The organism is Halopseudomonas sp. (genome assembly GCF_036961105.1).
Lineage (GTDB): Bacteria > Pseudomonadota > Gammaproteobacteria > Pseudomonadales > Pseudomonadaceae > Halopseudomonas.
Map to the genome: position 1 here is coordinate 54692 of NZ_JBALWW010000009.1, position 57671 is coordinate 112362.

Below are 57671 nucleotides of genomic sequence, written 5' to 3' on the forward strand. Positions count from 1 at the left end.
AAGCCCATGCTGCTGGGTGGCGTGTTCATGGCCACCGGCAACAGTTCTCCGGCGACAGTACCGGCCAAGGGCGCTCACAGCCGTATCGACATGCAGCGCTACGCCCAGCGCTACGGTGTCACTCTGAACCAGAATCCCTTCTTCCCGATCAACACCCTGCAGCTGATGCGCGGCGCGACGGCCTACCTGGGCACGGCGGATTTCGACCGTTACCTGAAAACCATCTTCACCGCCATGTGGATTGACGAACTGGATATGGGTCAGCCAGATGTGGTCGGCAAGGTGCTCGCCAAGGGCGGTTTTGATCCGGCCGAGGTGATGGCCAAGGTGAGTGATCCGGCGGTCAAGGAGAAGCTGAAAGCCATCACCGAAGAAGCAGTAAAGCGCGGCGTTTTTGGCGCCCCGACCTTCTTTGTCGGTGATGAGATGTTCTTCGGCCAGGATCGGCTGGAGTGGGTTGAAGCCGCCGCCAAGGCTTGATTCAGGTAGACCGGCGGCGCCGTTTGAGCGCCGTGGGTCAGCGGTGAACGCTTTGCTACAGTGCGGTAATTGACGGAATCACGCGCCGGGCTTAGCTTAGCCGTTCCCTCCCCTGCTCCCGGAAGAACCACCATGCTGTCCCTTGCGCTCAAATGTGTAATGGGTGCGCTCGCAGTGCTGCTGATTGCCCTGCTGGCGAAGTCGAAAAGCTTTTACATTGCCGGACTGGTACCGCTGTTTCCTACCTTTACCATCATTGCCCACTACATCATCGGCACGCAGCGGCTGTCGAGTGATCTGCGCAGCACCGCCATATTCGGGCTCTGGTCGTTGATTCCCTATGCGCTCTATCTGATCTCGATTGCCTGGTTCAGCCAGCGCTTCAGTTTGATCACCACCCTGGTGTTGGCGGTGGTGGCGTGGACGGTCGCGGCGGCGGTGTTGATTTATGTTTGGTCGCGGGTTTATTCGGTGGCGTGATTCTGCTCTGGATGGTTATCGCAGCCGTGCAGTGTTGAAACGTTTTTGGTTAGCTGATTTCCGCTTTCGCCTCTAGGCGAGCCAAGGGGGCATGCTTGCCCATGCCCCCTTAGCGATCCCCCAAGGCACCCAGCTGCGCGGCCCTTCGGGTTCGCTGCGTTGCTCAAGCTGCCGGGGATACTTGCAAACTCGCCGCTACGCACCTCAGACACCGCAAGCATCTTTTTCCCGCCAGCTCTGCGCTACTCGCCCGCTCAGATGGGACTAACCAGTCCGTGCATTAGCGGGTTTTGAAGTTCAATATTGGCCCAAACAACCAACTCGAAAACCACGCCAATCTCATGCCCTTGGCCCCCTTCCAAGCTGTCGAGTAACGCAGGATTTGAGCGAGAGAGCCGAGGACTGTCTGAGGAGCGCAGCGACGAGTTCCGCAGGCGCGCTCAAATCCGAGTAACGCAGAGAAGCCGAAGGCCAGCTTGGTGGGGTGGCCTTTCTTTTGGTTACTTTTCTTTGGCCATACAAAGAAAAGTGACTCGCCGGAAAAGGCGAAAAGCACGTGTGAGAAAAACCCAAATAATCAACCAGAACTCAGTGCAAAGGACGCCAAACCAAAACGGTAAACCCGTCAGGTCTCCAACATAATGGTCACCGGACCATCATTCACCAGATGCACCTGCATATCCGCCCCAAACCGTCCCGTTGCCACCGGCGCGTGCAACGCCTGCGCCTGGCTCACCAGATAATTGAACAGCAACTCCGCCTGCGCCGGTGGTGCGGCGGTGGAGAAACCGGGACGCAGGCCCTTGCGGGTATCTGCCGCCAGGGTGAACTGCGAGACCAGCAGCAGCCCGCCCTGCACCTGGCGCAACGAATCGTTCATGCGGCCGTCGGCGTCGGTAAACACGCGGTAATCCAGCAGCCGCTTGAGCAACTTGTCGGCACTGACCTCGGTGTCCTGCGGCTCAATGCCGACCAGTACCAGCAGGCCCTGGTCGATCGCGCCCACTACCTCGCCGGCAACTTCAACACGGGCCTGACGCACCCGCTGCAGCAAGCCCTTCATCTCATTCGGCCTGCGGCGCCAGGTCCAGCAGACGGCGCGCCATCTCGCCGGTGGCGCGCACCAGCGCATCGGCGATGCCCGGCTCGGAGGCGGCGTGACCCGCATCGCGAATGATGTTCAGCTCGCTGTTTGGCCAGGCCTGATGCAGCGCGTAGGCGTTGTCGAGCGGGCAGACCATATCGTAGCGCCCGTGCACGATAATGCCGGGGATGTGCTGAATGGACGCCATGTTGTTGAGCAGCTGATTCGGCTCAAGGAAGGTCTTGTTGGCGAAGTAATGGCACTCGATGCGGGCGATGGCATAGGCCCGGCGGGCATCGCTGAAGCGGCCGATCACCTGCGGGCTGGGGCGCAGAGTGGCGCAGCGGCCTTCCCACACGGACCAGGCCTTGGCCGCGTGCATACGACAGATTTCGTCGTCGCCGGTCAGGCGGCGGTAGTAGGCCGCGACCATGTCATGGCGCTCTTCCTCCGGAATCAGGCTGAGGTAGTCTTCCCAGAAGTCCGGGAATACATGACTGGCCCCTTCCTGGTAGAACCAGCGAATATCCTGATCGCGGCACAGGAAAATACCGCGCAGTACCATGCCGAGCACGCGGTCGGGGTGCGCCTGCGCGTAGGCCAGTGCCAGCGTCGAACCCCAGGAGCCACCGAACAGAACCCACTTGTCGATACCCAGGTGCTCGCGCAGCACCTCCATGTCGGCCACCAGGTCGGCGGTGGTGTTGTCCTGCAGGTTGGCGTGCGGGGTGGAGCGGCCGCAGCCGCGCTGATCGAAGGTGATGATGCGATAGATCGATGGATCGAAAAAACGCCGGCTCAGGGCATCACAACCGGCGCCCGGCCCGCCATGGATAAACACCACCGGCAAACCGTCTGCCTGGCCACTTTCATCAACGTAGAGAACATGCGGTGGCGCCACGGCCAGTTCATGGCGGGCGTAGGGTTTGATCTCCGGATACAACAGCTGCATGATGGGCTCCTGGCCTGTCCGCCGGCGCGAGGGCTGCCTGCCGTAGAGCAGTTTTGCCCAATCCTCCGCGCCAGCATCACTCTCTTGAGAAAGCATCACATTACTGACCTGCGAGGCTGCTGTCACCTGTGCGCACGCTACTTCTTCTGCTCGTTACCCTGACCCTTTGCGCCTGCGGCGCCTCCTCCCCTGATGAGCGCCTGAATCAGGCGATCGATCAATTGCAGGAGAGTATCGAATCGCGAGATCGCGAGCAGGTTACCGCCTTGCTGCATCCCGATTTCAGCGCCCAGGATCAGTTCGACAATGCCTGGGCCGAGCGCACCCTGCGCTTGATGTTCCTGCAGAACCAGCGCATCGGCGTGCTGGTCAGCAGCCAGGAAACGCAAATCGACCCAGGCTATCCCGAGCGCGCCGAGACCACGGCTCGGGTGACCCTCACCGGTGCCGAGCGCTTCCTGCCCAACAGTGCCGGCCAATATGACATTCGCCTGCTGTGGCTGGATGTAGACGGCCAGTGGTTGCTGCGCGATATTGACTGGCAACGGATTCGCTGAGCGTGCTCGAACCAACGCAACTGGCAGCCCTGGCGCGCGTGGCGCTGGGACACGTGCAGCGTGAGTATCCGCACATCGCCCCCATGCGTCTGGCCAGCGCAGCGGACCTGCAGCCACCGAGCCGGCTGCACCCGGTGTTCTACGGCAGCTATGACTGGCATTCGTGCGTACACAGCTACTGGCTGCTGGCGCGGATACGGCATCTGGCGCCCGCTCTGCCCGAAGCACAGGCCATCAATGACTTGTTCGATCAGCAATTGACCAGTGCCAAACTGGAACAGGAGCGCACCTTTTTCCTGCAGCCCGGCAAGCGCAATTTCGAGCGTCCGTACGGCTGGGCCTGGCTGCTCAAACTGCAGGCGGAGCTAGCCGGCGCCAATACGCGCTGGGCCGAAGCGCTACAGCCGTTGGCAACCGAACTTGCCCAGGGCATGACAGAATACCTGCCCCGCCTGAGCGCGCCCATTCGCAGCGGCGCGCATAACAACACAGCCTTTGCCCTGCTCCTGGCCATGGACTACGCCGAGGCCTGCGCCGACCACGCCCTGGCCGCGCAGATACACACCAGCGCGTGCGATTTCTATCTGCATGATCGGAGCTGTCAGGCCTGGGAGCCGGGCGGCGAGGATTTTCTCTCGCCAGCGCTGCAGGAGGCGGCCTTGATGCAGCGGCTGCTGTCTGTAAAAGAATTCGATAGCTGGTTTAGCGGCTTTTTACCCCGACTCGCGGAGGGCGAGCCCGCCACTCTGCTGACGCCAGCACACAGCCGCGACCGCAGCGACGGCAAGCTGGCGCATCTGGATGGCCTCAACCTAAGCCGCGCCTGGTGCCTGCGTGCCCTGGCCAAGGACCAGCCGCTGGCATTGCGCCAGCGCCTGCTGAGCGCAGCGCAGGCCCATCTGCAGGTGAGCCTGCCGCACATTCAGGGCGATTACATGGGCGAGCATTGGCTCGCCACCTTCGCCCTACTGGCTTTGCAGGAGCGCGCTTAACGCAACTTGGTTTCGCGCAATCGGATCATGAAGTCGGGCGCCGCAAAACTGTCGGCGCGGGCCTGCGCCCAGTATTTCTTGAAGATCGGCAACTCGGCGCGGCCATCGAGCAGCACCCCCGGCTCCAGAAACTCGAAGAGCTCGCTGTAGGGCTGCACTTCATATTTGCTCACACGGCGCATGATGTGCTCCGGCCCCAGCTCGCGCGGATGGCTCAACCCAGCGGCCTCCAGCAGATTCGACAATGCCAGCACCGTGTTGCGCTGGAAGTGGTAGACCCGCTCACTCTTGTCGGTTACATCCAGCTTGCCGCCACGGCCCTTGTCCTGCGTAGCCACGCCACTGGGGCATTTGTCGTTGTGGCAACTGAGACTCTGGATACAGCCCAGAGAAAACATGAAACCGCGCCCCGCATTGCACCAATCTGCCCCCAGCGCCAGCGTGCGCGCGATATTGAAGGCACTGGTGACCTTGCCGGCGGCGCCGAGTGCAATCTTCTCGCGCAGATTGGCGCCCACCAACGTGTTGTGCACCAGCAAGAGCGCATCGGTCATGGGCATGCCGAGACGATTGATGAACTCCAGTGGCGCGGCGCCGGTACCACCCTCGCCGCCATCGACGACGATGAAATCCGGATGCTCGCCGGTTTGCAGCATGGCCTTGGCAATCCCGAACCATTCCCAGGGGTGCCCTATCGCCAGCTTGAAGCCCACCGGCTTGCCGCCGGAGAGCTCGCGCAGCTGGGCGATAAACTCCATTAGCTCCAGGGGCGTGCGGAAAGCCGAGTGGGCCGCCGGTGAAATCACATCCTCGCCCGGGGTAACTCCGCGCGCCTCGGCAATTTCCTCGGTGACCTTGGCCGCCGGCAGTATGCCGCCGTGGCCCGGCTTGGCGCCCTGAGACAGCTTGATCTCGATCATCTTCACCTGATCAGGCTGAGCGTTGACGGCAAAGCGCTCTGGGTCGAAACTGCCATCGGGCTTGCGACAGCCAAAATAACCGGAGCCTATCTCCCACACCAGATCGCCGCCCGGCTCGCGGTGATAACGCGAAATCGAGCCCTCGCCGGTGTCGTGATAGAAGCCGCCCTTCTTCGCCCCTGCATTGAGCGCCAGGATGGCGTTGGCCGACAACGAGCCAAAACTCATCGCTGAAATATTGAACACACTGACATCGTAGGGCTTCAGCGTTGCGGGGTGGCTGCCGACCGTGGTGCGGAAGTTCTTGTCGAGGATTTCCACCGGCGCCAACGAATGGTTCATCCACTCATAGCCTTCGGCATTCATGGGTATCAGTGAGCCAAAGGGCTTTTTGTCGAGAATGTCCTTGGCGCGCTGATAGACGATGTTGCGTTGCTCACGCGAGAACGGCAGCTCATCGGTATCGGACTGAATGAAATACTGGCGCAACTCCGGCCCGATGGACTCAAGAAAATAACGGAAATGCGCCAGCACCGGGTAATTGCGGCTGATGGTATGCCGCCGCTGGCACACATCCCAGGTGCCCATCACCGCCAATGCGGCCAAGGGCACTGCGGCCAGCAACCAGAGCAGGGAGAACCAGGTAAGACCCAAAGTGACCAACGCCCCCACCAGGCAGAATAGATAGGGGAAATAACGCAGCTCTGAGGCGGGCAATTGCATAAGGCCTTCCTTTGTCGATACAGCGACGGAAAATCGAGTGATAACCCATCCGTCTTCCGGCTACCCAGCGGCTTGCCTGCACAGCATGTCGACCGGGGCCGAGGTTGTTTGTCGCGGCTCACATACAAGCAACCAGCGCGGCGGGTTGCTTGTTCATCGCTGCACCAGCGTTTACATGCCCAGCGGCTTAACGCCGATCAACACGCCGTGCAGATACAGGGCAAAGGCCGCCCAGCCGACAAGTCCTACCACCACAACCAGCGCATCCATCGCCGGTTTGCCCTTGCCGTAGCTGACACCTGCCAAACGGTCACGCTTGCGTGAGACCACAAAGAGCGCCGTCGCCCAGGCCAGAAAGCCACCAAACAGCAGCAGGTCAGCCAGGCTTCCGTTGGCGATCAAATGCGCCAACGCCCAGAACTTCACGCCCAGCAGCATCGGGTGGCCAACGCGCGCCTTGATGCAAGAACCGGGAATGTAGGTGGCCGCCAGCAGGATGAAGGCCGGCAGCGTCAACAGTGCTGCCAGATGGCGCGTCCAGACCGGCGAGCTCCACAGCCAGGTCGGGTCCATGCGCGCTTGCCCGTAACCATAAATGACCAATACCAGTCCGATAATGGCGGTCAGCGCGTAAAGCCCTTTCCAGGCCATCAGGCCTTTGCGGGCGATTGTCCGGGCGCGCCACTCAGGGGCAAACAGGCGCGTGGAATGCACGCCGAGAAATACAATTAGGCCGAGGATCAGCAACAGCATGCGAGCGTCCTTCTGCAAATGAAATCACGGAATGGCAGCGATATCTTTCGCTGTCCGGTACTTGCCGCGCTCAAACACGCGGCCAAGGGCGACAATGCACCAGCGCACCGCCACAGGCAACAGTGACGGCTCACTGCGCAGGCCTTTATTGCAGACGAGCGGTGAGCGAATCGCCGGAATCGGTCTTCAGCACCAAAGCGCCCTTGCTGTTGAGCTCAAACCGGCTGATATTTTCCAGCGTTTGCAGAAAACGGGTTTCCTGCTCGCCGAACCCGGGCTGGCAGGCCATACGGGTGGAAACCAGTTGGCTCACGGTCAGGCTACTACCGGCAACGTTATAAGCGCCGGCGTAGTTGTTGCAGGAAGCCATGCCCGAGACGCGGCCGTCGTTGCCAAAATTGAGGGTTGCCCGCGAGCCGTCAAGGATGTCGTTCTGATTGATGCTTTCGACTACCCATTCACCCGCCTGCAGCAGCAACGCGCCTGCCGGCTCGCATTCGGGATAGGGCTGCCCCTTGAGCACCAGCATGCCTTTGTCGCCCTTGAGCCAGTAACTGGTGGAGCTGTCGCCCGGCATTTCATACTTGGCGCCAGAGCCTGAGCGCACCCGCTCAAGCAGATATTTGGCACTACCGGCTTCCAGGGTCAACTGATCGGCATTGAAGGTGGTGCGCACCGGCAGGGAGCCACAGCGCAGAATGGCCACGCCACTGTCCGCTTCCAGTTGCGGCGGTGCTGGCGCATCTCCGGACGGGCGCTGCGAGCTGGCGCAGGCGCTCAGCAACAGCAGCGAACCGAGCATGGCGGCGTACAGGGGTTGGCGCACAATCATCTAAGATCTCCTTTGCGGGTATGGGCGATAGGCATCTAGCATAGCCTTTTCGCATCGCCGGTGTTGGTCATGCTGCGCAATTCAGGGCAGGTAGATCTGTCCTTCCAGGTAGAGCACTGCGCTGCCGCTGATCTGCACCTGCTGCTCAGTCACTACACAGTCAAGACGACCGCCGCGGCTGGAGGCTTGAAACGCCAACAGGTGCTGCCGGCCAAGACGGTCCGCCCAATAGGGTGCTAGCCCGGCGTGAATCGAACCGGTAACGCTGTCTTCCAGGCCGCCATTGGCGGGCCAGAAATAGCGCGAGACAAAATCTGACTTGATGCCCGGCGCCGTGACTACCACATCGCGCGGCGCCAGCAGTTTCAGCAACTCGGGTTGCTGCTGAACTTGCAGCACGCTTTGCTCGTCACTGTACACGGCGAACCAGGCCTGGCGGCTGACCAGCACCTGCTGCGGCATTACGGAGAGGCCGTCGAGCAGCGCCTCGGGTATATCCGCTGTAGCAACCGGCTCCGGGTCCAGCCGCGGAAAGCACATGCTGATGCGACCATCAGCCCCCCGCTCCACCTTGAGCTCGCCCACGGCCGCGGCGGTGAAACGGATACAGTTCAGCTCGGGATACAGTCGAAACAGCACAAAGGCGCTGGCCAGGGTGGCGTGACCACAGAAGTCGATTTCGCTCAACGGCGAGAACCAGCGAATGGCATAGCGCCCGTCGGATTCCAGCAGGATGAAGGCGGTCTCTGACAGATTATTTTCCGCCGCGACCGCCTGCATTACTTCCGGCGGTAACCATTGCTGTAGCGGCACTACCGCAGCGTAGTTGCCTTTGAACAGCGTATCGGTGAAGGCATCAACCTGGTAAATCGGCAGCTGCATGTAACTCTCCTCTGTATGCAGATAGGTTATGCAATAGCCTCCAGCCTAACGCGTCGGCAATACACTCTTGCAGTACAGCTCTTGCCTGCTTTGGCGCAACAGCCGAGCCTCAGAAACTCGACCCTTCAGTCTGCAGAAAAGCCGCTTCCTCTGCGGTAGTAGGTCGCAGCAAAATGGCATTGCGGTGGGGATAACGGCCAAAACGCTCGATGACGCGCTTGTGCTTGAGCTCTGAACGCAGGTTGTCTTCCATGCCCGGTGCGCTGAACAGCTTGACCGCCTGCTCATGGATTTTCAGCGACTCGCTGTGCATGAAGGGCATGTACATGAAGGCGCGCAGCTTGACCGGCAGTTGCTGGTCGATCCCTTCGGCTACCGCTTCCTGTGCCAGCACCAGCGCCATGCCGTCGCAGGCGAAAGCGCGCGGGGTGTCGCGCCAGATATTGCGCGAGAACTGATCCAGCACGATGATCTCAGCCAGCCGACCCAATGGAGCACTGCGCCAGTTGACCAGCTCAGCGCGTTCGGCGCGCTCATGCAAGGGTCCGAAGCGCTCTCTGATAAAGCGATCAAGCCCCGGGTCCTTGCGCCACCATTGCACCGGTTTGAGCTCGGTAAACCAGAATTCAAGCACCTCATCAACTGCCGCCACTCAAGGGTCCTCTTGCCATATTGGAGTTGCCGAAGCAACGCCCGGCATATGGATAAGATCGGTCAAACCGGGATCGGTTCCGCATTGTGACAACAGCGTGGTGATCTGCCCACGGTGATGTGTCTGATGGTTGAAGAAATGCGTCAGCACCAGCCACATCGGGTAGCGGCGCGGTTCGGGGTTGACCAGACTGGTGTAACTGAACTCGCCACCCAACCGCAGTGCATCGAGCGTCGCTACCCAGGCGACGATCTGCTGGTCCAACTGCTCACGTGCCTCACGCAATGGCACGAAGGCGGTGTACTGTTCGGCATCCAGACCGGTCACACTCACCGGGCAGCCGGTAAAACGGCCGAACCAGATTCGATCGGCCAGCAACAGATGATTGAGCGTGCCATGGATGGAGCGAAAGAATGCGCCTCGATCAGCCCGATAATCTTCCTCGGGCAACTGCGCACACAGGGCATAAAGCCGCTGGTTCATCCACTGGTTATAACGCGCCAGGGTCATAAACTGATCACGGTACATGACCGCCTCCTTGGCGAAACCCCAAAGCTTCCAATCAACCGCATAAGCGGCCAGAAGGAAAGGTACAGCTGCGCAGCCGTTTAACCCGGATCACGGGTAAAGCCGCGGCAAACCGCAGCCAGCTTGTTACCATCCGGGTCGCGCACATAGGCACTGTAAAAATCCGGATTGTACTGCGGGCGTAGCGCCGGCTCGCCCTCATCACTGCCGCCATGCGCCAGAGCCGCAGCATGAAAGGCTCTGACTTCGGCCCAGGTGCTTGCTTGCAAGGCCACCATGCTGCCGTTGCCGGCGCTGGGCGGCGCTCCATTAAAAGGTTCGCACAACCAGAGCGCCAGCTCCTGCTGGCCCTGGTTCTCATACCAGCCCCAGCCGGCCCAGCCTTGCCAGTCCTGCTCCTCTCCCGGCGTGGCGCAACGCCGAATGCCAAGCGCAGCCATCACCGGATCATAAAAGCGAATGCTGCGCTGCAGATCACTGGTGCCCAGCGTCATATAGGAAAACATGCCGTTGCTCCCGTATTGGCTCACAGCAGCCCAGCATAGCCCTGGCTGCAGAAGCGAGTCACTATTTAGACATCAATGCATTATTTCGCTATGATTGCGCGCTGCTGAGCCATCAGCCCATCACTATGCCCGATAGCTATTTTCCACAACTATCGGCGCTTTTAAGCATTAACCCCACAGGTTATGCACTGAATTGCGTTAACTCCATCTGCGCGCCAGAGTCGAAACTGGCGTGGCAAACTGTTTTTGATCTGAATAATACGTTGAATACAAACTATGCCAAACTCCAATATCCTGGCCATTGCCAGCCCGGAACTGCCCGCCTTTGATACCAACAGTTTCAGTCACCAACGCTTCAAGGTGTTCACCGCCAAGCAGTTGAACCAGATTCCTCAATTGCAGTCCCTGAGCCCTAGCCAGCGCTTCGAGATGCAGGTAGTAGCCAGCGTATTGCCCTTTCGCGTCAACCAGTATGTGATTGACGAGCTGATCAACTGGCAGAATGTGCCGGCCGACCCGATTTTTCAGCTTACCTTCCCGCAGCGCAGCATGCTCAAACCCGAGCACTACGATCGCGTTGCCGAAGCACTGAGCAGCGGCGCCGACCAGCCTGCATTGAAGAGCCTCATCAGCGAGGTGCGCGCCGAGCTGAATCCGCATCCGGCCGGCCAGTTGGAGCACAACATCCCCATGCTCGATGGCGAGGTGGTCGAGGGTCTGCAACACAAGTATCGCGAAACGGTCCTCTTCTTTCCCAGTTCCGGGCAGGTGTGTCACAGCTACTGCACCTTTTGTTTCCGCTGGGCTCAGTTTGTCGGCGACAAGGACTTGAAGATTGCCGCCCGCGAGTCGAACCAGTTACGGGACTATCTGCGCGCACATCCCGAGGTAACCGATGTGCTGGTGACCGGTGGCGATCCACTGGTAATGAAGACGCGCAACCTGCGCGCCTATCTGGAACCCTTGCTAGGCGCGGAGTTCGAGCACATACGTACCATCCGCATCGGCACCAAGGCGCTGACCTTCTGGCCGCAGCGCGTGGTCACCGATGATGACGCCGAAGACCTGCTGGCGCTGTTTCGCGAGATACAGGCCGCCGGCAAGCACCTGGCGCTGATGGCGCACTACAACCACTGGCAGGAGCTGGAGCCGGAGATTGCCCGCGAAGCCATTCGCCGCGTGCGTGAAACCGGCGCGCAGATTCGTGCGCAAGGGCCGCTGCTGGCGCACATCAACGATAGCGCTGAAGTCTGGGCTCGCCTGTGGCAGACCCAGGTCGAGCTGGGCATCATTCCCTATTACCTTTTTGTGGAGCGCGATACCGGCGCGCGCCACTATTTCGAGGTGCCGCTGGTCAAGGCCTGGCAGATATACCGCGACGCCATGCAAAGCGTCTCCGGCATCGCCCGTACCGCCCGCGGCCCCTCCATGAGCTCGCACCCGGGCAAGGTGGAAATTCAGGGCGTTACCGAAATTCATGGCGAGAAGGTCATAGCGCTGCGCATGATCCAGGGTCGCAACCCCGATTGGGTGCAGCGCCCCTTCTTCGCCAAATACAACGCGCAAGCCACCTGGCTCAACCATCTGGAGCCCGCCTTCGGCGAGGAGAAGTTCTTTTTCGACGACTGATCCGGATAGCGAGCCGACAGCATTATGCTGCCCACCCGGCGGGCTGAGCCTCAGCTGGGTGTCGGCAACTGCAGCCAGATCGAGAAGCAACCCAGAAAAAGCCACAGGCCAGAGAACAGAAAAGGCGTGCGCTTGGAAAAGCGCAAGGACTTGCGCAAGCCGCCGAAGTTTGACTCCCAGGATGAAAGCAATGGGGAGTCATCGTAGTGAGTGCCGAATACCGGCTCGGCGTCGAGCATATTTTTCTGTTTTGCATGCCAATGGTCGATGGTGTCGCAAGCCGCCTTTATGCCGGGCCAGGCATTGATGGAACAAAGCACTCCGAACAGGGCAAGCGTAGCGGGCACGACTAGCGTGAAAAGTTTCCCCCACTCGGGGTTAACGTTCGCCATACAGGAGCCGTAGGCAATCACCAGAAAGGACTGGGCAGTGAGGTAAGCGTTGGTGCGGTTGGCCAGGTTACTGGTTTCACTGGCTATCTCACGCCGGTAGAACTCCAGCCGCTCCCTGGGGGTGGTGAATATCTGTGAATTCGCCTCTACCTCGGACGGTTCGGGCTGATTTGGTTGAATAATCATGTTGCTGATCCGGACTGTTTTGCCTGGTTAATAGGCAAGGCTAGCCGGCATTAAGTTCCGGTCATGATAATCGGCGCGCGGTTAGCCAACGCACTGGATAGAAAAAAGCGCCGCCCCTGATGCGGGGCGGCGCTGGGGCGCAACAGGCGTAAGCCAACATACCCTGTTAGTAAGGGCAGTTACCCCGGTACTCGGAGATGCTGTAATCCGAAGTGTGGTTCGGGCCGCAGAGGAACTGCTTGTAACGGTCATCCTCATCCAGGTGCAACTTCATCCAGGACACACCGAAGCGGCCTAATACATCGTTGTTTGTACCGCCGCCGTTGGCGCAGTAGTGACTACCGTTGTTGATCTCGACAAAGGCTTTGTCGATGCCAGACGGCAACGCATTGTAGAACGGCGAAGCGTGCTGCCCGACCGGTGCGATGACGTCCGACTCGCAGGCAAAAATCAGCGTAGGCGCTTCTACGCGGCGCGCGTAATAGCTGGAGGTATCCCAAGGTGCCAGCGGAATCGCGGCTTTGATGCGGCCCTGACCGGCGACACGGATGGTGCCGCCACCGCCCATCGACCAGCCAATCACACCGAGGCGGTTGGTGTCGATCTTGCCGCGAACCGGGCTGCCGGTACGGGTGTTCTGGTCTACCAGATAGTCCAGCGCATTGTTGATCTGGGTAGCACGGCTGCCGGGCTGGTCAAAGCCGGAGTTGGTGTCGATGGTCATGACCACGAAACCGTAGGACGCCAGTTTCGGCCCCCACCAGTCGATCGACGATTCAGCTGAGACAAACCCAGGGATGACTACTACAGCGGCCATGGTGCCGGTGGTGCCAGTGGGGTAATGGATGGTACCGCCGCCAAAGCCGCTGACCAAGCTGGAAACCCGCTCGGTGGAGACGCTGTGCTGGCCGCGGCTGGCTTCAATGAAGCTTACGCTTGGGTCTGGACCGCGCTGATAGGCGGAGTTGCCATTACCTGGGTCGGTAGGTGGCGGGGTAGGATTGGTGGCAAAGGCGGGAACGGCGCACAGCAGCGCGGCGCTGGCCACGATGGCGCGAAATGCTTTCTTGGGCATCATAGTCATGTTGTCATTCCGGTTCAGGTTGATTGTTTTTATATTCACTGCCGCTCACCTATGTGGCATTAACGACAGCAACCGCCGGAAGATTAAACCGCAACAGGAAGTTAGACTGAATCACCCATTTATGCGAGGCGGCCAGCGTAAAACATCCAAGCCAACATTCTTTTCAAGAGCTCGCTGTTAACAGCGCGAGGGCACACAGCGCGCCTTTAACTCTAATATAACGAAAGCTCCTGTTGTGAATGAACATTCACAAAAGCCACATATATTTTTATACCCGCCCGAATGGGTGAGATTAAAGCGGGGTATATAAAAAATGAAAACGCCGACCCCGTTATCAGGATCGGCGTTTATCAAGCGGCCAAGCAACTACTCAGTAAGGGCAATTACCACGGTATTCGGAAATCTTCGAGTCCGAGGTGTGGTTCGGGCCACAAAGAAATTGTTTGTAGCGGTCATCCTGGTCAAGGTGCAACTTCATCCAGGACACACCAAAGCGGCCCAGTACAGTGTCGTTGCTGCCACCACCATTGGCGCAGTAGTGGCTGCCGTTGTTGATCTCAACAAAGGCCTTGTCGATATCGGACGGCAAGGCGTTATAGAACGGTGAAGCGTGCTGCGATACCGCCGCTACGGTGTCTGATTCGCAAGCAAAGATCAACGTTGGCGCCTCTGCGCGGCGCGCGTAGGTGCTGGTAGTGTCATAGGGAGCCAACGGAATTGCTGCCTTGATGCGGCCCTCGCTGCCCACGCGAAGCGTCCCACCGCCACCCATCGACCAGCCGATAACACCCAGCCGGTTGGTATCGATCTTGCCTCGAACAGGACTGCCGGAAGCCGAATTCTGGCTAATCAGGTAGTCCAGCGCTGCGTTGATCTGGGTAGCGCGGCTGGGCGGCTGGTCGTAGCCGGAGTTGGTGTCTATGGTCATGACCACAAAACCATAAGAAGCCAGCTTGGGCCCCCACCATTGAATAGAGGACTCCGCAGACACATAACCGGGAATCACCACGATTGCACCCATAGTGCCAGTAGTGCCCGTTGGGTAATGAATGGTGCCGCCGCCAAAGCCTCGGACTGAGCTGGAGACCCGCTGCGTGCTGACGCTATGCTGACCGCGGGCGGCTTGCACAAAACTCACACTCGGATCTGGACCGCGCTGGTAGGTGCTGCTGCCCGGATTACTAGGTGGCGGCGTCGGAGTCGGCGTTGGGTTGGTGGCAAAGGCAGGCAGCGCGCACAGCAATGCTGCACTCGCAACCATGGCGCGAAATGCTTTCTTGGGCATCATTGACATGTTGTTATTCCAAATTAGGTGATTGTTATTATTTGCTCCGCCGCCCACCAAAGTGGAACTAACAACAGCGTCTGCTGGCAGATTAGATATCAACTGAAAATAGGGTTGAATCACCCATTCACGCGAGCATGTGGCTTTACAAATCCGCACTAAAACCACAATTAGTAATTAGAAACAACCATTTAAAAAAGTTATTGAAGAACGCGGTAAATTCACGCCAATAAAAATAATGCATTTGTAGAGGAATGAATATTCATACAGCATTCTCATAACAATAAAACTGCCAACCAAGTGGGTTAGCGCACTGGTCAGCCTCAATGAAAAATGCCGGCGCTGTTACCAGCGCCGGCATTTTTTTACCTCACAGACAATACTCTTAAAACGCGCAGTTACCACGGTACTCGGAGATGGTGTAGTCGGACTCGTGGTCGGGTCCGCACAGGAACTGCTGGTAGCGCGTATCCTCATCCAGATGCACCTTCATCCAGGACACCCCAAAGCGGCCCAGCACATCATCATAGGCGCCACCGCCGTTGCCACAGTAATGACTGCCGTTGTTGATCTCGACGAAGGCCTTGTCGATATCCGATGGCAGCGCATTGTAGAACGGCGAGGCGTGCTGACCTACAGGTGCAATGATGTCCGACTCGCAAGCAAAGATCAGCGTAGGAGCTTCGGCACGCCGGGCGTAGTAGCTGCTGGTATCCCATGGCGCCAGTGGAATGGCGGCCTTGATGCGACCCTCGCTCGCTACGCGAATGGTGCCGCCACCGCCCATAGACCAACCCACAACGCCCAGGCGATTGACATCGATCATGCCCTCGACCGGGCTGCCATTGTCGGTGTTCTGATCAACCAGATAATCCAGCGCTGCGTTGATTTGGTTGGCACGGCTCGGCGGCTGGTCAAAGCCGGTATTGGTGTCGATGGTCATCACCACAAAGCCGTAGGAGGCCAGCTTGGGGCCCCACCATTCAATGGAAGACTCGGCCGATACATAGCCTGGGATAACCACGATAGCAGCCATGGTGCCGGTGGTGTCTTCCGGGTAGTGAATGGTACCGCCGCCAAAACCGCTCACCAAACCGGAAACACGCTCACTATCCACTGAATACTGACCACGCTGGGCTTCGATGAAGCTAACACTTGGGTCCGGACCGCGTTCATAGCCTTCACCGGGCTCGGGATCGGTCGGCGGGGGATTGTTTGCCATAGCCACAGAGGACATCAGCAGCGCGCCACTGGCAATAAAGGACAACAGGGTGCTGTTAAGCTTTGTTTTCATCATTCGTCATTCTCCGTAAAGCATTATTTTTGTGGTTACGAATAATGGCTCTCCATGCCAAAACGTCCATCGAGCGGGATAAAGCTGCCTGAGGGTGCAAACTCTACAAGTGACTCATGCAGAACAAATTCACCCATATGGGCTAGCAAATTACGATTTCTGTAAACTGTGTCACCGCCTCGGACCACAGCAGGGGATGGGCAGCACCTTACTGGCTAGAATGTTTTCGGTGGTCGCCATTGCTGACGGCCTATCGACGGGAATGAAGTTGCCTGCTTTGGCTCAGCGATAGGAACTCTGTTCTGCGCCATCTGTGCCCACGCCAATCGATTGGAAGCGATGCAGTAGCGGCGCCAGCTCAAGGCAAACGGACACAAAAAAACCCGCCTGGGTTACCCCGGGCGGGTTTTTTCTTGTCCGGCCTGATCAGAATCAAAGGCCGGGCGACACCAGAGCCAAAGTTCAGCCCTTGCTGGCGCGCTTGCGCTCATTTTCGTTGAGGTGCTTCTTACGCAAACGGATCGACTTGGGCGTTACCTCTACCAGCTCGTCGTCGTCAATGAACTCCAGCGCCTGCTCCAGGGTGAACTTGATCGGCGGCACCAGGGCGATGACTTCATCCTTGCCGGAGGCGCGCATGTTGTCGAGCTTCTTGCCCTTGGTGGGGTTGATCACCAGATCGTTGTCACGGCTGTGGATACCGGCCAACTGACCTTCATAGATTTCCTGGCCGGGCTCAAGAAACAGCTTGCCGCGGCTCTGCAGGGTTTCCAGCGAGTAGGTCAACGCCTTGCCCGTCGCCATGGACACCAGTACGCCGTTCTGGCGCTGGCCCACATCACCCAACTTCACCGCACCGTAGTGGCTGAAGGTACTGGTCATGATGCCGGAGCCAGAGGTCATGGTCAGGAAGGTGTTGCGGAAGCCGATCAGGCCACGCGCCGGAATGTTGTATTCCAGGCGGATACGACCCTTGCCATCTGGAACCATGTTGGAGAGGTCACCCTTGCGCAGACCCATCTGCTCCATGATCGGACCCTGGTGCTGCTCTTCGATGTCGATGATGACATTCTCGAAGGGCTCCTGCTTCTCGCCGTCAACTTCCTTGATGACTACTTCTGGACGGGAAATACCCAGCTCGAAGCCTTCACGGCGCATGGTTTCAATCAGTACCGACAGGTGCAGTTCGCCACGGCCGGAGACCTTGAACTTGTCGGCGCTATCACCCTCTTCAACGCGCAGCGCTACGTTGTGCAGCAGTTCCTTTTCCAAACGCTCCTTGATGTTGCGGCTGGTGACGAACTTGCCTTCCTTGCCGGCGAACGGCGAGTCGTTGACCTGGAAGGTCATGCTTACGGTCGGCTCGTCGACCGTCAGTGCCGGCATGGCTTCAACGTTCTGCTGGTCGCACAGGGTATCGGAGATGAACAGCGGATCAAAACCGCTGATGCAGATGATGTCACCGGCCTGGGCTTCTTCCACTTCGACGCGCTGCAGACCGTGGTGACCCATGATCTTCAGGATACGGCCGTTGCGTTTCTTGCCGCTGGCGTCGATTGAGGTGACCGGGCTGTTGGCCTTGATCTTGCCGCGACGGATGCGGCCGATGCCGATCACACCGAGGAAACTGTTGTAGTCCAGCGCGGAAATCTGCATCTGGAAAGGACCGTCCAGGTCGACGTCCGGGGAAGGCACGCGGTCAACCACGGTCTGGAACAGAGGCGTCAGGTCTTCAGCCATTTCTTCGGGATCCATACCGGCAATGCCGTTGATCGCGGAAGCGTAGACGAAGGGGAAGTCCAACTGCTCGTCGGTGGCCCCCAGGCTGTCGAACAGGTCGAATACCTGATCGATTACCCAGTCAGGGCGCGCGCCCGGACGGTCGATCTTGTTCACGACCACGATGGGACGCAGGCCGGCCTGGAAGGCCTTCTGGGTTACGAAGCGGGTCTGCGGCATGGGGCCGTCAACCGCGTCGACCAGCAGCAGTACCGAGTCAACCATGGACATCACACGCTCAACCTCACCACCAAAATCGGCGTGGCCGGGGGTGTCTACGATATTGATGTGGTAACCGTTCCAGTTGATGGCGGTGTTCTTCGCCAGGATGGTGATGCCGCGTTCCTTTTCCTGGTCGTTGGAGTCCATGATGCGCTCGGAATCCAGCTCCTTGCGGTCCAAAGTGCCGGACTGGCGCAGGAGGGCATCAACCAGGGTAGTTTTACCGTGGTCAACGTGGGCGATGATGGCGATGTTACGGAGATTCTCGATCACTATGGACGTCCTGGATGGCGCGGCACTGGCCGGCTAACTGGAAAAAAGAGGTGGGCATTATACAGACCCGGACGTGACAGTGTATGTTTTTTGCACGCCCAGACCCAATTGCACCGCTCTAAATGGCAGAAAAACCGCCGGGCGGTGTGTTTTTGCTACTACAGCTTCAGATCTTCGGCAAACGCAGCACTCGCACATTGCCATGCCCGGCATCCAGCAGATACTGCGCATGCAGGTGGCTCATTACGCCTTTTTCGCAGTACAACAGGTAGGCACGCGAGGCATCGAGCCCGGCAAACGCCGTATTCAGGCGATAAAACGGCAGCGCCTGCACCTCGACGCCCTCAAGCAGCAGCGGACGCGCTTCCTGCTCGTCGGGGTGACGTATGTCGAGCACCACCTGACCAGCCAGCGCAGTAGCGACTACTTCTACCTCGGCGCCCCCTTCGGGTACCTGATCCAGCTCGCTGCACTCACTGTAGGTGGCGCTTTGCACGGCCTGCTTGAGCACCTCGAAATCAAAGCAGGCTTCTACCTCCTCCACTTTGGCAACCGTGGTGCGAATGGCTGGCCCCACGGAAATCACCCCGCAGTACTCCGGCATGCTGCTGGAGAAGTCCAGGGTACCGATGCGTCGAGCCGTATCGATGATATCCAGCTTGCTGGTGGTGATCAGCGGGCGAATCACGAAACGCTCGGCGGCATTGTCGATCACGCTCAGGTTCGGCAACGTCTGACTGGCCACCTGCGCGATGGCCTCGCCGGTGACCAGCGCATCTATGCCCAGCCGATAGGCCACACGGTCGGCCGCGCGCAGCATCATGCGCTTGAGCACCACGCCCATCTGGCTGTTCTCCACGTTCTGCAGAATCTCCGCCACCACGCCCTCGAAGGGCACACTGACGAAACGCAGACGATGGCTGGCGGCGTAACGCTCCCATAAATAGTGCGCCACCTGGCGCACGCCCAATTCGTGGGCACGGCCGCCGAGATTGAAAAACACGAAATGGGGCAAGAGACCACGCTGCAGCATCTGGTAGCTCGCCACTGTGGAATCGAAACCACCTGACAACAAGCTCAGGACCGGTTCCATGGTGCCCAGCGGGAAGCCGCCCATACCCTGATGCCGAGCCTGGATCAGAAACACACGCTGCTCGCGGATCTCGATCTGCACCACCACCTCGGGCTGCTTCAGCGACACGCCGGCCGCGCCACAGCGCTGGTTCAGCTCGCCGCCCACCTTGATGCCCACATCCTGCGAACTGAATTCATGCCTGCCCACACGTTTGCAGCGCACCGAGAACCACTTGCCGCGAACCTGCTCACCGAGCGTTTCGACGCACAATTCGGCCAACTCATCGAGTGTACCCAGGGGGTACTCGTGCACTTCATGGCAATGGGCGATGCCCGGGGTGTTTTTCAGCCGCTCGATACAACGCTGCTGCAGCTCGGGATTGGCGCCCAGATTGACCTCCAGGCTGTCCCAATTGCCGTTGACCCTGGCCTCGGGATCGATATCACGCAACAGGCGCTTGAGATTGGCTTTGAGCTGGGCCACAAAGCGCTTGCGCACCTGGCGGGACTTGATGGTGATTTCGGGGAAGAATTTGATGATCAGTTTCATGGGATTGGTGTAAGGTGCGCAAAGCCTCGCATTATACCCCAGAGTCATGGCGAGGCGCGCGGCCTGTGCCACAGCGCGCACGCACCAAACAAGTGCAGTCTACCTATACATTGCACTCAATAGGTGCGCCATTATGGTGCGTTGTGTTGTTTTTTTGAGCAAAACCCCTGAAAACCGGGCCTTTCGAGCGATGCTCCGAAATGGCACACCTTTTGCTCACTTCTAATGCAACCGATGTGCGGACCCGATCCGCTCGAATTAAAGAGGCGCCAGGCCAGATGCCTGGCAAATGATTCCTTTTGGAGGAAACCATGTCGAAAGCGATGCAACTGATCAAAGAGTATGACGTGAAGTGGGTAGACCTGCGCTTCACCGATACCAAAGGCAAGCAGCAGCACGTCACCATGCCTGCTCGTGATGTCAACGACGACTTCTTCGAAGAAGGCAAAATGTTTGACGGCTCTTCCATTGCCGGCTGGAAAGGCATCGAAGCTTCCGACATGATCCTCATGCCCGATGACAGCACCGCAGTCATGGACCCCTTCACCGAAGAGCCCACGCTGATCCTGGTCTGCGACATCATCGAGCCTTCTACCATGCAGGGCTACGAGCGCGATCCGCGCGGTATCGCCAAGCGTGCCGAAGAGTACCTGAAGTCCACCGGCATCGGTGACACCGTGTTTGTTGGTCCCGAGCCCGAGTTCTTCGTCTTCGACGAAGTCAAGTTCAAGTCCGACATCTCCGGCTCCATGTTCAAGATCTTCTCCGAGCAGGCTTCCTGGAACACCGATGGCGACTTCGAGACCGGCAACAAGGGTCACCGTCCGGGCGTCAAGGGTGGTTACTTCCCGGTACCGCCGGTCGATCACGACCACGAAATCCGTACTGCCATGTGTAATGCCATGGAAGAAATGGGTCTGACCATCGAAGTGCACCACCACGAAGTGGCGACTGCCGGCCAGAACGAAATCGGCGTACTGTTCAACACCCTGGTAGCCAAGGGCGACGAAGTACAGACGCTGAAGTACTGTGTACACAACGTAGCCGATGCCTTCGGCAAGACCGCTACCTTCATGCCCAAGCCCCTGTACGGCGATAACGGCTCCGGTATGCACGTGCACATGTCCATCTCCAAGGATGGCAAGAACACCTTCGCTGGCGAAGGCTACTCCGGCCTGTCCGACACCGCCCTGTTCTTCATCGGCGGTATCATCAAGCACGGCAAGGCACTGAACGCCTTTACCAACCCGTCCACCAACAGCTACAAGCGTCTGGTCCCCGGCTTTGAAGCCCCGGTCATGCTGGCCTACTCCGCCCGCAACCGCTCTGCTTCCATCCGTATTCCTTACGTTTCCAGCCCGAAAGCTCGCCGCATCGAAGCGCGCTTCCCGGATCCAGCTGCCAACCCTTACCTGTGCTTCGCGGCACTGTTGATGGCTGGCCTGGACGGTATTGCCAACAAGATCCACCCTGGCGATGCTGCAGACAAGAACCTGTATGACCTGCCACCGGAAGAAGCCAGCCAGATCCCACAGGTCTGTGGCAGCCTGAAGGAAGCACTGGAGTCTCTGGACGCCGACCGCGAGTTCCTGACCAAGGGCGATGTATTCACCAACGAATTCATCGATGCCTACATGGAGCTCAAGCACGCCGAAGAGATCAAGGTCCGTACCTTCGTTCACCCGCTGGAATACGATCTGTATTACAGCTGCTGAACCTGGCGCAAGCCCGGTAGTCAAAAAAGGGTGCCCTTTGGGGCGCCCTTTTTTTACGCCTGTCGCCAAGGCCCGCGCGAGCATGGCCAGACTGCGGTTCTCGGGCTATAAGATAGGATGCAAGGATGGGCTACATGCCCCAAGGAGAGCATCAGATGTCGAACAAACCAGTCATAGCCCTAACCGCACTGCTGATTAGCGGTGTCGGCGCCAGCGCGACAGCTAGCGAGGTGTACACCTGGACGGATGCCGAGGGCAACCGCATCTATTCCGACCAGGCCAACCCCAACGCCACCAAGGTTCAGGTCGGCCCGACCAACAGCATAGAGCCGCCCAAACCCATACCGGCATTCGAGAACTCCAGCAGCGATTCCAACGCAGCCGATGACGCGAACAGCAATAACGCCAGTAGCGGCAGCTATCGCAGCCTGAGCATCACCAGCCCTGCCAATGACACCGCCGTGCGCGCCAACGACGGCAACATCACCCTTACGGTCACTATCGACCCGCCGCTACGCATGGGCAATCTGCTGCGCGCCCAGGTCGATGGCAACCTCAACGAGCAGGCGATCCCCGGCAGCGGTCAGCCCAGCGCCACCCTGACCCTGCCCAACCTGGATCGCGGAACGCACGAAATCAGTGCAGTGATCATGGATACCCGCGGCCAGGTTATTCTCGCCAGCGAACCTCTCACCGTGCACGTGCAACGCACTTCACTCAACCAGCCAGGCCGCGTAGGCAATCCCAACCAGGCACCCACCGCCCCGGCAGCACCTGCGGCCCCCAACGTGCCCAAACCCCCTGCCTCGCCGGCCCCCTGAATCGCGCCACGGGTGCGGCCTGACGGCCGCACCAGCACGGCGCACCATTTTTGTGCATACTCCCCTTCACGCGCTCCAAAACGTGCGCCAAAGCTTGGCGCGCGAGACGCCAAAGCTGCCAATGTGCCACCAGAGCCCTGCCTGAAAGGCGTACTGGCGGCGTAACGTGCACCCCTGCGAAGCAGCACCAGCAAGGCATGCAGAGGCGTTGAGCAGGCATTCGCGAACCAGGCCACACAAAAGCGCAAGAGAATACTCAAGTGCGTGCATTTGCGCCCCGAATTGGTTCGCTTCTTGCATTTCTCTGTTCAAACCATGGATAAGCCTATGCTGCCCGACCGCTTTCTACGCCAGATACTCGACAACCTGACCACCGCCGTGCTGCTGCTCGACGGGGAGTTACGCCTGAGTTTCATGAATCCGGCCGCCGAAATGCTGCTGGCGGTGAGTGGTCAGCGCGTGTTCCAGCAACCGGTGAGCGACCTCTTTACCGATACCGCTGCTGCGTTGGACTCACTGCACAACGCCGTAGAGCACGCCCACCCTTTTACCAAGCGCGAAGCACAGCTGACGCTTGGCAACGGTCAGACCCTGATGGTGGATTATTCGGTTACTCCCATCATGGCCGCCAATCGCAACTGGCTACTGATTGAACTCTACCCACGCGATCGCCTGCTGCGCATCACCAAGGAAGAGGCGCAATTATCCAAGCAGGAAGTCACCAAGGTACTGGTGCGCGGCCTGGCGCACGAAATAAAGAACCCGCTGGGCGGCATTCGGGGTGCAGCTCAGTTGCTTGCCCGCGAACTGCCGGAAGAATCGCTCAAGGATTACACCGACGTGATCATTGAAGAGGCAGACCGGCTGCGCAATCTGGTCGACAGCATGTTGGGCCCCTACCGTCCGCCGGCGCTGCGCTCGATCAATATTCACGAGATCACCGAACGCGTGTGCAGTCTGATCGAGGCCGAAACCCAGGGTGTACTCAAGCTCAAGCGCGACTATGACCCCAGCATCCCCGACATTCTTGCCGATCGCGAACAACTGATTCAGGCGCTGCTCAACATAGTCCGCAATGCCATGCAGGCGATTGGCGAAAGCCGCCCCCTGGAGCAGGGTTGCATCACCTTGCGTACCCGCGCGCTGCGCCAGTTCACCATTGGCCAGACTCGCTATCGCCTGGTGTGCCGGCTGGAAGTCATCGACAACGGCCCAGGCATTCCGGCCGATATTGTCGAAAGTATTTTCTATCCCATGGTCAGCGGCCGCGCCGAAGGTACCGGGCTGGGCCTGTCGATTACCCAGAACATCATCGGTCAGCATCAGGGCTTGATCGAGTGCGACAGCGAGCCCGGCTGCACCACCTTCACCCTGTTCCTGCCACTGGAACAGGAAGGAAGCGATTGAACGTGCTCCACCAGATCAAACCAGCGCGACGACCGGGTACCGACCCGCGCCGCCCAAACACGATATCGAACCCAGCCGCCGGCAGGTGCTGCGGGTTCATGTCGATGCTCAACGAGCCTTGCCTCAACTGCCTGCCGACTGTACCGGAACTGGAGAATAGATTTTATGACCCGCTCATCCAATCGTGCTGAAAATGTCTGGATCGTCGATGATGATCGCTCCATCCGCTGGGTTCTGGAGAAGGCCCTGCAACAGGAAGGCATGGAACCGGTGAGCTTCGATAGCGCAGACGCCGCCCTGCATCGCCTGCAGCGCCAGCATCCGGATGTATTGATCAGCGATATTCGCATGCCCGGCACCAGCGGTCTGGATCTGCTGGCCAGCATCCGCGAGCAGCATCCCAAGCTGCCGGTGATCATCATGACTGCGCACTCCGATCTGGATAGCGCCGTAGCCTCCTATCAGGGCGGTGCATTCGAATACCTGCCCAAGCCGTTTGATGTTGACGAGGCCGTGGCACTGGTGCGCCGCGCACTTGCCCATACCTACGAGCAGGAAGCGCAGGACGAGGAACTGGACCAGACCCGCACGCCGGAAATCATCGGTGAAGCGCCCGCCATGCAGGAAGTGTTTCGCGCCATCGGCCGGCTCTCCCACTCCAACATCACTGTGCTGATCAATGGCGAATCCGGCACCGGCAAGGAACTGGTCGCTCACGCGCTGCACCGCCACAGCCCGCGCGCGCGCAATCCCTTCATTGCCCTGAACATGGCGGCGATACCCAAGGATCTGATGGAGTCCGAGCTGTTCGGCCACGAAAAAGGCGCCTTCACCGGCGCCAGCGTGCAACGCCGTGGCCGCTTCGAACAGGCCGATGGCGGCACCCTCTTTCTCGACGAGATCGGCGATATGCCGGCAGAAACCCAGACGCGCCTGCTGCGGGTACTGGCTGATGGCGAGTTCTACCGCGTCGGTGGCCACACGCCGATCAAGGTAGATGTGCGCATCATCGCCGCCACCCACCAGAACCTTGAGGGGCTGGTGCAGTCTGGCAAGTTTCGCGAAGACTTGTTCCATCGCCTCAACGTCATTCGCATCCATATCCCCAAGCTGGCCGAACGCCGCGAAGACATCCCCGCCCTGGCGCAGCACTTTCTGTCCAAGGCGGCGCAGGAGCTGGCCGTCGAACCCAAGTTGCTCAAACCCCAGACCCAGGAATACTTGCGCAACCTGCCATGGCCCGGCAACGTCCGCCAACTGGAAAACACCTGCCGCTGGATTACCGTCATGGCGTCCAGCCGAGAAGTACTGGTTGAAGATCTGCCCCCGGAAATGCTCACCCAGCACCAGGACAGTGCGCCAGACGGCCATTGGGAACAGGGTTTGCGCACCTGGGCGGACCAGGAACTGGCCCGCGGCGTGACCAATCTGCTGGATATTGCCGTGCCCGCCTTCGAACGCATCATGATCGAAACTGCGCTCAAGCACACCGCCGGCAGGCGCCGCGATGCCGCGCAGTTGCTGGGCTGGGGCCGCAATACCCTGACCCGCAAGATCAAGGAACTGGGCATGAATGTGGACGGTTCCGACGAAGACGAAAGCGAATAACCGAGCAGAAATAGCTGCCAGATGAAAACTGGCACGCTTGATGCTTTATGACTATTGGGTGTATTTGGGGTGACTCCGGTTCAGGCAGGCTGGAGTCGCCTTTTTTTATGGGCGATCGAAAAGCAGCTGGAAGCTGGAAGCTGGAAGCTGGAAGCTGGAACAGCGTGGTGGTGGGTCTGGAGCGGTCAAGCCATTTTTTGCCTATGGCCGTATTACCGAACCAGCACGCTGGTCTGATTCGCTCCAACAGTGTTTCGCTTCATCGCTTGCCGCCCGCAGCCGCAGTTACGTAGACTCCCCGAACTGCTGCCGCCCGAGAAAACAATAATGCATCCGAGTCTGCTGACCACTATCTGCCTGTGTTGCGCCCTGCTGGCCAGCCTGCCCGTCCAAGCCCAGAGCAATCTGCTGGAAGATCCCTTGCTTGCGCCCATCAGCGCAGACCCCAGCGCGAGTGAGCGCACCCAGGCACGGGGCGTGTTGCGCGCACAGCAGCAGGCCACGTTATCCAGCGAACTGGCCGGACGGGTGCTGGAGCTACCCTTCAGCGAAGGTGAGGCGTTCGACAAGGGCGCCGAATTGGTGCGCTTCGACTGCAGCGCCTATCAGGCTCAGCTGAACGCCGCCGAGGCCTCTACCCGCGCTGCGCAGCAGCAGCTCAACCATACCGAACGCCTCGCGGCGCTCAACTCGGTGGGCGAGTTCGAAGTCGCCATGGCCCAGGCCAAGCGGGCCGAAGCCAGCGCCCAGGCACAGGTTTATCGCGTCCAGGTCAACCGCTGCAGCGTCAAGGCGCCCTACTCGGGCAAAGTGGTCAGCCGCGAAGTGCAACCCTTCGAGAGTGTCGCCAGCGGCACGCCTCTGCTCAGCATCGTCGACAACAGCAAACTGGAAATTCATCTGCTGGTGCCCTCGCACTGGCTGGGCAAACTGCAGCCGGGCAGCCAACTGCAGTTTATCCCTGATGAAACCGGCCAGACGCTACCGGCCACCGTCAAGCGCATTGGTGCGCGCATCGATGAGGGCAGCCAGACGCTGCTGGTGATTGCCGAGTTGCCCGCCGACAGCCCGAACTTGCTGGCGGGCATGAGCGGCACCGCCGAGTTTGCGGAGCAGCCATGAACGCGCCGCAACCGCGCCCGCTGGAGCAAGTGTTTGCCCAGTTTCTGGCGCTGCAGCAGAGCATGCGCAAGGCCCGCGATCTCGACGCCCTGGGCTACGCCATGGTCAACGAGCCACAGCCGTTGTTCGGTTACCGCCATGCCGCCTTGCTGATTGCCGGCCGTGTGCGCAATCTGACCGGCATCAGCGTGATCGATCCGCACGCGCCCTTTGTGGCCTTCGTCGAGCGCGCCGCGCGCCAGGGTGCAGCCAATGACAAGACGCCTCAAGCACGGCTTATCAATCCCTCCGAGCTGGACCCGCAGACCCAGGCCGATTGGCAAGCGCTGTCTGCCGGTGCCGTGGTCTGGGTGCCCCTATGTGCTCCGGACGGCCAGCCTTTTGGCGGCCTGTGGTTGGCGCGCGAACAACCCTGGAGCGAACCGGAACTGGCGCTGCTGAGCCAGCTTGGCGAGTGCCAGGCCCACGCCTGGTGGGCACTGCAACCACGCCATCCCTGGCGCCTGCGCTGGCCACGCAAACGTCTGCTGTGGATCGCCGCCGCGCTGCTGCTGTTATTGGCCCTGCCTATTCGTCAATCGGTGCTGGCACCCGCCGAAGTGGTGCCCTTGGATGGCCAGGTAATAGCGGCGCCTCTGGATGGGGTGATTGCCGAGTTCATGGTCAAGCCCAATCAGCCGGTGGAGGCTGGCGACCTGCTGGTGCGCTTTGACAACACCAGCCTGCGTGCCCAGGCGGACGTGGCCGAACGCAGCTTGCAGGTTGCCGAAGCGGAACTGCGCGCCAGCACCCAACGCGCCTTCAGCGACAGCGATGCCAGTGCGCGCATTGATCTTTTGGCGGCCCGGGTCGACCAAAAGCGCGCCGAACGTGACCACGCCCGGCAGTTGTTACAGCGTAGCGAAGTGCGTGCCGAGCGCGCCGGTATCGCCGTGTTCGCCGATGCCCAGCGCTGGACCGGCCGTCCGGTGCAGACGGGCGAGCGGCTGATGGAAATCGCCGACCCCGAACGCGCCCAGTTGCGCATCGACCTGGCCGTCGGCGATGTGTTGGCGTTCGCGCCGGATGCCGAGGTCGCGCTGTTTCTCGACAGCGATCCGCTCACCCGCCGCAGCGCCAGCCTGGTCAGTCAGGCCTACGAAGCACAGCCATTGGCAGGTGGCCAACTGGCCTATCGCTTCGATGCCGCCTTTGTTGAGCAACCACCGCGCATCGGCCTGCGCGGGACCGCCAAGCTGTATGGCCCGCGCGGCCCGCTGGCACTCTACTTGCTGCGCCGCCCCATAGCGGCCCTGCGCCAGACGGTGGGAATCTAGATGCAGTTGCCCGCCCTGCGCGACGACCTGCAGTTATCCGCTGCCGAGCCTGCCTACGACGGCACCCCGCAGTGGACACTGGCCGACCCGCTGCGGGGCCGCTACTTCAAACTCGGCCAGGCGGCCATGCGGCTGCTGCGTCACTGGCACCTGGGGCATGCCGAGCAAGTGCTGCACGCGGCCAACCGTGAATCCGGCACGCCGCTCAGCGGTCAGGATGTTGAGGGTCTGACACGTTTTTTGCGCGGCCATGACCTGATCAGTGCCAGCGACGCCGAGCAGCGCGGCAGCTACGCCGGCAAAGCCGCCATGCAGCGCCAGTCACCCTGGAAGCAGGTGTTGCACAACTACCTGTTCTTTCGCATCCCGCTATGGCGGCCCGACCCCTTTCTGCAGCGCGCCTGGCCACTGCTGGCCAAAGTCGGGCCGGGCCTGTTGCGCTGGGGTTTGCCGTTAACCCTGCTGCTGGGCCTGTTTCTGATGCTGCGCGACTGGCCGCGGTTTATCGCCAGCTTTCCCTATCTGTTCAGCCTGGGCGGCCTGCTGGCCTTTGGCGCGGCCTTGGTGTTCTCCAAGTTCTGCCATGAATTCGGCCACGCCTTCATGGCCAAGCGCGCCGGCTGTCGGGTACAAAGCATGGGGCTGGCGTTCATGGTGCTATTTCCGCTGTTCTATACCGATGTCAGCGATGCCTGGCGGGTCAACGACCGTCGCTCGCGGCTGCTGATCGGCGCCGGCGGCATTCTCGCCGAGTTGCTGCTGGCCAGCGTCGCCCTGCTCGCCTGGTCACTGCTGCCGGACGGCCCCCTGCGCACCGCCGCCTTCCTGCTTGCCACCGCCACCTGGCTGACCACGCTAATCGTCAACCTGAACCCGCTGATGCGCTTTGACGGTTACTTTCTGATCGCTGATTACTGGGGCATCGAGAACCTGCAGGGCCGCGCCTTTGCCCTGTGCCGCTGGCGCCTGCGTGAAGCGCTGTTCGGCTTCAACGAGCCACAGCCCGAGCCGCTGCCACCGATCATGCGCCAACGCATGCTGATCTGGGGCTACGCCTCCTGGGTCTGGCGCGCGGTTCTGTTCCTGGGCATCGCCCTGATGGTCTACCACCTGTTCTTCAAGCTGCTGGGTATTTTTCTGATGCTGGTCGAGCTGAGCTGGTTCATCGGCCGCCCGGTATACGCCGAAATGCAGGAGTGGTGGGCCCGACGCGCCAAGGCAAAGCCGCGCAAACAGTGGCGCAACCTGCTGTTGCTGGGCGCCGTGGCAGCCCTGTTTCTGATCCCCTGGCGTGGCAATGTCAGCGTACCCGTGATGCTCGAGGCCGATCAGGTCGCCACCCTGTATGCGCCGGCGCCAGCGCGCCTGGATGAACTGCTGGTCAGTGACGGCCAGCGGGTGGCCAAGGGCGATGTCCTGCTGCGCTTGAGCTCCCCCGACCTTTTGGCGCGCATGCAGATCGTGCGCAGTGAAATCGACATACTGCGGCTGCAGCTGCGGCGCCAATCGGGGCGCAGCGAAACCGCCGGCGACAGCGGCATTCTGGAGCAGCAACTGGCTACCGCCGTCGCCGAGTACCGTGGCCTGCAGGCGCAAACGCAACAATTGCAGGTCACCGCACCGGCCGCTGGCGTGGTGCGCGACCTGCTGCCCGGCCTCACTGCAGGCCGCTGGCTCGCCCCGCAACAAGCGCTGGTGCGCATCGTGGGGCCTGGCGTGCGTCTGCGCGGCTACCTGCCCGAAGATGACCTGCGCCGCATCAGCCCTGGCGCTCAGGGTCGCTTTGTCAGCGAAGACCCCGGCCGCAGCAATTTGGCGGTGAGCGTGACCGAGATAGACGCCACCGGCAGCGAGTACCTGAGCCTGGAAGCCTTGGCCTCGGACCAACAGGGGCCGGTCGCCGTGCGCCGTGACAATACCGGCGCCCAGCCGGTGCACGGCCATTACGGCATCAGACTGGCCGCAACCGAGCCCGTGAATACGCCTAGCCAGCCCTTGCGCGGCACCGTGCAACTGCAGGGCGAACGCAGAACATTGGCCAGCGCCCTATGGCGGCAACTGGCTGCCATAGGCATCCGCGAAAGCGGTTTCTAACCCCAAACACTGGCGACTGGCTCGAAAAACCACTACAACTTAGGGTTGTGGCGAAGTAGCATTAGCGCATACAACCGAGCATCGGATGCTGACAAGAACAAACAGGGTTTTCTTCATGGCTGTTGAGATAGCTCCATTCCACCGCCTCATCTGCAAGCCGTCTGGCTGCGCTTTTATGGCAGCGGCTCCTGGCAGATCTGTATCCGCCTATCCCGGCACCAGGCAAGCTGGTGTCGAACACCACGCTCTCCCTCTCGCCAGCGAGGGCGCCAGCGTCGCCAATCTCTTGTGGCAAAAGCCCCTGCCGCAAACTCCATGCGCAAAAACCAGCGCCCGGTTTGCCACTGACTCCGATAAGCCATTTGGCCAAGTATCTCCAGCCTGCGTTATGCCCATAAATACAATTGCAATCGCCAAGCCTGCCGGGCTTGCCCCTGCACAGCACTAAAGGAACACGGTCATGTGGTGGAGTTCAAAAAGCAAAACGTCGACCAGCGAACAGCCCGCAGCCGAAGCACCAGCGGCAAGCACGCCCGTTGCGCGCCCTCCGCTGATGCAAGCGCTGGAACCACGCATGATGTTCGACGGTGCGGTTGCCGCCACCGTGGTCGATGCAGCCGCCGACCACAATACCGACAGCCAGCCAGAAAGCAGCGACGTCGCCGCTCCTGGCGCTGCTGGCGAACAACGGCAGGAAATTGTCTTTGTCGACAGCAATGTGCAGAACTACCAGCAACTGGTGGATGGCGTTGGTGATGGTGTCGAGGTCGTCTTACTCGACGGCAGTCAGGATGGGCTGCAGCAGATCGCCGACTACCTTGATGGCCGCAGCGGTATCGACAGCATTCATATTCTGAGTCACGGCGACAGCGGCAGGGTCCAGCTCGGCAGCACCTGGCTGGATAGCCCCGGCATAGCGACCCATCAGGCGTTGCTGAGCGAAATAGGTGCGACCCTCAGCGACGGCGGAGACATCTTGCTGTATGGCTGCAAGGTGGGCGCCGAAGACGGCTTTCTTGAGCAGTTGGCCACGGCAACTGGCGCCGACGTTGCCGGCTCCAGAGACAACACCGGCAGCGCTGTACTGAACGGCAACTGGACACTGGAGGCCAGCACCGGCGCCATCGAAGCCTCGCAGCTTGACGCTGCGCAGACCTTCGCGTCTTACAACGCCCTGCTCGCTGCGCCCAGCTCCGAGAACTTTGATGGTGTGACGCTGAGCGGCGGCTACAGCTTCGGAGTTCAAGGCCAGGCACGCACGCTAAACGGTTGGACCTTCTCGGTGCAAACCAACAGCGGCGCCGTGGACTCGAACTCTTACGTAGACATCACCAACCAAACTGGTGATACCTCTCTGGCAAACGACGGCTCAGATGCTGCTGCACTACTGAATGGGGGCTTCAACGCGGGTACTGCTGCGGTATTAAAATCAACCAGCGGCGACGCCTTTTCATTCCAGTCAATACGCGTAGAAAACGGGTTCTCCCCCGGTAACGACTATCGTCTGGTGGGCTATCTGGACGGCGCTGTCGTCTCCGGTGCATCAATCGACTTTAACGCCGGAAACTACGGCTCAGGCGGCACACTGGTGTCCGCCTCCGGCTCAGCCTGGCAGCAGGTCGATGAAGTACGCATCGTGCGCCAGAGCGGCGTGGCCGATGTCTCAATTTATGTGGACGACATTACGGTAGCCAGCGCAGTCAGCAATGTGGCGCCGTCGGTAGGCAACCTCAATGGCGACAGCGTCACCTTCACACAAGGTAACGGCGCCATACTGCTGGATGCGAGTAGCAACGCAACCCTGACCGACGCCGATTCTGCCAACTTCAATGGCGGCAATATTACCGTATCCATTGTGACCAACGCCGTGGCTGGCGAAGACCTTTTGGGCATTGAGAATCAGGGTACCGGCGCAGGCCAGATTGGTCTATCCGGCAGTAACGTCACCTACACCGGCGTGACCATTGGTAGCTTTACCGGCGGCAGCGGCGGAGCAGACCTGGTGGTCTCGCTCAACGGTAACGCGACCGCAGCAGCCGCGCAGGCACTGGTGCAGAGCCTGACCTACAGCAACAGCAATGCGGGCAACGCCATAGACCAGGCTGATCGCACCGTGCGCGTAACAGTGAACGATGGCGATGGCGGTACCTCCAGCAATGCCGACGTGACTGTGGCCGTGGTGGAAACGGTTGCACCCACCACCACTAGCATCGTGGTGGCTGATACTGCGCTGCGCGCAGGTGAAACCACTACCGTTACCATCACCTTCAACGAGGCAGTAAGTGGGTTGGGTATAGGCGACTTCAGCGTGGCCAACGGCGCCCTGAGCAATCTGACCAGCAGCGACGGCGGCATTACCTGGACAGCGACGCTCACGCCCACCGCCGATGTGGAAGACACCAGCAACTTGTTAAGCCTCGACAATACCGGCGTACAGGATGCCGCTGGCAACACCGGTACCGGCACCACCGACTCCAACAACTACGCCATCGATACCCTGCGCCCCACCGCCAGCATCGTAGTGGCCGATACCGCCCTGGCCGCCAGCGAAACCAGCACCGTCACTATTACCTTCAACGAGGCAGTAAGCGGCCTGACCACAGCCGACTTCAGCGTGGCTAACGGCATCCTGAGCAACCTGAGCAGCAGCGACGGCGGCATTACCTGGACCGCGACGCTTACGCCCACCGCCGATGTGCAAGACACCAGCAACCTGGTGACCCTGAGCAACACCGGTTATAGCGACGGCGCCGGCAACACCGGCACAGGCACCACCGACTCCAACAACTACGCCATCGATACCCTGCGCCCCACCGCCAGCATAGTGGTCGCCGATACCGCATTAGCCGCCAGCGAAACAAGCACCGTTACCATCACCTTCAACGAGGCAGTAAGTGGGTTGGGTATAGGCGACTTCAGCGTTGCCAACGGTGCCCTGAGCAACCTGACCAGCAGCGACGGCGGCATTACCTGGACAGCGACCCTCACGCCCAGCGCCGATGTTGAAGACACCAGCAACCTGGTGAGCCTCGACAATACCGGTTATATAGATGCCGCGGGTAACACCGGCACAGGAACAACAGACTCCAACAATTACGCCATCGACACCTTGCGCCCCACCGGCAGTATCGTGGTAGCCGATACCGCACTGGCTGCCAGCGAAACAAGCACGGTCACCATCACCTTCAACGAGGCAGTAGGTGGGTTGGGTATAGGCGACTTCAGCGTTGCCAATGGCGCCCTGAGCAATCTGACCAGCAGCGACGGCGGCATTACCTGGACCGCGACCCTCACGCCCACCGCCGCTGTAGAAGACACCAGCAATCTGGTGAGCCTCGACAATACAGGCTATATAGATACCGCTGGCAACAGCGGCACTGGCACCACCGACTCCAACAACTACGCCATCGATACCCTGCGACCGACAGCCAGCATAGTGGTAGCCGATACCGCACTGGCTACCGGTGAAACCAGCAGCGTTACAGTTACATTCTCTGAGGCGGTAATTGGCCTGACAGAAGCGGACTTCAGCGTGGCCAACGGCGTCCTGAGCAACCTGAGCAGCAGCGACGGCGGCATTACCTGGACGGCCACTCTCACGCCGAATGCCGGCGTGCAAGACGCCAGCAACCTGGTAACCCTGAGCAACACCGGTTATGCCGATGCCGCCGGCAACACCGGCACAGGCACCACCGACTCCAGCAACTACGCCATTGATACCCTGCGCCCTACCGCCAGCATCGTAGTGGCCGATACCGCGCTGGCCGCTGGCGAAACCAGCACCGTCACCATCACCTTCAACGAGGCTGTGACCGGACTGGACGTGGCCGACTTCAGCGTGGCCAATGGCGTTCTCAGCGATATCAGCAGCAGCGACGGTGGAATTACCTGGACGGCCACTCTCACCCCGTCGGGCAGCGTAGAAGACACCAGCAACCTGATCACCCTGACCAATAGCGGCGTCGCAGATGCCGCCGGCAACGTCGGCGCAGGGACAACAGATTCCAACAACTACAGCGTAGATACAGTGGTGCCTGTCAACACCGTGCCCGGCGCCCAAACCACTGACACTATTACACCGTTGGTATTCAGCAACGGCAATGGCAACGCGATCAGCGTCAGTGACAGCGGCAACCTGACGGTGGTGGTCTCCGTGGCCAGCGGTACCCTGAGGGCGATTACCGGTGGCGCGGCTGGAATCAGCGACAATGGCACCGGCACGATAACCCTCACCGGTACCGCAGCCGAGGTAAACGCCGCACTGGAGGGGTTGACCTACACCCCTGGCGGTGCAGACGCGCAGAGCATCAGCATTCAGAGCACCGATGCTGCGGGTAATGTCGACAGCGATACGGTGGCGGTCACGGTCAGCAACTCCAGTCTATTGGTGACTTCGAACCAGGACAGCGGGGATGACCAGACGACAGCGACCAGCTTTGCCGCCGACCAAGCCGATGGCGGCGGTCTGAGCGTCCGCGAGGCGCTGTTCTGGGCACGCAGCGGCGATAGCATCAGTTTTGACCTGAATAGCGGCGTGGCCGGTTACCAGGGCGGGACCATCACACTCAACGGTAACCAGCTAACGATCAACACCGCTAATCTCAGCATCGATGGCGATCTGAATGATGATGGCGTCGCAGACGTCACCATTTCGGGCAATAACGCCAGCCGCGTCATGCTCGTCAATAGCGGCCTGACCGGCATTGAGCTGACCGGGCTGACATTGACAGAAGGTAATACCAACGGCGGTGGCGGAGCGCTTTATCTAGGCTTCGGTACCAATGTCATGGTACGAGACTCCAGTATCACCAACAGTATCGATGGGGGGGTGGGCGGGGGTGGTGTCTTTGGTAGCGGAGCCAGCCTTACCCTGATCAACTCGACAGTCAGCGGCAACACCAGCTCCACGTTCGGGGGCGGTATACGCAATGTCGGTTCTGGCGCCACGCTCAATCTGATCAACAGTACCGTCAATGGTAATAGCACCACCGGCGCAGGTGCGCATGGCGGCGGCATTCAAGTTTCTGGCGATCTCACCATAATCAACAGCACCATCAGCGGCAATACCGCTGCGGGCGCAAGCTCATTTGGCGGAGGTCTGCGTATCACTTCGGGCACCGCCTTCATTTACAACTCCACCATCGTCGGCAATGCGTCAGCAGGCGCAGGCGGTGGTATTTCTGCCCAGGGCACCGACACTTTCGTCAATGTCGTAGTTGCTGGCAATACCTCGGGAGCCGGAGCCACCGCTGGCGCTGGCGGTTCTCCGCTGGCTACTGGCGGCAGCGCCGATGACGTGGCTGGTACGGTTGAAAGCGCGACAAACAGTTACTTCGGCAGCAATGTATTCATCGCCAACAACACGGCCAGCCTGAATAACCAGGGCACGGCCAACCTGCTGCTGGGTGATCTGGCCTACAACAACGGCGGCGATATACAGACCCATGCCCTGCTCGCTGGCAGCGCACTGCTGGAAGCCGGCAGCAACGCGTCATTGCCAGCTGATACCTATGACCTGGACGGTGACAGCGATACTACAGAGCCCCTGCCAATTGATGCCAGTGGCGACGATCGTGTAAGCAACATCGTTGATATCGGTGCAGTCGAAGGCAACAGCGCGCCGGCGCTGAGCAATGTGAACGGTGGCGCTACCTTCGTCGAGAACGGCACACCGGTGATCATCGATGCCGACGCCTCCGTCAGTGATAGGGAGTTGGACCTGCTCAATAGCGGCAACGGCGACTACAACGGCGCCACGCTGACTATCATCCGCAACGGTGGTGCTGTAGCCAGCGACCTGTTCGGCTTCGTGGATGGCAACGGTATCAGTCTGTCTGGCGGCAACCTGGTGAAAAACGGCCAGATCATTGCCAACCTGGACAGCAGTGTGGCTGGCCAACTGCTGGTCACCTTTACCAATGCCAATGGCGAAATACCCACACGCGCCGATGTGAACGCCGTGCTGCAGCAACTCACCTATAGCTCCAGCAGTAACGACCCGGGCAACGGCCTGGATCTGAACATCACCCTGGGGGATGGCGCTGGCGCAAGCGACAGCGCCCTGGCGGCCATCACTGTCACGCCGATCAACGACGCCCCCACCCTGACCGCCACGGGCAGCAACCCGAGCTATACCGAAAATGACGCAGCTGTCCTGCTGTTCAGCGGTGCCAGCATCAGCACCGTTGAGGCTGGGCAAAGCATCAGCAGCCTGAGCATGACCATCAGTAACCTGGCCAATGGCGCCAGCGAACTGCTGAGCATTGATGGCAGCGAAATCAGCCTGATCGATGGCAACACCGGTACCACCGCTGGCAATGGCTTGACCTACAGCGTCAGCCTCAGCGGCAGCACTGCTACCATCACCGTCTCCAGCGCTGCAGGCGTCAGCGCCGCGACTGCAGAAACCATCATCAACGGCATCGGCTACCGCAACGCCAGCGATGCGCCGAGTGGCAGCAACCGGGCAGTGACGCTCACGGCCATCAGTGACAATGGTGGCGCAGCCAATGGCGGTACTGACGGCGGCCTGCTCGCTGTCGCCTCCACCGTCACCCTCAGCGCCAGCAACGATGCGCCGGTGATCACCGCACCGATCAATATCGACGTTTTCGAAGACACGGCAGGCGCACTCACTGGCATCAGCTTCAGCGATACCGACGCCGGCAGCGCCAGTGTCACGGCCACCTTTAGCGTTGCCAGCGGCAGCCTGAGCGCGGTCAGCGGCAGTGGCGTCACTGTGGGGGGCAGCGCCAGCAGCCTCACATTGAGCGGCAGCATTGCCGATATCAACGCCTTTATCTCCGCTGGCCAGCTCAGCTTTACCACGGCAGCCAACGCCAACGCCGATGTGACCCTGAGCATCAGCATTGACGACGGCGGCAACACGGGCGGCCCGGCCCAAAGCGATAACGCCAGTCTCACGCTCAACGTGACGGCGGTCAACGACGCGCCGGTCAACACTGTGCCGGGTGCTCAGAGTGTCGATCAGAGCGGTTCATTGGTATTCAGCGCGGCCAACGGCAATCAGATCAGCATTAGTGATGTGGATGCCGGAAGTGGCACCTTGCGGGCCACACTGACGGCTTCCAACGGCCTAATTACGCTCTCCGGCACTAGCGGCCTGAGCTTCGTGATCGGCAGTGGTGCGAACGACGGCACCATGACCTTTGAAGGCAGCCTTGTCGATATCAATAATGCCCTCAACGGTCTGACGTTTTCGCCAACGCCTGGCTACAATGGCGCGGGAAGCATTCAGATAACAAGCAACGACCTGGGATTCTCCGGCAGCGGTAGCGTGCAAACCGACACCGATGTCATCGCCATCAGTGTAGAGCCGCTCAACCCCATCATCATCAGCACCGGCAGCAGCTCGCTCGATGGCACCTACAAGGTGGGCGACACCCTGACCTTGACGGTGACCTTCGACCAGGCCGTCATCGTCGATACCGGTGGCGGCAACCCTGAACTGTTGCTGGAAACCGGCAGCACAGACCGCGCTGCCACCTACGTCTCCGGCAGTGGCAGCAGCACACTGACCTTCAACTATACCGTGCAGGCTGGCGATTTGACCGCCGACCTGAATTACCAATCCAGCAGTGCGTTGTCGTTAAATGGTGCCACCATCAGAAGCGCTGCCAGCGACGATGCCGTGCTGACGCTGCCCGCCACCGGCAGCGCCGATTCGATCGCCAGTCAGCACGCGCTGGCGATTGACGGCGTTCGCCCGACGGCCAGCGTGTTAGTCGCCGATACTGCCCTGGCTGCCGGCGAGACCAGCACCGTGACCATTACCTTCAGTGAGGCAGTGGTGGGCGTAGATCTGGCCGACTTCGCTGTGGAGAACGGCACCCTCAGCAATCTGGCGACCAACGATAATGTTACCTACACCGCGACCCTGACGCCTAATACCGATACCCAGGACACCAGCAACCTGATCACCCTGGACAACAGTGGCTATCTGGATACCGCTGGCAATACGGGCGCGGCACCGGTCAGCTCCAACAATTTCGCCATTGATACCCTGCGCCCCTCGGCCACCATTGTGGTCGCCGATACCGCACTGGTTGCCGGCGATACCAGCACAGTCACCATCACTTTCAATGAGGCAGTAAGCGGGTTGGACCTGGCCGACCTCAGCGCCAGCAACGGAGCCCTCAGCGATCTGGCCAGCAGTGACGGCGGCATAACCTGGACGGCGATCCTCACGCCCAGCGACAGTGTTGAGGACACCAGCAACCTGGTGATCCTCGACAATACCGGTTATCTGGACGCCGCTGGCAATACCGGCACTGGCACGACAGAATCCAACAACTACGCTATCGATACCCAGCGTCCAACGGCCAGCATAGTGGTGGCCGACACTGCGCTGGCAGCAGGCGAAACCAGCACGGTCACCATCACCTTCAACGAGGCAGTCAGCGGCCTGACCGCAGCAGACTTCACCGTGGAGAACGGAGCGCTAAGCAACCTCGCCAGCATCGACGGCGGCATTACCTGGACCGCTACGCTCACACCCACCGCCAACGTGGAGGACACCAGCAATCTGGTGACCCTCGACAATACCGGCGTGCAGGATGCAGTTGGTAATGCGGGCAGCGGCACAACCGACTCCAACAGCTACGCCGTCGACACCCAGCGCCCAACGGCCAGCATAGTGGTCGCCGACACTGCGCTGGCGGCTGGCCAAACCAGCAACGTTACCATTACCTTCAACGAGGCAGTCAGCGGCCTGACCGCAGCAGACTTCACCGTGGAGAACGGAGCGCTAAGCAACCTCGCCAGCATCGACGGCGGTATTACCTGGACCGCAACGCTCACGCCTGCAGCCAATGTGGAAGACACCAGCAACCTGGTGACCCTCGACAATACCGGCGTGCAGGACGCGGCAGGCAACACTGGCGTCGGAACGACTGATTCCAACAACTACGCCATCGACACCCAGCGCCCAACGGCCAGCATAGTGGTAGCGGACACTGCGCTGGCAGCAGGTGAAACCAGCACGGTCACCATCACCTTCAACGAGGCAGTCAGCGGCCTGACCCCAGCAGACTTCACCGTGGAGAACGGAGCGCTAAGCAACCTCGCCAGCATCGACGGCGGTATTACCTGGACTGCAACGCTCACGCCTGCAGCCAATGTGGAAGACACCAGCAACCTGGTGACCCTCGACAATACCGGCGTGCAGGACGCGGCAGGCAACACCGGCGTCGGAACGACTGATTCCAACAACTACGCGATTGATACCCTGCGCCCCTCGGCCACCATTGTGGTGGCCGATACCGCGCTGGCTGTCGGCGAAACCAGTACTGTCACTATCACCTTCAGCGAGGCGGTTAGTGGGCTGGACACAGCAGACTTCAGCGTGGCCAACGGCGCGCTCGGCAATCTGACCAGCAGCGACGGGGGTCTCACCTGGACCGCTACGCTCACACCCACCGCCAATGTGGAAGACACCAGCAACCTGGTGACCCTCGACAATACCGGTTATCTGGACGCTGCTGGCAACACCGGCACTGGCACGACAGATTCCAACAACTTCGCCATCGATACCCTGCGTCCGACAGCGACCATAGTGGTCGCCGACACCGCTCTGGCGGCTGGCGAAACCAGCACCGTTACCATCACCTTCAATGAAGCCGTGAGTGGACTGGACGTTGCTGATTTCAGCGTGGCCAACGGTGTTATCAGCGGTCTCACTAGCGGCGATGGAGGCATCACCTGGACCGCTACCCTCACACCGACCGCCGATGTGGAAGACACCAGTAATCTGGTGACTCTCGACAACACCGGGGTGCAAGACGCCGCCGGTAACGCCGGCATCGGAATGACCGAATCCAACAACTACGCCATCGATACCCTGCATCCGACAGCGACCATAGCGGTCGCCGATACCGCACTGGCTGCCGGCGAAACCAGCACCGTTACCATCACCTTCAACGAAGCAGTGAGTGGACTGGACGTTGCTGATTTCAGCGTAGCAAATGGCGCGCTAAGTAATCTGGCTAGCAGCGATGGCGGAGTCACCTGGACGGCTACGCTCACACCCATTGCCAATATGGTAGACACCAGCAACCTGGTGACCCTCGACAATACCGGCGTGCAGGACGCGGCAGGCAACACCGGCGTCGGCACGACTGATTCCAACAACTACACGATTGATACCTTGCGGCCGGCAGCGACCATAGTGGTTGCCGATACCACTCTCGCCGCTGGCGAAACCAGCACCGTCACTATTACCTTCAACGAGGCCGTGAGTGGACTGGACGTTGCTGATTTCAGCGTAGCAAATGGCGCGCTAAGCAATCTGACCAGCAGCGATGGCGGCATCTCCTGGACCGCTACACTCACACCCACCGCCGATGTGGAAGACACCAGCAACCTGGTGACACTGGACAATACCGGTGTGCAGGATGTCGCTGGCAATGCTGGCGTCGGAACGACGGATTCCAACAACTACGCCATCGATACGCTGCGTCCCACCGCCAGCATAGTGATCGACGATACCGCTATGGCGGCCGGCGAAACCAGCTCCGTTACCATCACCTTCAACGAGGCAGTGAGTGGGCTGGATGTGACTGACTTCAGCCTTACCAATGGTGTTCTCAGCGGTCTCGGCAGCAGCGACGGCGGTATTACCTGGACCGCCACCCTCACGCCTACCGCCGATGTGGAAGACACCAGCAATCTGGTTACTCTAGATAACACTGGCGTCGCAGATGCCGCCGGCAATGCTGGCGTCGGCGCAACCGACTCCAACAACTACGCCGTTGATACCCTGCGCCCCACCGCCAGCATAGTCATCGCCGACACCGCGCTGGCAGCCGGCGAAACCAGCAGCGTTACCATTACCTTCAACGAAGCGGTAAGTGGCCTGGATGCCGCAGACTTCAGTGTGGAGAACGGTGCTATCAGCGGCCTCAGCAGCAGCGACGGCGGCATCACCTGGACCGCCACGCTCACCCCGACCGCCGATGTGGAAGACACCAGTAACCTGGTAACCCTGAATAATGCCGGCGTACAGGACGCAGCGGGCAATGCTGGCGTCGGCACAACCGACTCCAACAGCTACGCCATCGACACCCTGCGTCCCACCGCCAGCATAATGATCGCCGACACCGCTCTCGCCGTCGGCGAAACCAGCACCGTTACCATCACCTTCAACGAGGCAGTGGGTGGGCTGGATGCAGCAGACTTCGCCGTGGCAAATGGCACGTTGAGCGCACTGACCAGCAACGACGGTGGTATTACCTGGACAGCGACTCTTACTCCCACGGCCGATGTAGAAGACACCAGCAATCTGATAACCCTGAACAATACTGGTGTGCAGGATGCAGCAGGCAATGCGGGTACCGGCATCACCGATTCCAACAACTACACCATCGATACGCTGCGTCCGACCGCGAGCATAATGGTCGCCGATACCGCTATGGCGGCCGGCGAAACCAGCACCGTTACCATCACTTTCAGCGAGGCGGTTAGCGGCCTGGATGTTGCTGATTTCAGCGTGACCAACGGCGCACTCAGCAACCTGACCAGCAGCGACGGCGGTATTACCTGGACAGCGACGCTCACACCCAGCGCCAACGTGGAGGACACCAGCAACCTGGTGACACTCGATAATACGGGCATACAGGATGTCGCGGGCAATACCGGCACTGGCACCACCGATTCCAATAACTACGCCATCGACACCCTGCGTCCCACCGCGACCATAGTGCTCGCCGATACTGCGCTGGCCGCCGGCGAAACCAGCATCGTTACCATCACCTTCTCCGAGGCAGTGAGCGGACTGGACGCTACCGATTTCAGCGTGGCGAACGGCACGCTTGGCAGCCTGGCCAGCAGCGATGGCGGTATTACCTGGACCGCCACCCTCACACCCACCGCCGACGTGGAAGATGTCAGCAATCTGGTAACCCTGAATAACACAGGTTATCTGGACGCAGCTGGCAACACTGGCGCGGGCACTACCGACTCCAACAGCTACGCCATTGATACACTGCTTCCTGCTGTCACCTCGGTGAGCGTTCCAGCAGACGCGACCTATGTTGCAGGAGATCAGCTCGATTTCACCGTGAACTTCAGCGAAGCGGTTAGCGTTGAAGGCGGCACGCCACGGTTGCTCGTAGCGCTGGACAACGGCGCCACGGCTTACGCGGACTACATCAGCGGTTCCGGCAGCAGCGCACTGGTCTTCCGCCTGACTGTCACCGAGGGGCAACTGGACAGCAACGGCATTGAGTTGGGCGAGGCCATTATTTTGAACGGCGCCACCCTGCGCGATGCCGCCGGCAACGCAGCCGAGCCCGCGCTCAACAATGTGGCAGCAACCGAAGGTGTACAGATTGACGCAGTACCCCCGCAGGTCAGCGGCATAGAGCTAGACGCACAGTCGCCGACCAATGCCAATGCCGTCAGCTTTACCGTCAGCTTCAGCGAAGATGTCAGTGGCGTTGACCTGGGTGACTTCCAGCTCGATACCGACGGCAACGCCACCGGCAACCTGGCTTCGCTGGTGCAGCTTGACGCCCAGACTTATCAGGTCAATGTCACGGGAGTGACAGGGCTGGGCAGTCTGGGTCTCACGCTCAATGCAGCCGGTAGCAACATCGTGGATGCACACGGCACCGCCATGCTGACCAGCTTCAGCACACCGGGCTATCAGGTAGTGGCCATGGACCACATTCCCGACAGCGCATCCGATCAGAACTCAGCACCGCCATTCATGACGCAATGGCCCACGGCGCCAGCAGTGCCAGACTCACCGTTCAACGCACTGCTGACCCCGCAACCGCTGTTTGCGCCGAGCACCCTGGGTAGCGACCTGAGCTTTGCCCCAAGTTGGTTCCAGGGTTTGACATCTCTGCAGAGCAGTCAACTGGCGCAGATCTTCCAGCAGCACGGCTTCTTTGGCTTTGGCGGCGATACCGGCGCCTTCGACAGCAGCGACCTGGCTCAGCTGTTCGACGGAGAGGACAAAGACACTCCACCACCAGCCGCAATGAACGATACTCCGTTCGGCGCACCAGGCCTGCAACAACAACTACAGCAGTTGGTAACCGCCGAACAACAGCGCATTGAGCAACTGGGCAGTGCTTTGAGCGGCATGACAGGGACAACACAACAATCATGAAAAAAATCAGAGTAGACACGCCGACGTGCCGTACAAAGGGGGCGGCTGCCGCATGAAGCATAATTACAGAACAGTGGGTGTCAGCCTGCTGGCACTGGCCATTACCGGCTGTGCCGTGCACACCCAGCCCATCGCGCTGAGCACCAGCGCCGAGCGCGCGCAGCAGGACTTGAGCGCGATCTACCAGAATCAGGAACCACTCAGTGGCCCGCTCACGCTGCACGATGCCATGGCCAGAGCGGTCAAATACAACCTGGAAGCACGGCTCAAGGTCATGGAGCAGGCACTGTCCGAGCGGCAGCTGGACCTCGCCACCTTCGACATGCTGCCCCGCATGGCCATGTCTGCCGGTTACGCTGGGCGCAACAACGTCAGCGCCTCCAGCAGCGAAAGCATCGAAACCGGCACCCAGTCTCTGGAACCCTCCACGTCGCAGGACCGTGACCGTGAAGTTGCCGACCTGACCATGGTCTGGAACGTACTGGATTTTGGTGTCAGCTATGTCAGCGCCACGCAGAAGTCGGACCAGCGTCTCATCGTTGAAGAACGCCGGCGCAAGGTGGTGCACACCATTACTCAGGATGTGCGTTCTGCCTACTGGCGCGCGGTGGCTGCCGAACGTCTACTGAGCCGCATTGATGGTTTGATGACGCGGGTTGACGCCGCACGCGGCGACAGCCAGCAACTTAGCGAACAGCGTCTGGGCGACCCGGTAGAGGCACTGAACTATCAGCGCTCGCTGATCGAGGCAACACGTACGCTGGAGCAGCAGCGCAAGGCGTTGTCATTGGCAAAAACGGAGTTGGCCACGTTGATCAACCTGCCACTGGGCAGCGATTTCAGTCTGGCGGCCGGCGAGGGCTACCCGGTACCGGAACTGGCCGTCGCGCTGCCTGAGCTGGAAGAGCAGGCACTGATTCATCGACCCGAGTTGCGCGAGCAGGATTATCAGGCACGCATCAGTGCTGCGGAAACCCGCAAGGCCATGCTGCGCATGTTGCCGGGCCTGGAGTTCTCCGCCGGTGGGCATTACGACAGCAACTCCTTTCTGGTCAATCAGAGCTGGGCCGATTATGGCGTAAAAGTCACCTGGAACCTGCTCAATGTGTTGTCCGGGCCCGCCGCGCTGGACGCAGCCAAGGCCGGCGAAGCTGTCGCCGAGGCGCGGCGCCAGGCCATGTCGGTTGCCGTACTGGCCCAGTTGCACGTAGCCAACGCCAACTACAACGAGGCGCGGCGCCAGTTCGACACCAGCGAGCAGTTGAGCGCTCTTGACGAGCAAATCGTGACTCAGTTGCGCAACCGCCGTGAGGCCCGAAGCATCGGCGAGCTGGACCTGATCCAGGGCGAGATGAGTGCACTGCAAGCCGAGCTGCGCCGCGACCTGGCTTATGCCGAACTGCGCAACGCCTACGGCCAACTCTTTGCCAGCGTCGGCCTGGACCCGCTCCCCGAACAGCTGCCCTCCGACAGCCTGCAGGATATTTCTGCGGCGCTGGTGGCCAGCCAGCAGCGTTGGGACCGCGGCGAACTCTAGAGCGCAAATCCAGGGCGCCAGATGAACTGGTGCCCTGCAAGCTGCAAGCTGCAAGCTGCAAGCTGCAAGCTGCAAGCTTGATCAGGATGGCGGTAGCTATGAAGCCGTCAAGTCGTATTTTACGTCCGTGGCTGTATTACCGAGCCAATGCCTGGGCTTGACCGGAACGCCTCTCTGAGTCATTCCCGCGCAGGCCGGAAACCAGCTTGCTGGCCGCAGCGCCTGGCCTTGATTCAGAGATAAAGGTGGGCTCGCATTGGTTACCGCCTACGCGGGAATGACTAAGGGAGAGAGCGGATACGCTACAGGCGTGCAAGTCTCACGCGGCACCCAGCGTCATACGGGAGTTTCCCGCTTTATCGCTTATGGCTTGTGGCTTGAAGCTTGCGGCTTGTAGCTTGTGGCTTGCGGCTTGCGGCTTGCGGCTTGCGGCCAGCTGCAGCGCACGCCTAAACTGCCCTCCCGACGCCAGCCGATGCCCTGACCATGTTCCATATCGCCCTGCTTGAACCCGAGATCCCACCCAATACCGGCAACATCATTCGCTTGTGCGCCAATACCGGGTGCCAGTTGCACCTGATCGAACCCTTGGGTTTTGAGCTGGATGACAAGCGGCTGCGCCGCGCGGGGCTGGATTACCACGAGTTTGCTGCGGTCAGAACCTATCCGAACCTTGAAGCCTGCCTGCAAAGCGTGAAGCCCAATCGCGTCTTTGCCTTGAGCACCAAAGGCACCCAGGGTTTCAGCGAGGTGCAATTTGCTGCCGATGATCTGTTTCTGTTCGGCCCCGAAAGCCGCGGCCTGCCCGCCGAGGTGCGCGAGGCACTGCCGGCCGATCAGGTACTGCGCATCCCCATGCTGCCCGACAGCCGTAGCCTGAACCTGTCGAACAGTGCAGCCATTCTGATCTATGAGGCTTGGCGACAGTTGGGTTACGGGGGTGCGCTTTAAGCGCAGCTGCAAGGCGGATGGCCGCCCCCTGCAAGCTGCAAGCTGCAAGCTGCAAGCGTTATCAGGATGGGGCCTGGGTATTGTCCGTGAAGTGATATTCGGGAAAATGCTCGCGTTGATCGACCCATTCAGCAGCTGATCTGAGCCGCACTCCGAGCCAAAGTCGCTAGGGGGAAGCGTTGCCGGTTATACAAACGAAACCCCCGCAGGGTGCCAGCACCCTGCGGGGGTTTGCTTGTCGCTTGTCGCTTGAAGCTTGAAGCTGACCTTAGCGTGTCTTGACCACTACCTTGCCGACTGCCTGGCGTGAGCTGAGGATGTTCAGCGCATCTTCATACTCGTTCAGCTCATAGGTCTTGGACACCAGCGGCTTTAGCTTGCCTTCGCTGTGCCAGGCAAACAGTTGCTTGAAGTTGTCCAGGTTGGCCTGTGGTTCGCGGGCGGCGAAAGAGCCCCAGAAAACGCCGACGATAGAAGATCCCTTGAGCAGTGCCAGGTTGACCGGGAACTCGGGGATGCGGCCGCTGGCAAAACCTACCACCAGCAGGCGGCCTTTCCAGTTGATGCTGCGTACCGCTTCATCAAACAGGTCGCCGCCCACCGGATCATAGATCACGTCGGCGCCCTTGCCATTGGTCAGCTCCTTGACGGCTTCCTTCAGGCTGACTTCGCTGTAGTTGATCAACTCATCAGCGCCAGCAGCCTTGGCCACTTCGAGCTTTTCTGCGCTGGAGGCGGCCGCGATCACCCGAGCGCCCATGGCCTTGCCGATCTCGACTGCGGCCAGGCCCACGCCACCGGAGGCGCCCAGCACCAGCAGAGTCTCGCCCGGCTGCAGGTCGCCGCGCTGCTTGAGCGCGTGCATGGAGGTGCCGTAGGTCATGCTGAAGCCGGAAGCAGTAATGTAATCCATGTCGTCGGGCATAGGCAGTACACGCATGGCATCGGTGGCCACCTTTTCGGCAAAGCTGCCAAAACCGGTCAGACCCATGACGCGATCACCTACTTTCAGGTGCTTGACCTTCTCGCCCACGCTGGCAACGACACCTGCCGCTTCACCGCCCGGAGAGAACGGGAACGGCGGCTTGACCTGGTATTTGCCTTCGATGATCAGAGTGTCTGGAAAGTTGACCCCGGCGGCGTGAATGTCGATAACCACTTCATTGGGCTTGGCAACCGGATCGGCAGTTTCTTCCAGCACCAGACTACTGGCAGGACCATAGGCTTTGCATAGAACGGCTTTCATTGTTGTCTCCTTGGCTCGAGCAGGTTGTGATAACAGTAGCCGGGACAGCCAAGGACGAAAGACAGCGTGCCTTGCCAGCGGCAAAGCGTTGCAACGCCATTTTTCGTACTCTTGGCAGCGCAGGTGGTCTTGCCGCCACCTGTCAGGGCCATGATGCGCACAGTCTAGACGTTTAACCCGCACCGGGGTCAATCACCATGCTCTGAAGTGATGGGTCTGCATAACATTCGCGTCAGCCAGAGCGCACTTGTGTTTGGCGCAGCTCCAAGGCTCGGCTATCCTGTGACCATATTTACGGAGCCCCAGACCATGCACAGCAGACGCCTACCCCTGCTTTTCCTCGCCGCCTTGCTGGCACTGCCTTGCAGTGTTGGCGCAGCAGAGGAAGAAGCCCCAGCCCAAGCCACCGCCTACGTTGAAATGAAGCCATCCTTTGTTGGCACCATAGGCACCGGCCCGCGTATCCAGTATCTGAAGGCCGATGTGGCGCTGCGCACCGAAGACCCGGCTGCGGTCGCCAAGATCGAGTACCACGACCCGCTGATCCGCAATGCCCTGGTCACCCTGTTTGCGCGTCAGACCGCTGATGACCTGGCCTCGCTGGATGGCAAGGAGGCGCTGCGCGCTCGGGCGCTGGAAGCAGTCCAGGCCGTGCTGACGGAAGAAGAAGGCGCCCCCTTGGTCGAAGATCTGCTGTTCACCAACCTTATAGTGCAATAACTAGTGCAGTAACTCGAACCGCAGCCGGCCGTGAAACGGCCGGCTGCGCTGATAACACCTTTAGCCGCGCGGGCTCAGATAGCGCTCCAGGTAACTGTCGAAATCCAGGGTGTCGGACGCTTCCAGTGCCTGCTGCTCGGCCAACGACTGCGCCGCAATACCCTCAGATTGCGCCTGCACCTCGGCGCTCAGCGGGCGGTTCCGGAAATAGCGGTTGTGCTCTTCCGACTGTGCCAGAGCAAAGCGGAAGAAGCTGTCACCCTGCTCGGCTATAGCCGCCAGCACGCGCGCTGAGGGGGTCAGGCTGGCATCCTCCAGCTTGGCGCGCTGCTGTTCGAGACTGGCAGAGAACTGCTCGCTGCCGCTGGCGCTGTCGAGCAATTCGGCGCAGGCCGCAATGCTACCTAGCAGGCTCTTGCCCCACTCGGCAAGATCGCGTTGCTGGCCGGCATCCTCCAGACGCAACCCAGGCTCACGCCCGCGCTTGACCGTCAGATTGAAATTGTCCGTGACCGCCTGACATTCCGCATCGCCAAGCTCCGGACTGTCCTGCAGCGCACAGAACAGCAGGAAGCTGTCCATAAAGTGCGCCGTGACCGGGTCCACCCCAAGCGGAGCGAAGGGGTCGATGTCCAGACAACGCACTTCGATATACTCGACGCCGCGGTCGGCCAGCGCGTGCACCGGCTTTTCTCCGCTCTGGGTCACGCGCTTGGGCCGAATCGGGCTGTAGAACTCGTTTTCGATCTGCAGCAGATTGGTGTTGAGCTGCTGCCACTGGCCATGGGCATCGTGTGTGCCCAGCTTGGCGTAGGGCGCGTAGGGCAAGCTGATGGCGTCGAGCATGCTGCCGATGTAGTTATCCAGGCTGTTGTAACAGATGTTCAGGCCAGCCTGGGCGTTGTTGTTGTACCCCAGATCGCTCATGCGCAGGCTGGTGGCATAGGGCAGATACAGGCTCTTCTCGCCCAGCGGCTGCAGGCGATGGTCACGACCCTGCAGAAAGCTGGCACAGACCGCCGGCGAGGCGCCGAACAGGTACATGAGCAGCCAGGCGTAACGGCGGAAGTTGCGGATCAGCGCAAAATAGCATGCCGACTGGTAATCCTGCTGGCTGCGCGGATCCTGCTCCTGCTCACGCAGCAACGCCCACAACTGGGGCGACAGGGAAAAGTTGTAATGCACGCCGGCGATGCATTGCATGGCCTTGCCGTAACGTACGGCCAGCCCGCGGCGATAAACGTGCTTGAGAGTGCCCACGTTGGAAGTACCGTACCAGGCGATGGGAATGTCGCTGTCGGTGGCCGGCAGGCGGCAGGGCATCGACTGGTTCCACAAGCGCTCTTCACCCAGATGGCTATAGGTGAAGCGGTGCACCTCGTCGAGATTGCCAAACAACTCGTCAATGCTGCGCGAGACCGGCGTGATGAGTTCAATCAGCGCTTCGGAATAGTCGGTGGTGATCGTCGGGTGCGTCAGCGCCGACCCCAGCCCCGGCGGGTGCGGGCTGTGTACCAGAGTACCGTCCGCGCTCACGCGCAGGCTTTCCTTCTCGATGCCGTGCCGGCAGTCGGTCAGCAGAGGCAATATTGCCGGGTCACGCAGCAGGCCGAGGCGTTCATTAAACGTTGGTGACAAGGTGTCACTCCTTGGGTTGTTGCAGCGGCTGGCACCCGCCAGCCGGTAGCTCGATCAGTATAGAAAGACGCAGCTCCCTGCGCTTGTTACAGGCGCGCGAAGGTGCCCAGACACTTGGCCACCAACGCGCCATCCTGCCAGACCTCACCGTCGACCACTATGGTGCGGGTTCCGGCATGCACCACCTTGCCGGTGCACTCCAGTTCGCCGCCCACCACCGCGCGAGTGTAGTTGATCTTGCACTCGATGGTGGCGGTACTTTCATGCGCTTCCAGCACGCTGAAGGCGGCCGCGCCCATGGCGGAATCCAGCAAGGTAAAGACCACGCCACCGTGCACGCGTTTGGTTGAATTGAAGTGCTTGGCATCAATCGGCAGCCGCAGGGTGCAGCTGCCGCGTTCTATCGCCGCAAATTCGATGCCCACCAGGGCGGTAAACTCGCTGGTGCGTTGCGCAGCAAACGCCGCCAGCGCCGGATGCAATTCGCTCATGGCATCACCTCTTCTTCTTGGCATTGGCGAACAGGCTGGCGAAGGTGCCTTCGGCTGTAGGCTTGGCCTGGACGTTGGTTTTGGCGTTGTGCTTGCTGCCCTGATTACGCGCACGGCTGCGCTCAGCCGGCGATTCGGCCTTGTCGCCCGGCACCGGGGGCGTGTCGTCCAGGCGCATGCTCAGGCTGATGCGCTGTCGCGCGATGTCCACTTCCATCACCTTGACCGTGACAATGTCGCCGGCCTTGACCACGTCGCGCGGGTCCTTGATGAATTGCTGTGACAGCATGGAGATGTGCACCAGACCGTCCTGATGCACGCCAATATCGACGAAGGCACCAAAGTTGGCGACGTTGGTGACCACACCCTCCAGCTTCATGCCGGGCTTGAGATCCTTGAGGCTCTCCACCCCTTCCTGAAACTCGGCTGCCTTGAACTCGGGACGCGGGTCGCGGCCTGGCTTGTCCAGCTCCTTGAGAATGTCGGTGATGGTCGGCACGCCAAAGTGCTCGTCGGTGTAGCGCGCCGGCTCCAGCTTGCGCAGGAAGGTCGAGTCGCCGATCAGGCCGCGTACGTCGCGGCCGGTCTCCTCGGCGATGCGGGTCACCAGCGGGTAGGCTTCAGGGTGTACGGCCGAGGCATCCAGCGGATTGTCACCGTTCATCACGCGCAGAAAGCCCGCCGCCTGCTCGAAGGTCTTGTCACCCAGCCGACTGACCTTGAGCAACTGCTTGCGGTTCAGGAAGGCGCCGTGCTGGTCGCGGTAATCGACGATGTTCTGCGCGATGCTCGGGTTCAGGCCGGAAACCCGCGTGAGCAGCGCCGCCGAGGCCGTGTTCAGGTCTACGCCCACGGCGTTTACACAGTCTTCGACTACGGCGTCCAATCCGCGCGCCAGCTTAACCTGCGACACGTCGTGCTGATACTGCCCCACGCCGATCGCCTTGGGTTCGATCTTCACCAGCTCGGCCAGCGGATCCTGCAGACGGCGAGCGATGGACACCGCGCCGCGGTAAGTCACGTCCAGATCGGGAAATTCTCTGGCCGCCAGTTCCGAGGCCGAATACACCGAAGCGCCCGCCTCCGATACCATGACTTTCTGCATGACCTGGCCGCTGCACAGCTTGATCAGCTCGCCCGCCAGTTTGTCGGTCTCGCGCGAGGCGGTGCCGTTGCCCACGGCAATCAGGCTGACCTGATGCTTGCTGCACAGCGCTGCCAGGGTGGCCAGCGAACGGTCCCAGTCATTGCGTGGCGCGTGTGGAAACACGGTCGCGGTATCCAGCAGCTTGCCGGTGGCATCGACCACCACGACCTTGACGCCGGTACGCAGTCCCGGATCCAGCCCCAGGGTAATACGCGGGCCGGCCGGTGCGGACAACAGCAGATCCTTGAGGTTGCTGGCAAACACGCGGATGGCTTCGTCTTCGGCGCCTTCGCGCAGCTCGCCCAGCAGCTCGGTTTCCAGATGGCCCAGCAGCTTGACGCGCCAGGTCCAGCGCACCACTTCGGCCAACCACTTGTCGCCCGCGCGGCCCTGATTGTCGATGCCCACTGCCTGCGCGATGATGCCTTCGCAAGGATGCATGGCACCGACCGCCGGGGCTTCGTCGCCCAGCTCCAGGGCAATGCTCAGCACGCCCTCGTTGCGCCCACGCAGGATGGCCAGGGCGCGGTGCGAAGGCACCTTGGCCAAGGGCTCGTCGTACTCGAAATAGTCGCTGAACTTGGCGCCTTCCTGCTCCTTGCCGGCAACCAGACGCGAGACTACGCGACCCTCTTCGCGCAGCGCCCGGCGCAGCTTATCCAGCAGCCCCGCGTTCTCGCTGAAGCGCTCCATCAGGATGTACTTGGCGCCATCCAGCGCAGCCTTGGTATCGGCCACGCCCTGGTCGATGTCCACGAACGCCGCTGCCTGGGCCTCAGGGTCCAGTGTGGGGTCGGCGTAGAGCGCATCGGCCAGCGGCTCAAGCCCGGCCTCGATGGCAATCTGACCCTTGGTCCGCCGCTTGGGCTTGTAGGGCAGGTACAGATCTTCCAGGCGCGTTTTGGTGTCGGCCTGGCGAATATCGCGTTCCAGCTCGGGGGTGAGCTTGTCCTGCTCGGCGATGCTGGACAGCACCGCAGCGCGGCGATCTTCCAGTTCGCGCAAATAGCGCAGACGCTCTTCCAGATAGCGCAGTTGGGTGTCGTCCAGACTACCGGTGACCTCCTTGCGGTAGCGGGCAATAAAGGGAACACTGGCGCCTTCGTCCAGCAGCCCGACGGTGGCATCTACTTGTTCAGGACGCACCGACAACTCGGCGGCGATGCGCGCGGCAATACTCTGCATGGGCATTCAATTCCACAATTTGCGGTAACAGGCCGCGCAGTATAACCGAGAGATGGGCTCAGGTCGGCTCCATCATCGCTTCTACATCAGGCTTATCAACAGGCTGGATAGCGCGACCATAACAGCGTAAAACTACGCCAAAAGAAACCTCTTGTAACAATGGCCAGACCGCAATCCGAGCGGCCTTGGGTCACAATGCGAGCTAATTATTTCAGGCAGGTGGAGCATGACGAGCGAAGGCGAGAAAATCCTGATTGTCGATGACGACGTGCGTTTGCGGCGTTTGCTCGAACGCTTTCTGGGTGAGCAGGGCTACCGCGTGCGAGCGGTGGAGGACACCGAGCAGATGGACCGCCTGCTGGCGCGCGAAATCTATTCGCTGATCGTGCTCGATCTGATGCTGCCCGGCGAAGACGGTATGACCGCCTGCGCGCGACTGCGCAACGAGGGCAACACCACCCCCATCATCATGCTCACCGCCAAGGGTGACGAAACCAGCCGCATTCAGGGCCTGGAAATCGGCGCCGATGACTACCTGCCCAAGCCCTTCAATCCGCGCGAACTGGTCGCGCGCATGAAGGCGGTACTGCGCCGCCAGTTGCCTCAGGTACCGGGCGCACCGAGCACCGACGACGACCAGGTGACCTTTGGCGAGTTCGTGCTCAACCTGGCGACCCGCGAGCTCAAGCGCGGCAACGAAGTCAACATGCTGACCACCGGCGAATTTGCCGTGCTCAAGGCGTTGGTACGCCATCCGCGTGAGCCCCTCACCCGCGACAAGCTGATGCAACTGGCACGGGGCCGCGAGTGGGATGCGCTGGAGCGCTCGATTGACGTGCAGATCTCCCGCCTGCGCCGCATGCTCGAACCCGACCCCTCCAAGCCGCGCTATATCCAGACGGTCTGGGGCGTGGGCTACGTGTTTGTACCGGACGGTCAGAACGCGTGAAGGGTGGTCCCGGCTGGCATCCCCTGCTGCCGCGCAGCTTCTTTGCCCGCACCATCTTGCTGGTGCTGCTGGTTACGCTGTTTTCCAAGTTGCTGACGCTGGTCTACCTGCTCAGCAACGAAGACCTGCTGGTCGACCGTCAGTACAGTCATGGCACCGCCATGCTGGTGCGCGCCTACTGGGCCAGCAGCCCGGAGACTCGCCGCGACATCGAAGAGATGACCGGCATGCGCGTGACCGTGCCCGAGCAGGTCCCGCAGGGCGAGTTTCACTGGCCCTACTCCGGGATTTTCACTCATCAGCTGCGTGACGAACTGGGTGACCAGACCCAGGTGCGGGTGCAGACCCAGGCCCACCCAGCGGTATGGATCCATCAGCCCGCCTATGGCGAGTACTGGCTCAAGGTGCCGCTCTACGCCCATCCGCTGCGCGGCCAGCGGGTGTGGATGGTGGTGACCTGGCTGGTGCTGATCGGCATGCTCTCGACCGCTGCTGCCTGGCTGTTGGTGCGCCAGCTCAATCAGCCGCTGAAAACGCTGGAGGGCGCGGCCCGCAGCATTGGCCAGGGCAAGCGCGTGCGCCTGCTCGACAACAGTGGCCCATCGGAGATTGCCGAGGTCTATCGCGCCTTCAACCAGATGGCGCAGGATGTGGAACAGGCCAGCCGTGACCGCTCCATGCTGCTGGCCGGGGTGTCACATGACCTGCGCACACCGCTGACGCGCATGCGCCTGTCTACCGAGCTATTGTCGGATGCCGAGCCGGAACTGACCGACGGCATGATCCGTGACATCGAGGACATGGATGCCATTCTCGACCAGTTCATGGCCTATATCCGCGATGGCAGCGCCGAGACCAGCGAGCTGGCCGACATCAACGAACTGATCCGTGAGGTGGTGGCGCCGCTGAACGCCAATGGCGAAACCGTTCGCCTGTGTCTGCAGCCGGTGCCTGAATTCGAGTTCCGTCGGCTGTCGATCAAGCGAGTGCTGACCAATCTGATAGATAACGCCCTGATTCACGGCGGCGCCGGTGTGGAAGTCTGCACCTATTTGCAGCATGCCGGACCACAGACACGCCTTGTGGTCAGCGTGCTGGACCGAGGGCCAGGCGTGGAAATTCTTGAAGATGACGCCCTGTTCAGCCCCTTCATTCGTGGCGATCAGGCGCGTTCGACCCGCGGCACCGGGCTGGGGCTGGCGATCGTCAAACGGATTACCGACAGCCATGGCGCTACAGTGCAGTTGCTCAACCGCGTGGGCGGCGGCACCGAGGCGCGGTTGAGTTTCACACTCTGATCAGCGCGCCCGATGCAGCAGACCGCCCTGCTCCAGCGCGCGCTCGAGCGCAGAAAGATCGGGAATCAGCAGCTCGTCCGGCTCTTCTGCCACTCGCACACGCTGCAATACATAGCTGCTGCCAGGACCCACCTGCTCGATCTCCGAACGCAGCAGACGACGGGCCCGGGGAATACCCCAAACCCGCAAACCGATAAAGTGCAGATCCGGTACGCCTTCCAGGGCATTGAGAATGAGTGTGCGCGGCTGCGCGTCCATTTCCGGCTCGGTGCCGTCGGCCAGCAGATTATCGAGGTCGAGCATGGGTATCTGCTGATCGCGCCATAGCGTCCAGCCCAGAAACCATTCAGGTCCCTGCGACGTCGCCTGGCTCAGCCGGTAGCCTACCAGCTCCGCTACTGCCACGTTGGGCAGCAACAGTGGCTTGCCTGCCAGCGGAATGATAAGTCCGTTAAGGCTTTCCAGCACGTCCGACATGTCTTGCGATCCTCGTTGAAATTCGTCTGTCGCCAACCCTCGCGCATCGCGCTAGAGAGCCAGCGGCCATTCCTGCAATAACCATTGCTGCAGCGCCGCGGCCAGCTCCTCCGGCGAGCCCTGCCGGTGGCTGTAACCGGCGTCCTGCACCGCCTTGGGCATGACGGCGCAGGCCGCGCTTTGCTCATCCTGGGTCCAGACCTCGATACCCTGCTGACGCAGACGTCCACAGGCGGCTACGCCATCCTCACCCATGCCGCTGAAAATAATGGCGCCGCTGGCGGCGCCGAAAGCGCGCAGGGTTTCATCCAGCACCGCTTCGATCGACGGCCGGTAGAGGCCGGGCCAGGGTTCATCGCTGAGCTGCACTACGCCGTCGTTGCCAAAACGCAGCGAACGCGACACCGGAGCTACCAGCACATCACCACGGCGCAGATGTGCGCCCGGCTGACAATTGATGATGCGCCAGTCATTCTGCCGGCCGAGTATCTGCGGCAACTGCTGTTCAAAGCCGGCGTCGATATGCTGTGCATAGATAAAGGCCACCGGCAGGTCGGCCGGCAGCAGGTCGAGAAAGCGTTTAACCGCCGCCGGGCCACCCAGAGACGCGCCCAACACCCAGACACAGGGAGGCGCATCGTGGCGCAATTGCGGTATCACCACCGGCGCCAGCTTATCCACCGCCGATGCCTCGCCCAACAGAGGCAGTAACTTGCCGAGCAGCCGTCGTTGCCAGCGAGGATAGTCTTCACTGTCGGCCAGCGGAATTTCGCCCGCTCCCAGCAGTACCGGGACCGGACTGTGCTCGAGCAGCCAGTCGGCCAGCGGCGACTCCTCGGCCAGTTCGAGCAACCAGGCGTCGGTCTGCACCGCCTGCATGCGCTCGGCGTCCAGTTGCTCTGGATCCCCGGCGAACACCACCTGATAGCCAAACCCGGCCAGCACGCTGGCCAGCCGCTGACGCTTGCCGGCGTTACCGGCCAGCAAAGCGATGGCCGGCACGCCGGCTTTATTCACGCCGGGGTACCAATTGGCTGATGACCTCCAGCAACTGGGCTTCCTGATAGGGCTTGCCGAGGTACACATTGACGCCGATGCTCAAGGCGCGCTCGCGGTGTTTTTCGCCGGTACGCGAGGTGATCATGACGATCGGCAGCTGACTCAGGCGCGAATCGTGACGCACCCGGGTGGCCACTTCAAAGCCGTCCATGCGCGGCATTTCGATATCCAGCAACATGATGTCGGGTTCGATGTCCTGCAGCCGCGCGATGGCATCTACGCCGTCCTTGGCGGTCACCACTTCCATGCCGTTACGCTCGAGCAGTCGGGTGGTCACCTTGCGTACGGTGATGGAGTCATCGACCACCATGACCAAGGTCGCGCGCTCTTTCTGTGCGCTGATTGCCTGCGCGCGCTCGGCGGCCAGATACTGCTGGGCATGCAGCGCCTGCTGGGCGCGTATCACCGCCAGCAGATCGAGGATCACCACCACCCGGCCGTCACCGAGAATGGTCGCACCGGAGATGCCGGGCACCACGGCAAACTGACGCCCCAGGCCCTTCACCACGATTTCCCGCGAGCCGGCCAGCGAATCCACCTGCACCGCGACGCTGTGCTCGGCACCGCGCACCAGAATCACCGGCAGCGGCAAGCTGTGACCGCTCAGCTTGGGCTGCTGGCCGGTGATCAAAAGATCACCCAGGTAACGCAGATCATATTGCTTTCCGGCGTATTCGAAAGGCGGTGCATCCGGCGCATAGTAGGCTTCCAGCTCATAGCCGGAGACCCGCACAATGCCTTCGATGGTGTTCAGCGGAATGGCGTACAGATCTTCACCCGAATACACCATGAGCGCACGGTTGACCGACACGGTGAACGGCAGACGAATAACAAAGGTAGTGCCGTTGCCCGGCTCGGTGCTCAGCGTCATGCTGCCACCAAGCTGCTTGACCTCGGCATTGACCACGTCCATACCCACGCCACGACCCGAAATCTGGGTTACTTTCTCGGCCGTGGAGAAGCCCGCCTCGAGGATGAACTGCAATATTTCCTGATCGGTCAGCTCGGCATCGGCGTCCATCAGGCCACGCTCGATAGCCTTGCGCCGTACCGCGTCCAGATTGATGCCGGCGCCATCGTCCTTGAAGGTCAGCACGATTTCACTGCCTTCACGGCCCAGGTCCAGCCAGATGCGGCCTTCACCGGGCTTGCCCTGGTCCTGCCGCGCCAGGGGCAGTTCGATGCCGTGGTCCACCGAATTGCGCAGCATGTGCTCGAGCGGACCGATCATGCGCTCGAGCACACTGCGGTCCATCTCGCCTTCGGCGTTGCCGACCACCAGCTCGACCTGCTTGCCCAGCTCGCCGGCCACCTGCCGCACAACGCGGCGCATACGCGGCAGCAGGCGCTCGAAAGGCACCATGCGCGTACGCATCAGACCTTCCTGCAGCTCGGTATTGACCCGTGCCTGCTGGACCAGCAGGGTTTCCGCGTCGCGGCTCTTGGTCGCCAGCGTCTCTTTCAGATCGAGCAAGTCGGAGGCGGACTCGAACAACGAGCGCGACAACTGTTGCAGCTGCGAGTACTGGTCCATCTCCAGCGGATCGAAGTCTTCGTAGCCCTGTTCCAGCTCCTCCTGGTGGCGCGACAGGATCTGCGCCTGGGTCTCCATATCGAGACGACGCAACTGATCACGTACCCGCTCG

General features: G+C 60.7%; 40 protein-coding genes (2 of these 40 running past the window's edge). 18 read left to right on the plus strand and 22 right to left on the minus strand.

Annotation, left to right across the window (positions count from 1 at the left end; translation table 11 throughout):
* Both V7756_RS10820 and V7756_RS10825 read left to right on the plus strand, forming a co-directional pair.
* Positions 1-480, plus strand: partial view of a 2-hydroxychromene-2-carboxylate isomerase gene (locus V7756_RS10820; RefSeq protein ID WP_335610183.1) — the 3' portion only. 108 nt of this gene lie to the left of the window's left edge; 480 of the gene's 588 nt are visible here — the last part of the coding sequence; its start codon lies beyond the left edge, outside the window; it ends in the stop codon at positions 478-480.
* Between the two features lie 135 nt (positions 481-615).
* The gene (locus V7756_RS10825) at positions 616-960 is read left to right on the plus strand and encodes a GlpM family protein (protein WP_335610249.1); all 345 of its coding nucleotides are present in this window, start codon (positions 616-618) and stop codon (positions 958-960) included.
* 625 nt (positions 961-1585) lie between these two features.
* On the opposite strand, the gene dtd is transcribed toward V7756_RS10825, so the two are convergent.
* Positions 1586-2023 (minus strand): D-aminoacyl-tRNA deacylase, encoded by a 438-nt coding sequence (gene dtd / locus V7756_RS10830; protein WP_335610184.1) that lies wholly within the window; start codon positions 2021-2023, stop codon positions 1586-1588.
* Between the two features lies 1 nt (position 2024).
* Positions 2025-2996 carry a prolyl aminopeptidase gene (gene pip, locus V7756_RS10835; RefSeq protein WP_335610185.1) on the minus strand — a complete coding sequence of 324 codons (972 nt, stop codon included), beginning with the start codon at positions 2994-2996 and terminating at the stop codon, positions 2025-2027.
* A 128-nt stretch (positions 2997-3124) separates the two neighbouring features.
* Here pip and V7756_RS10840 point away from each other — a divergent pair, with 128 nt between their 5' ends.
* Both V7756_RS10840 and V7756_RS10845 read left to right on the plus strand, forming a co-directional pair.
* Positions 3125-3553 (plus strand): hypothetical protein, encoded by a 429-nt coding sequence (locus V7756_RS10840; RefSeq protein WP_335610186.1) that lies wholly within the window; start codon positions 3125-3127, stop codon positions 3551-3553.
* Positions 3554-3555: 2 nt separating this feature from the next.
* Positions 3556-4545 carry a DUF2891 domain-containing protein gene (locus V7756_RS10845; RefSeq protein ID WP_335610187.1) on the plus strand — a complete coding sequence of 330 codons (990 nt, stop codon included), beginning with the start codon at positions 3556-3558 and terminating at the stop codon, positions 4543-4545.
* Here the strand turns inward: V7756_RS10845 and V7756_RS10850 are convergent.
* From V7756_RS10850 to V7756_RS10880, 7 genes are all read right to left on the minus strand, one after another.
* A complete protein-coding gene (locus tag V7756_RS10850) occupies positions 4542-6188 on the minus strand; it encodes an FMN-binding glutamate synthase family protein (RefSeq protein WP_335610188.1) in 1647 nt (548 codons plus the stop codon). The genes V7756_RS10845 and V7756_RS10850 overlap by 4 nt on opposite strands.
* Positions 6189-6359: 171 nt before the next feature.
* Complete coding sequence (locus V7756_RS10855; RefSeq protein WP_335610189.1) at positions 6360-6941, minus strand: NnrU family protein; 582 nt, start codon at positions 6939-6941, stop codon at positions 6360-6362.
* A gap of 145 nt (positions 6942-7086) precedes the next feature.
* Complete coding sequence (locus V7756_RS10860; RefSeq protein ID WP_335610190.1) at positions 7087-7773, minus strand: META domain-containing protein; 687 nt, start codon at positions 7771-7773, stop codon at positions 7087-7089.
* Positions 7774-7854: 81 nt separating this feature from the next.
* A complete protein-coding gene (locus V7756_RS10865; protein WP_335610191.1) occupies positions 7855-8655 on the minus strand; it encodes a PhzF family phenazine biosynthesis protein in 801 nt (266 codons plus the stop codon).
* A gap of 109 nt (positions 8656-8764) precedes the next feature.
* Positions 8765-9307, minus strand: coding sequence for a DUF924 family protein (locus V7756_RS10870; RefSeq protein ID WP_335610192.1), 543 nt, complete (start codon positions 9305-9307; stop codon positions 8765-8767).
* On the minus strand, positions 9308-9835 hold the full coding sequence (locus V7756_RS10875) for a DinB family protein (RefSeq protein WP_335610193.1): 528 nt from the start codon (positions 9833-9835) through the stop codon (positions 9308-9310).
* Positions 9836-9915: 80 nt separating this feature from the next.
* The gene (locus V7756_RS10880) at positions 9916-10341 is read right to left on the minus strand and encodes a VOC family protein (RefSeq protein WP_335610194.1); all 426 of its coding nucleotides are present in this window, start codon (positions 10339-10341) and stop codon (positions 9916-9918) included.
* 276 nt (positions 10342-10617) lie between these two features.
* Here V7756_RS10880 and V7756_RS10885 point away from each other — a divergent pair, with 276 nt between their 5' ends.
* Positions 10618-11970 carry a KamA family radical SAM protein gene (locus tag V7756_RS10885; RefSeq protein ID WP_335610195.1) on the plus strand — a complete coding sequence of 451 codons (1353 nt, stop codon included), beginning with the start codon at positions 10618-10620 and terminating at the stop codon, positions 11968-11970.
* A 50-nt stretch (positions 11971-12020) separates the two neighbouring features.
* Here the strand turns inward: V7756_RS10885 and V7756_RS10890 are convergent, their stop codons facing one another.
* From V7756_RS10890 to thiI, 6 genes are all read right to left on the minus strand, one after another.
* The gene (locus V7756_RS10890; protein WP_335610196.1) at positions 12021-12548 is read right to left on the minus strand and encodes a hypothetical protein; all 528 of its coding nucleotides are present in this window, start codon (positions 12546-12548) and stop codon (positions 12021-12023) included.
* Between the two features lie 166 nt (positions 12549-12714).
* Positions 12715-13632 carry an alpha/beta hydrolase family protein gene (locus V7756_RS10895; RefSeq protein WP_335610197.1) on the minus strand — a complete coding sequence of 306 codons (918 nt, stop codon included), beginning with the start codon at positions 13630-13632 and terminating at the stop codon, positions 12715-12717.
* Positions 13633-14002: 370 nt separating this feature from the next.
* Positions 14003-14926, minus strand: a complete 924-nt coding sequence (locus V7756_RS10900; RefSeq protein ID WP_335610198.1) for a dienelactone hydrolase family protein — start codon at positions 14924-14926, stop codon at positions 14003-14005.
* Positions 14927-15302: 376 nt separating this feature from the next.
* The gene (locus V7756_RS10905) at positions 15303-16214 is read right to left on the minus strand and encodes an alpha/beta hydrolase family protein (protein ID WP_335610199.1); all 912 of its coding nucleotides are present in this window, start codon (positions 16212-16214) and stop codon (positions 15303-15305) included.
* A 459-nt stretch (positions 16215-16673) separates the two neighbouring features.
* Positions 16674-18485, minus strand: coding sequence for a translational GTPase TypA (typA, locus tag V7756_RS10910; RefSeq protein WP_335610200.1), 1812 nt, complete (start codon positions 18483-18485; stop codon positions 16674-16676).
* A gap of 166 nt (positions 18486-18651) precedes the next feature.
* The gene (thiI, locus tag V7756_RS10915; RefSeq protein WP_335610201.1) at positions 18652-20109 is read right to left on the minus strand and encodes a tRNA uracil 4-sulfurtransferase ThiI; all 1458 of its coding nucleotides are present in this window, start codon (positions 20107-20109) and stop codon (positions 18652-18654) included.
* Positions 20110-20420: 311 nt separating this feature from the next.
* On the opposite strand from thiI, the gene glnA reads away from it, so the two are divergent.
* The 10 genes from glnA to trmL all read left to right on the plus strand — a co-directional run bounded on the left by glnA (position 20421) and on the right by trmL (position 45815).
* Complete coding sequence (gene glnA / locus V7756_RS10920; RefSeq protein ID WP_335610202.1) at positions 20421-21824, plus strand: glutamate--ammonia ligase; 1404 nt, start codon at positions 20421-20423, stop codon at positions 21822-21824.
* Positions 21825-21979: 155 nt separating this feature from the next.
* A complete protein-coding gene (locus tag V7756_RS10925) occupies positions 21980-22645 on the plus strand; it encodes a DUF4124 domain-containing protein (RefSeq protein ID WP_335610203.1) in 666 nt (221 codons plus the stop codon).
* A gap of 327 nt (positions 22646-22972) precedes the next feature.
* Positions 22973-24052, plus strand: a complete 1080-nt coding sequence (gene glnL, locus V7756_RS10930) for a nitrogen regulation protein NR(II) (protein ID WP_335610204.1) — start codon at positions 22973-22975, stop codon at positions 24050-24052.
* Between the two features lie 165 nt (positions 24053-24217).
* Positions 24218-25660 carry a nitrogen regulation protein NR(I) gene (gene ntrC / locus V7756_RS10935; protein ID WP_335610205.1) on the plus strand — a complete coding sequence of 481 codons (1443 nt, stop codon included), beginning with the start codon at positions 24218-24220 and terminating at the stop codon, positions 25658-25660.
* 327 nt (positions 25661-25987) lie between these two features.
* Positions 25988-26782 carry an efflux RND transporter periplasmic adaptor subunit gene (locus V7756_RS10940; RefSeq protein ID WP_335610206.1) on the plus strand — a complete coding sequence of 265 codons (795 nt, stop codon included), beginning with the start codon at positions 25988-25990 and terminating at the stop codon, positions 26780-26782.
* Entirely contained in the window at positions 26779-28098 is a 1320-nt protein-coding gene (locus tag V7756_RS10945; RefSeq protein ID WP_335610207.1) for an efflux RND transporter periplasmic adaptor subunit, read from the plus strand. The genes V7756_RS10940 and V7756_RS10945 overlap by 4 nt, the downstream gene beginning before the upstream one ends.
* Positions 28099-30192, plus strand: coding sequence for an HlyD family efflux transporter periplasmic adaptor subunit (locus V7756_RS10950; protein ID WP_335610208.1), 2094 nt, complete (start codon positions 28099-28101; stop codon positions 30190-30192).
* A 460-nt stretch (positions 30193-30652) separates the two neighbouring features.
* The gene (locus tag V7756_RS10955; RefSeq protein WP_335610209.1) at positions 30653-43327 is read left to right on the plus strand and encodes an Ig-like domain-containing protein; all 12675 of its coding nucleotides are present in this window, start codon (positions 30653-30655) and stop codon (positions 43325-43327) included.
* A gap of 52 nt (positions 43328-43379) precedes the next feature.
* Positions 43380-44864 carry a TolC family protein gene (locus tag V7756_RS10960; protein WP_335610210.1) on the plus strand — a complete coding sequence of 495 codons (1485 nt, stop codon included), beginning with the start codon at positions 43380-43382 and terminating at the stop codon, positions 44862-44864.
* A 486-nt stretch (positions 44865-45350) separates the two neighbouring features.
* Positions 45351-45815: a tRNA (uridine(34)/cytosine(34)/5-carboxymethylaminomethyluridine(34)-2'-O)-methyltransferase TrmL gene (trmL, locus tag V7756_RS10965; protein WP_335610211.1), complete on the plus strand. Its 465-nt coding sequence runs from the start codon at positions 45351-45353 to the stop codon at positions 45813-45815.
* A gap of 268 nt (positions 45816-46083) precedes the next feature.
* On the opposite strand, the gene V7756_RS10970 is transcribed toward trmL, so the two are convergent.
* The gene (locus tag V7756_RS10970) at positions 46084-47061 is read right to left on the minus strand and encodes an NADPH:quinone oxidoreductase family protein (RefSeq protein ID WP_335610212.1); all 978 of its coding nucleotides are present in this window, start codon (positions 47059-47061) and stop codon (positions 46084-46086) included.
* A gap of 309 nt (positions 47062-47370) precedes the next feature.
* Here V7756_RS10970 and V7756_RS10975 point away from each other — a divergent pair, with 309 nt between their 5' ends.
* Positions 47371-47781: a flagellar basal body-associated FliL family protein gene (locus V7756_RS10975; protein ID WP_335610213.1), complete on the plus strand. Its 411-nt coding sequence runs from the start codon at positions 47371-47373 to the stop codon at positions 47779-47781.
* A 60-nt stretch (positions 47782-47841) separates the two neighbouring features.
* On the opposite strand, the gene gshA is transcribed toward V7756_RS10975, so the two are convergent.
* From gshA to V7756_RS10990, 3 genes are all read right to left on the minus strand, one after another.
* Positions 47842-49419 carry a glutamate--cysteine ligase gene (gene gshA / locus V7756_RS10980; RefSeq protein WP_335610214.1) on the minus strand — a complete coding sequence of 526 codons (1578 nt, stop codon included), beginning with the start codon at positions 49417-49419 and terminating at the stop codon, positions 47842-47844.
* Positions 49420-49505: 86 nt separating this feature from the next.
* Positions 49506-49910 (minus strand): PaaI family thioesterase, encoded by a 405-nt coding sequence (locus V7756_RS10985; RefSeq protein WP_335610215.1) that lies wholly within the window; start codon positions 49908-49910, stop codon positions 49506-49508.
* 4 nt (positions 49911-49914) lie between these two features.
* On the minus strand, positions 49915-52242 hold the full coding sequence (locus tag V7756_RS10990; protein ID WP_335610216.1) for a Tex family protein: 2328 nt from the start codon (positions 52240-52242) through the stop codon (positions 49915-49917).
* Between the two features lie 226 nt (positions 52243-52468).
* Here V7756_RS10990 and ompR point away from each other — a divergent pair, with 226 nt between their 5' ends.
* Positions 52469-53191: an osmolarity response regulator transcription factor OmpR gene (gene ompR / locus V7756_RS10995; protein WP_335610217.1), complete on the plus strand. Its 723-nt coding sequence runs from the start codon at positions 52469-52471 to the stop codon at positions 53189-53191.
* Positions 53188-54489, plus strand: coding sequence for an ATP-binding protein (locus V7756_RS11000; protein WP_335610218.1), 1302 nt, complete (start codon positions 53188-53190; stop codon positions 54487-54489). Before ompR ends, V7756_RS11000 begins: the two co-directional genes overlap by 4 nt.
* Here the strand turns inward: V7756_RS11000 and V7756_RS11005 are convergent, their stop codons facing one another.
* From V7756_RS11005 to V7756_RS11015, 3 genes are all read right to left on the minus strand, one after another.
* Positions 54490-54966 carry a chemotaxis protein CheW gene (locus tag V7756_RS11005; RefSeq protein ID WP_335610219.1) on the minus strand — a complete coding sequence of 159 codons (477 nt, stop codon included), beginning with the start codon at positions 54964-54966 and terminating at the stop codon, positions 54490-54492.
* Positions 54967-55017: 51 nt separating this feature from the next.
* Positions 55018-55983, minus strand: a complete 966-nt coding sequence (locus V7756_RS11010) for a chemotaxis protein CheB (RefSeq protein WP_335610220.1) — start codon at positions 55981-55983, stop codon at positions 55018-55020.
* On the minus strand, positions 55976-57671 hold part of the coding region annotated (locus tag V7756_RS11015) for an Hpt domain-containing protein (RefSeq protein ID WP_335610221.1) (this coding region is incomplete at its 5' end). Its footprint extends 2944 nt past the window's final position; 1696 of 4640 annotated nt are visible. The genes V7756_RS11010 and V7756_RS11015, both read right to left, overlap by 8 nt.

What these genes read in the sequence shown, in the direction of transcription:
- dtd (WP_335610184.1), bottom strand. Translation starts at nt 2,023, where the DNA reads ATGAAGGGCTTGCTGCAGCGGGTGCGTCAGGCCCGTGTTGAAGTTGCC.
- pip (WP_335610185.1), bottom strand. Translation starts at nt 2,996, where the DNA reads ATGCAGCTGTTGTATCCGGAGATCAAACCCTACGCCCGCCATGAACTG.
- V7756_RS10850 (WP_335610188.1), bottom strand. Translation starts at nt 6,188, where the DNA reads ATGCAATTGCCCGCCTCAGAGCTGCGTTATTTCCCCTATCTATTCTGC.
- V7756_RS10855 (WP_335610189.1), bottom strand. Translation starts at nt 6,941, where the DNA reads ATGCTGTTGCTGATCCTCGGCCTAATTGTATTTCTCGGCGTGCATTCC.
- V7756_RS10860 (WP_335610190.1), bottom strand. Translation starts at nt 7,773, where the DNA reads ATGATTGTGCGCCAACCCCTGTACGCCGCCATGCTCGGTTCGCTGCTG.
- V7756_RS10865 (WP_335610191.1), bottom strand. Translation starts at nt 8,655, where the DNA reads ATGCAGCTGCCGATTTACCAGGTTGATGCCTTCACCGATACGCTGTTC.
- V7756_RS10875 (WP_335610193.1), bottom strand. Translation starts at nt 9,835, where the DNA reads ATGTACCGTGATCAGTTTATGACCCTGGCGCGTTATAACCAGTGGATG.
- V7756_RS10880 (WP_335610194.1), bottom strand. Translation starts at nt 10,341, where the DNA reads ATGTTTTCCTATATGACGCTGGGCACCAGTGATCTGCAGCGCAGCATT.
- V7756_RS10885 (WP_335610195.1), top strand. Translation starts at nt 10,618, where the DNA reads ATGCCAAACTCCAATATCCTGGCCATTGCCAGCCCGGAACTGCCCGCC.
- V7756_RS10890 (WP_335610196.1), bottom strand. Translation starts at nt 12,548, where the DNA reads ATGATTATTCAACCAAATCAGCCCGAACCGTCCGAGGTAGAGGCGAAT.
- V7756_RS10895 (WP_335610197.1), bottom strand. Translation starts at nt 13,632, where the DNA reads ATGACTATGATGCCCAAGAAAGCATTTCGCGCCATCGTGGCCAGCGCC.
- V7756_RS10900 (WP_335610198.1), bottom strand. Translation starts at nt 14,926, where the DNA reads ATGTCAATGATGCCCAAGAAAGCATTTCGCGCCATGGTTGCGAGTGCA.
- V7756_RS10905 (WP_335610199.1), bottom strand. Translation starts at nt 16,214, where the DNA reads ATGATGAAAACAAAGCTTAACAGCACCCTGTTGTCCTTTATTGCCAGT.
- thiI (WP_335610201.1), bottom strand. Translation starts at nt 20,109, where the DNA reads ATGAAACTGATCATCAAATTCTTCCCCGAAATCACCATCAAGTCCCGC.
- glnA (WP_335610202.1), top strand. Translation starts at nt 20,421, where the DNA reads ATGTCGAAAGCGATGCAACTGATCAAAGAGTATGACGTGAAGTGGGTA.
- V7756_RS10925 (WP_335610203.1), top strand. Translation starts at nt 21,980, where the DNA reads ATGTCGAACAAACCAGTCATAGCCCTAACCGCACTGCTGATTAGCGGT.
- glnL (WP_335610204.1), top strand. Translation starts at nt 22,973, where the DNA reads ATGCTGCCCGACCGCTTTCTACGCCAGATACTCGACAACCTGACCACC.
- ntrC (WP_335610205.1), top strand. Translation starts at nt 24,218, where the DNA reads ATGACCCGCTCATCCAATCGTGCTGAAAATGTCTGGATCGTCGATGAT.
- V7756_RS10940 (WP_335610206.1), top strand. Translation starts at nt 25,988, where the DNA reads ATGCATCCGAGTCTGCTGACCACTATCTGCCTGTGTTGCGCCCTGCTG.
- V7756_RS10945 (WP_335610207.1), top strand. Translation starts at nt 26,779, where the DNA reads ATGAACGCGCCGCAACCGCGCCCGCTGGAGCAAGTGTTTGCCCAGTTT.
- V7756_RS10950 (WP_335610208.1), top strand. Translation starts at nt 28,099, where the DNA reads ATGCAGTTGCCCGCCCTGCGCGACGACCTGCAGTTATCCGCTGCCGAG.
- V7756_RS10955 (WP_335610209.1), top strand. Translation starts at nt 30,653, where the DNA reads ATGTGGTGGAGTTCAAAAAGCAAAACGTCGACCAGCGAACAGCCCGCA.
- V7756_RS10960 (WP_335610210.1), top strand. Translation starts at nt 43,380, where the DNA reads ATGAAGCATAATTACAGAACAGTGGGTGTCAGCCTGCTGGCACTGGCC.
- trmL (WP_335610211.1), top strand. Translation starts at nt 45,351, where the DNA reads ATGTTCCATATCGCCCTGCTTGAACCCGAGATCCCACCCAATACCGGC.
- V7756_RS10970 (WP_335610212.1), bottom strand. Translation starts at nt 47,061, where the DNA reads ATGAAAGCCGTTCTATGCAAAGCCTATGGTCCTGCCAGTAGTCTGGTG.
- V7756_RS10975 (WP_335610213.1), top strand. Translation starts at nt 47,371, where the DNA reads ATGCACAGCAGACGCCTACCCCTGCTTTTCCTCGCCGCCTTGCTGGCA.
- V7756_RS10985 (WP_335610215.1), bottom strand. Translation starts at nt 49,910, where the DNA reads ATGAGCGAATTGCATCCGGCGCTGGCGGCGTTTGCTGCGCAACGCACC.
- V7756_RS10990 (WP_335610216.1), bottom strand. Translation starts at nt 52,242, where the DNA reads ATGCAGAGTATTGCCGCGCGCATCGCCGCCGAGTTGTCGGTGCGTCCT.
- ompR (WP_335610217.1), top strand. Translation starts at nt 52,469, where the DNA reads ATGACGAGCGAAGGCGAGAAAATCCTGATTGTCGATGACGACGTGCGT.
- V7756_RS11005 (WP_335610219.1), bottom strand. Translation starts at nt 54,966, where the DNA reads ATGTCGGACGTGCTGGAAAGCCTTAACGGACTTATCATTCCGCTGGCA.